This is a genomic window from Streptomyces sp. NPDC045968 (genome assembly GCF_056430475.1).
On the sequence record NZ_JBWKLF010000001.1, the window covers coordinates 374404 to 419638 of the forward strand.

Annotated in this window: 39 protein-coding genes (1 of these 39 cut by a window edge); 16 read left to right on the top strand and 23 right to left on the bottom strand. The window is 71.1% G+C overall.

The annotated features are described in order from the left end of the window. From AC07FA_RS01550 to AC07FA_RS01590, 9 genes are all read right to left on the bottom strand, one after another. Window positions 1-70, bottom strand: partial view of a glutamate ABC transporter substrate-binding protein gene (locus tag AC07FA_RS01550; protein ID WP_479072663.1) — the start only. Its footprint begins 968 nt before the window's first position; 70 of the gene's 1038 nt are visible here — the first part of the coding sequence; its start codon is at window positions 68-70; its stop codon lies beyond the left edge, outside the window. Between the two features lie 11 nt (window positions 71-81). After that, window positions 82-1458, bottom strand: a complete 1377-nt coding sequence (locus AC07FA_RS01555; protein WP_479072664.1) for a hypothetical protein — start codon at window positions 1456-1458, stop codon at window positions 82-84. 278 nt (window positions 1459-1736) lie between these two features. Then, window positions 1737-2711 (bottom strand): N-acetylglucosamine kinase, encoded by a 975-nt coding sequence (locus AC07FA_RS01560; RefSeq protein WP_479072665.1) that lies wholly within the window; start codon window positions 2709-2711, stop codon window positions 1737-1739. Further along, window positions 2702-3967, bottom strand: a complete 1266-nt coding sequence (locus AC07FA_RS01565; protein WP_479072666.1) for a 6-phospho-beta-glucosidase — start codon at window positions 3965-3967, stop codon at window positions 2702-2704. The genes AC07FA_RS01560 and AC07FA_RS01565 overlap by 10 nt, the downstream gene beginning before the upstream one ends. Window position 3968: 1 nt before the next feature. Further along, window positions 3969-4868: a carbohydrate ABC transporter permease gene (locus AC07FA_RS01570; protein ID WP_479072667.1), complete on the bottom strand. Its 900-nt coding sequence runs from the start codon at window positions 4866-4868 to the stop codon at window positions 3969-3971. 3 nt (window positions 4869-4871) lie between these two features. Continuing rightward, on the bottom strand, window positions 4872-5813 hold the full coding sequence (locus tag AC07FA_RS01575) for a carbohydrate ABC transporter permease (RefSeq protein ID WP_479072668.1): 942 nt from the start codon (window positions 5811-5813) through the stop codon (window positions 4872-4874). Between the two features lie 5 nt (window positions 5814-5818). After that, window positions 5819-7153 (bottom strand): ABC transporter substrate-binding protein, encoded by a 1335-nt coding sequence (locus AC07FA_RS01580; protein WP_479072669.1) that lies wholly within the window; start codon window positions 7151-7153, stop codon window positions 5819-5821. 56 nt (window positions 7154-7209) lie between these two features. Next, complete coding sequence (locus AC07FA_RS01585; RefSeq protein ID WP_479072670.1) at window positions 7210-8424, bottom strand: ROK family transcriptional regulator; 1215 nt, start codon at window positions 8422-8424, stop codon at window positions 7210-7212. Between the two features lie 174 nt (window positions 8425-8598). Then, window positions 8599-9663 carry a mechanosensitive ion channel family protein gene (locus AC07FA_RS01590; RefSeq protein WP_479072671.1) on the bottom strand — a complete coding sequence of 355 codons (1065 nt, stop codon included), beginning with the start codon at window positions 9661-9663 and terminating at the stop codon, window positions 8599-8601. Between the two features lie 317 nt (window positions 9664-9980). Here AC07FA_RS01590 and AC07FA_RS01595 point away from each other — a divergent pair, with 317 nt between their 5' ends. Then, window positions 9981-10517 (top strand): HNH endonuclease, encoded by a 537-nt coding sequence (locus AC07FA_RS01595; protein WP_479072672.1) that lies wholly within the window; start codon window positions 9981-9983, stop codon window positions 10515-10517. Between the two features lie 66 nt (window positions 10518-10583). Here AC07FA_RS01595 and AC07FA_RS01600 read toward each other — a convergent pair whose 3' ends face one another. Beyond that, complete coding sequence (locus AC07FA_RS01600) at window positions 10584-13562, bottom strand: beta-N-acetylglucosaminidase domain-containing protein (protein WP_479072673.1); 2979 nt, start codon at window positions 13560-13562, stop codon at window positions 10584-10586. Window positions 13563-13872: 310 nt separating this feature from the next. Between AC07FA_RS01600 and AC07FA_RS01605 the strand changes: the two genes are divergently transcribed. From AC07FA_RS01605 to AC07FA_RS01630, 6 genes are all read left to right on the top strand, one after another. Next, window positions 13873-14184 (top strand): hypothetical protein, encoded by a 312-nt coding sequence (locus tag AC07FA_RS01605; protein WP_479072674.1) that lies wholly within the window; start codon window positions 13873-13875, stop codon window positions 14182-14184. Beyond that, complete coding sequence (gene malQ / locus AC07FA_RS01610) at window positions 14185-16362, top strand: 4-alpha-glucanotransferase (protein WP_479072675.1); 2178 nt, start codon at window positions 14185-14187, stop codon at window positions 16360-16362. Window positions 16363-16382: 20 nt separating this feature from the next. After that, complete coding sequence (locus AC07FA_RS01615; protein ID WP_479072676.1) at window positions 16383-16613, top strand: hypothetical protein; 231 nt, start codon at window positions 16383-16385, stop codon at window positions 16611-16613. Window positions 16614-16704: 91 nt separating this feature from the next. Next, window positions 16705-17625: a LysR substrate-binding domain-containing protein gene (locus AC07FA_RS01620; protein ID WP_479072677.1), complete on the top strand. Its 921-nt coding sequence runs from the start codon at window positions 16705-16707 to the stop codon at window positions 17623-17625. A gap of 64 nt (window positions 17626-17689) precedes the next feature. Then, window positions 17690-18838 (top strand): allantoicase, encoded by a 1149-nt coding sequence (alc, locus tag AC07FA_RS01625; RefSeq protein WP_479072678.1) that lies wholly within the window; start codon window positions 17690-17692, stop codon window positions 18836-18838. A 195-nt stretch (window positions 18839-19033) separates the two neighbouring features. Next, window positions 19034-19420 (top strand): VOC family protein, encoded by a 387-nt coding sequence (locus AC07FA_RS01630; RefSeq protein WP_479073412.1) that lies wholly within the window; start codon window positions 19034-19036, stop codon window positions 19418-19420. A gap of 65 nt (window positions 19421-19485) precedes the next feature. Here AC07FA_RS01630 and pepN (AC07FA_RS01635) read toward each other — a convergent pair whose 3' ends face one another. Further along, a complete protein-coding gene (pepN, locus tag AC07FA_RS01635) occupies window positions 19486-22062 on the bottom strand; it encodes an aminopeptidase N (RefSeq protein ID WP_479072679.1) in 2577 nt (858 codons plus the stop codon). 112 nt (window positions 22063-22174) lie between these two features. Here pepN (AC07FA_RS01635) and AC07FA_RS01640 point away from each other — a divergent pair, with 112 nt between their 5' ends. From AC07FA_RS01640 to AC07FA_RS01650, 3 genes are read left to right on the top strand one after another with little or no spacing between them, the layout of a single operon-like run. Next, the gene (locus tag AC07FA_RS01640) at window positions 22175-22675 is read left to right on the top strand and encodes a DUF1203 domain-containing protein (protein ID WP_479072680.1); all 501 of its coding nucleotides are present in this window, start codon (window positions 22175-22177) and stop codon (window positions 22673-22675) included. Window positions 22676-22721: 46 nt separating this feature from the next. Continuing rightward, window positions 22722-22952: a ribbon-helix-helix domain-containing protein gene (locus tag AC07FA_RS01645; RefSeq protein ID WP_479073413.1), complete on the top strand. Its 231-nt coding sequence runs from the start codon at window positions 22722-22724 to the stop codon at window positions 22950-22952. Continuing rightward, window positions 22939-23286 carry a type II toxin-antitoxin system PemK/MazF family toxin gene (locus AC07FA_RS01650; RefSeq protein ID WP_479072681.1) on the top strand — a complete coding sequence of 116 codons (348 nt, stop codon included), beginning with the start codon at window positions 22939-22941 and terminating at the stop codon, window positions 23284-23286. The genes AC07FA_RS01645 and AC07FA_RS01650 overlap by 14 nt, the downstream gene beginning before the upstream one ends. 62 nt (window positions 23287-23348) lie before the next feature. Here the strand turns inward: AC07FA_RS01650 and AC07FA_RS01655 are convergent, their stop codons facing one another. Next, a complete protein-coding gene (locus AC07FA_RS01655; protein ID WP_479072682.1) occupies window positions 23349-24377 on the bottom strand; it encodes an aspartate-semialdehyde dehydrogenase in 1029 nt (342 codons plus the stop codon). Window positions 24378-24546: 169 nt separating this feature from the next. Between AC07FA_RS01655 and AC07FA_RS01660 the strand changes: the two genes are divergently transcribed. Together AC07FA_RS01660 and AC07FA_RS01665 are read left to right on the top strand one after the other, a co-directional pair. Further along, window positions 24547-25077 (top strand): RNA polymerase sigma factor, encoded by a 531-nt coding sequence (locus tag AC07FA_RS01660; RefSeq protein ID WP_479072683.1) that lies wholly within the window; start codon window positions 24547-24549, stop codon window positions 25075-25077. A gap of 2 nt (window positions 25078-25079) precedes the next feature. After that, window positions 25080-25724: a hypothetical protein gene (locus tag AC07FA_RS01665; RefSeq protein ID WP_479072684.1), complete on the top strand. Its 645-nt coding sequence runs from the start codon at window positions 25080-25082 to the stop codon at window positions 25722-25724. Between the two features lie 62 nt (window positions 25725-25786). Here AC07FA_RS01665 and AC07FA_RS01670 read toward each other — a convergent pair whose 3' ends face one another. The 3 genes from AC07FA_RS01670 to pepN (AC07FA_RS01680) form a co-directional block, all read right to left on the bottom strand. Continuing rightward, the gene (locus tag AC07FA_RS01670; protein ID WP_479072685.1) at window positions 25787-29089 is read right to left on the bottom strand and encodes a S8 family serine peptidase; all 3303 of its coding nucleotides are present in this window, start codon (window positions 29087-29089) and stop codon (window positions 25787-25789) included. Between the two features lie 164 nt (window positions 29090-29253). Then, complete coding sequence (locus tag AC07FA_RS01675) at window positions 29254-30285, bottom strand: hypothetical protein (RefSeq protein WP_479072686.1); 1032 nt, start codon at window positions 30283-30285, stop codon at window positions 29254-29256. A 263-nt stretch (window positions 30286-30548) separates the two neighbouring features. Beyond that, a complete protein-coding gene (gene pepN / locus AC07FA_RS01680) occupies window positions 30549-33137 on the bottom strand; it encodes an aminopeptidase N (RefSeq protein WP_479072687.1) in 2589 nt (862 codons plus the stop codon). 131 nt (window positions 33138-33268) lie between these two features. On the opposite strand from pepN (AC07FA_RS01680), the gene AC07FA_RS01685 reads away from it, so the two are divergent. Continuing rightward, on the top strand, window positions 33269-33919 hold the full coding sequence (locus AC07FA_RS01685; RefSeq protein WP_479072688.1) for a mycothiol-dependent nitroreductase Rv2466c family protein: 651 nt from the start codon (window positions 33269-33271) through the stop codon (window positions 33917-33919). 75 nt (window positions 33920-33994) lie between these two features. Here the strand turns inward: AC07FA_RS01685 and AC07FA_RS01690 are convergent, their stop codons facing one another. Then, the gene (locus tag AC07FA_RS01690; RefSeq protein ID WP_479072689.1) at window positions 33995-34384 is read right to left on the bottom strand and encodes a VOC family protein; all 390 of its coding nucleotides are present in this window, start codon (window positions 34382-34384) and stop codon (window positions 33995-33997) included. A gap of 101 nt (window positions 34385-34485) precedes the next feature. Here AC07FA_RS01690 and AC07FA_RS01695 point away from each other — a divergent pair, with 101 nt between their 5' ends. Then, window positions 34486-35139, top strand: a complete 654-nt coding sequence (locus AC07FA_RS01695) for a TetR/AcrR family transcriptional regulator (protein WP_479072690.1) — start codon at window positions 34486-34488, stop codon at window positions 35137-35139. Here the strand turns inward: AC07FA_RS01695 and AC07FA_RS01700 are convergent. The 5 genes from AC07FA_RS01700 to AC07FA_RS01720 all read right to left on the bottom strand — a co-directional run bounded on the left by AC07FA_RS01700 (window position 35124) and on the right by AC07FA_RS01720 (window position 40633). After that, complete coding sequence (locus AC07FA_RS01700; RefSeq protein WP_479072691.1) at window positions 35124-35702, bottom strand: AAA family ATPase; 579 nt, start codon at window positions 35700-35702, stop codon at window positions 35124-35126. The genes AC07FA_RS01695 and AC07FA_RS01700 overlap by 16 nt on opposite strands. Further along, window positions 35699-36355, bottom strand: a complete 657-nt coding sequence (locus tag AC07FA_RS01705; protein WP_479072692.1) for a CatB-related O-acetyltransferase — start codon at window positions 36353-36355, stop codon at window positions 35699-35701. The genes AC07FA_RS01700 and AC07FA_RS01705 overlap by 4 nt, the downstream gene beginning before the upstream one ends. Before the next feature lie 102 nt (window positions 36356-36457). Then, window positions 36458-37528: a glycerophosphodiester phosphodiesterase family protein gene (locus AC07FA_RS01710; RefSeq protein WP_479072693.1), complete on the bottom strand. Its 1071-nt coding sequence runs from the start codon at window positions 37526-37528 to the stop codon at window positions 36458-36460. Window positions 37529-37669: 141 nt separating this feature from the next. Beyond that, a complete protein-coding gene (locus tag AC07FA_RS01715) occupies window positions 37670-39088 on the bottom strand; it encodes an amino acid permease (protein WP_479072694.1) in 1419 nt (472 codons plus the stop codon). A 117-nt stretch (window positions 39089-39205) separates the two neighbouring features. Next, the gene (locus tag AC07FA_RS01720; protein ID WP_479072695.1) at window positions 39206-40633 is read right to left on the bottom strand and encodes an amino acid permease; all 1428 of its coding nucleotides are present in this window, start codon (window positions 40631-40633) and stop codon (window positions 39206-39208) included. 259 nt (window positions 40634-40892) lie between these two features. Between AC07FA_RS01720 and AC07FA_RS01725 the strand changes: the two genes are divergently transcribed. Next, entirely contained in the window at window positions 40893-41486 is a 594-nt protein-coding gene (locus AC07FA_RS01725) for a biotin transporter BioY (protein WP_479072696.1), read from the top strand. On the opposite strand, the gene AC07FA_RS01730 is transcribed toward AC07FA_RS01725, so the two are convergent. Together AC07FA_RS01730 and AC07FA_RS01735 are read right to left on the bottom strand one after the other, a co-directional pair. Beyond that, a complete protein-coding gene (locus tag AC07FA_RS01730; protein ID WP_479072697.1) occupies window positions 41467-42804 on the bottom strand; it encodes an FAD-binding oxidoreductase in 1338 nt (445 codons plus the stop codon). The two genes, AC07FA_RS01725 and AC07FA_RS01730, sit on opposite strands and share 20 nt — an antisense overlap. A gap of 80 nt (window positions 42805-42884) precedes the next feature. Then, a complete protein-coding gene (locus AC07FA_RS01735; RefSeq protein ID WP_479072698.1) occupies window positions 42885-44360 on the bottom strand; it encodes an amino acid permease in 1476 nt (491 codons plus the stop codon). A 252-nt stretch (window positions 44361-44612) separates the two neighbouring features. Between AC07FA_RS01735 and AC07FA_RS01740 the strand changes: the two genes are divergently transcribed. Next, a complete protein-coding gene (locus AC07FA_RS01740; RefSeq protein ID WP_382729260.1) occupies window positions 44613-45101 on the top strand; it encodes a ribose-5-phosphate isomerase in 489 nt (162 codons plus the stop codon). The last annotated feature ends 134 nt before the right edge of the window (window positions 45102-45235 follow it).

Consider the following 45235-nt stretch of genomic DNA (forward strand, 5'->3'; position numbering starts at 1 on the left):
CCGCCATGCCCGTCACACCGCCCCAGCCGCGCAGCCTGCTGCGCCCGGCCCGGTCGCGTTCCCTGGTCATCGCTCCCCCTCTCACCGGTACTCCGAGAGCCTGCGGTTGACCCCGACGACGGCGGCGGCCGCGCCCAGCACCCCGAGCGCCGCGGCCCCGATCGGCAGCCCGCCCAGCGCCCCGCGCCCGTCCTTCGCGGCGACGGTGAACTCGCCCTGCTCATGCGCGAGCGCCTTGCGCAGTGCCGCGTCCACCTGCTCGAACGACTCGCCAGTGGAGTCCTTCGAGCCGATGATCTGCTTCAGGGCACCGTCGTAGTCGCCCTGGTCGTCGGTCGTGCGGGCCTTGCGGTGGCGCCCCTGCCACTCGGACACGCTGGTGATGGCATCGGCCACCGGCTCGCTCCCCTGGGTGCCCTTGGCGAGCTTCTCGGCGCTCCTCAGCTGTGCGCCGAGCGCCTTCATGCCCGTGGTGTAGTCGGTCTCGTACTTGTCGTTCCTGCCGTCCGCCGTCAGCACCGCGCCGCGGGCCACCAGCGTGAGGTTCTCGTTGGCGCGCGCCTTCAGCGAGTTGATCCGTGCGTTGTTGAGGACATCGAGTGACTCCTGCCCCTGAACCATCGCCGCACGCAGTTCGGCCCGCGCGACCGTGTGTCCCACGGCCAGCCACAGCAGCACCACGGTGGACGCGGCGGTCGCCGCGAGCAGCCCGTGGTTGAGCACCCGGTTCGTCCTGCGGTAGTTGCGCCGCTGCATCCACACCAGCGCGGCCAGCACCACGAGTCCGGCGCAGAGCGAGAGGTACGGCCACTGCCGGGCGTCGTCCGCGTCCTCGCCGAGCCGGCCCGTCTCCGCCTTGTACAGCCGCTCGGCCGCGGGCAGCAGCTCGTACGTCATCTTGTGGTTCGCGTACCGGAGATAGGCGCCACCGAGCGGAAGTCCCTGGCGGTTGTTGGCCCGCGCCCGCTCGATCAGACCGGTGTACACGGGAAGCGTCTCGGCCAGCGTGGTGATCTCCCGGCCGGAGGAGGTCGAGGCGTCCGTGGCCGCGGCCGCTCTCACGAGCAGCCGGGAGGCTTCCCCGATGTCCTTCTCGTACTGCTCGTGCACGTCCCTGGGCTCCTGCGCGCCCGCCAGGAAGCCGCTGGCCGCCATCGTGTCCGCGTCGGCCAGCGAGCGGTAGATGCTCGCCGCGTCCGCGCTCAGCGGCTGACTGCGGTTCACCACGTCGTCGGCGGCGGCGGACCGCGCGGAGATCTCCAGCGCCGTCACGGCGCCGAACGTCACCACCAGCAGGGCCAGTACGGCCCCGATGATCTGCAGCCGGCCGGGCTCGGTCGTCGCCGCGGCACGCAGCCGCTCCGCCGGTCCGGACCAGGCGCTCCGACGCTGCGCGGGTACGGGCGGTGGCGCGGGCGCACGCTCCCGTAGCGAGCCCCCGTTCGGCGGGTATGTCACTTGACCTCCCCCTCGGTCACTGACTGCGGCACGGCCCCCCGGCCGAGCGGGGGACTGGTACCCGGCCAGCAGTATGGCCGAGGGACCGACATCCACACCAGGAACGCCCGGATCCCGCGTCGAAACGTCCGCCCCAGGCGGATCGGCCTCCCCACCCTTGAACACGTACGGGACGAGTGATCGGTTCCCGTATCCAGGGCGCGCCTCACACCGGACGGGCGGGGGAGTCAGGCCCGTCCGGCGCCGAAGCGGTCACCGGGGGTGCACCCCGGCCGCCGTCACACGTACTGCGCGCGCAGCCTGGCGTGCACCTCGGGCGCCGCGCCCGTGTGGTCCAGGCCCAGCAGTCCGGCCCCGAGGACGGGCGGCTCCGCGACCACCCGGATCACGGCCTTCGGGGCGCGGGCCACCAGGAGTTCGGCGATCCGCGCGTCGAGCTGCGGGTGACGCGCGGCCAGCACGCTGCCGCCCAGCAGCACGGGCGTCTCCTCGTCGAGCAGGCCGAGGCGGGTCAGCGCCACCGAGGCCATGGCGACGACCTCGTGCGCCAGCCGGTCCACGACGGAGCGTGCCACCGGGTCCCCGGCCGCGCTCGTGGCGAACAGGACCGGGGTGAGCTCGTGCCGCGAGGCGTAGGGGACCCGCCCCCGGTGCAACGCCTCGATGAGTTCGTACATCGAGCCGAGACCGAAGTGCCCCGGCAGCGTGCGGACCAGTTCGGTCGCCTCGCCGCGGCCGTCCTCGGCCCGCGCCGCGAACCACATGGCCTCCTCGGCCAGCCCCGCGCCGCCTCCCCAGTCACCGGAGATCTTGCCGATGGCCGGGAAGCGGGCGGTGCGGCCGTCCGGCACCATGCCCACACAGTTGATCCCCGCACCGCAGACGACGGCCACCCCCCGCGGCTCGTCCACCCCGGCGCGCAGTATGGCGAAGGTGTCGTTGCGCACCTCCACCGTGCGCGCCCACCGCCGGGCGAGCAGGGCCTCCGTCAGCTCGGCCTCCTCGACCGGGAGATCGGCGTTGGCCAGGCACGCGGACACATGGCCGAGGGAGCCGGCGCTCGCGCCGCACCCGGCCAGCGCCCGGTCCAGGATCGAGCCCAGCACGTCCAGTGCCGCGTCGACGCCCACGGCCGGCGGCTGGAAGCCACCGCCGCGGGCCGTGGACAGGACCGTGCCGTCCGCCCCGATCAGCGCGACATCCGTCTTGCTGTTTCCCGCGTCGATGGCGACGACCGAGACGTTCACGCCCACGCGAGGTGCTCCCGGTTGTGGGCGATCAGCCGGTCGGTGAGGCCTTCGGCGTACTCGTACTGACCGATCAGGGGGTGCGAGAGGAGCGCCTTGAACACCCGCTCGCGCCCGCCGCGCAGCGCGGCGTCCAGGGCGAGATCCTCGTACGCCGTCACCTGGGCGATCAGACCGGAGTACAGCGGGTCGAGCCGGGGAACGGCGAGCGGGGTCGCCCCCGTGCCGTCGACCCGGGCCTGCACCTCGATCACGGCGTCGTCCGGCAGGAACGGCAGCGTGCCCCTGTTGTAGGTGTTGACCACCTGCACGGCGGAGCCGCCACCGCCGAGGAGGGAGGCCGCCAGGTCCACGGCCGCCTCCGAGTAGAAGGCACCGCCGCGCTTGCCGAGCAGCGCGGGCTTCTCGTCCAGCGCGGGGTCCCCGTACATCGCGAGGAGCTCCTTCTCCATCGCGGCGACCTCGGCCGCGCGCGACGGCTTCGTGCCGAGCTCCCGTACGACCTCGTCGTGCGCGTAGAAGTACCGCAGGTAGTACGAGGGGACGACGCCGAGCCGGTCGACGAGTTCCCGGGGCATGTGCAGGTCGTCCGCGATGGCGCTCCCGTGCTCGGCGAGCAGCCCCGGCAGGACGTTCTCGCCGTCCGGGCCGCCGAGGCGCACTCCGAGTTCCCAGGTCAGGTGGTTCAGGCCGACGTGGTCGAGATGCACCTCGCCCGGGGTCACATCGAGCAGCCGGGCGAACTTCCGCTGGAAGCCGATCGCCACGTTGCAGAGACCGACGGCCTTGTGCCCGGCCTGGAGCAGCGCCCGGGTGACGATGCCGACCGGGTTGGTGAAGTCGATGATCCAGGCGTCGGGGTTGGTGCGGCGGACGCGTTCGGCGATGTCCAGGACGACCGGCACGGTCCGCAGCGCTTTCGCGAGGCCGCCGGCCCCGGTGGTCTCCTGGCCGACGCAGCCGCACTCCAGCGGCCAGGTCTCGTCCTGGTTGCGGGCGGCCTGCCCGCCGACCCGGAGCTGGAGGAGGACCGCGTCGGCGTCAGCGACGCCGGCGTCCAGATCGGAGGTGGTGGTGATCTTCCCGGGGTGGCCCTGCTTGGCGAAGATCCGCCGGGCCAGGCCGCCGATGAGTTCGAGACGGTAGGCCGCCGGGTCGATGAGCACCAGCTCCTCGACCGGCAGGGTGTCCCGCAGGCGGGCGAAACCGTCGATCAGTTCAGGGGTATAGGTGGACCCGCCACCCACTACTGCGAGCTTCATGTCAGCCCTTTACTCCGGTCAGTGTGACGCCCTCGACGAATGCCTTCTGGGCAAAGAAGAAGACGAGGATCACGGGGGCCATGACCAGGACGGTCGCGGCCATGGTCAGATTCCAGTCGGTGTGGTGTGCGCCCTTGAAGGACTCCAGGCCGTAACTGAGCGTCCAGGCGGCCGGGTTCTCGGAGGCGTAGATCTGCGGACCGAAGTAGTCGTTCCAGGCGGCGAAGAACTGGAACAGGGCGATCGCGGCGATCCCCGGCTTGGCCATCGGGATCACCACCCTGATGAGGGTGCGCAATTCGCCGCAGCCGTCGACCTTCGCCGCGTCCAGGTACTCGTTCGGGATGGTCAGCAGGAACTGCCGCAGCAGGAAGATGGAGAACGCGTCACCGAACGCCATGGGGATGATCAGCGGCCAGAGCGTGCCGGACAGGTCCATCTGCTTCGCCCAGAACAGGTACATCGGGATGATCACGACCTGGGGCGGCAGCATCATCATCGAGATGACGAGCATCAGCGACAGCTTGCGCCCGCGGAAGCGGAACTTGGCCAGCGCGTACGCCACGGGCACGGACGACAGCACGGTCAGGACCGTGCCCAGCCCCGCGTACAGCAGGGTGTTGCGCCACCAGGTGAGGAATCCCGGGGTGTTGAAGACCTTGCGGTAGTTGTCCCACTCCCAGGTGTTGGGGGTGAGGTCCCGGGTCAGGGCCTGCTGGTCGCTCATCAGCGAGGTCAGCAGGACGAAGACGAACGGCAGCACGAAGAAGAGCGCGGCGGCGATCCCCAGTGAGTGGACGGCGATCCAGTGCAGCAGCGCCTTGCGGCGTGCGGTGCGTTCGGCCGGAGTGGGTGCGTCGGTCACCTTGGCGGCGGGCTTGTCGAGGAGTGGGGTGGTCATGGCTCAGTCACCGGCCTGGATCAGGTTGTTGCGGCCCCGCATCAGAAGCGCGGTGAACGCCATGGCCAGGGCGAACAGGACGAGGGCGACGACGCAGGCGGAGCCGTAGTCGAAGCGCTGGAAGCCGAGGTTGTAGACGAGCTGGGGCAGGGTCAGTGTCGACTTGTCGGGATAACCGGGTTCGAACTGCTGCCCGGAGCCGCCGATCACGCCGGAGGCGACCTTCCCGGCGACGAGGGGCTGGGTGTAGTACTGCATCGCCTGGATCACCCCGGTGACCACGGCGAACAGCACGATCGGCGAGATGTTCGGCAGCGTGACGAAACGGAACCGCTGCCAGGCGGACGCGCCGTCCAGCTCGGCCGCCTCGTACTGCTCCTTGGGCACGTCGAGCAACGCGGCCATGAAGATGACCATCAGGTCACCGATGCCCCACACCGCGAGCATGGTGAGCGCCGGCTTCGACCAGCTCGCGTCGTTGAACCAGCCGGGCGTCGGCAGCCCCAGGTCACCGAGGATCGCGTTGACCGGCCCCGTCCCCGGGTTGAGGAGGAAGACGAACGCGAGCGTCGCGGCGACCGGCGGTGCCAGGTACGGCAGGTAGAAGAGGGTGCGGAAGACCCCCGTGGCCGTCTTGATCTTGGTGATCAGCATGCCGACGCCGATACCGAACACCACCCGGCAGCTGACCATGACGAGCACCAGCCACAGCGTGTTGCGCAGCGAGGGCCAGAACATCGGGTAGTCGTTGAAGACGTAGGACCAGTTGGCCAGGCCGTTGAAGGACGGGGCCGCGAACCCGTCGTAGTCCGTGAAGGAGAAGTACACGGTCGAGACCATCGGGTACGCGAAGAAGACCGTGAACCCGATCAGCCAGGGCGACATGAAGGCCGCCGTGCGCAGCGCCGACCGCCTGCGCTTCGAGCGGAGAGTGTGCGTGGTCATCGGGGCTACTTGGCCTTCGCGATGTCGGTGTCGATCTGCGCGGCGGTCTTCTCCAGACCGGCCTTGAGGTCCTTCACCGAGCCCTTCTCGTACTGGAAGCCGAAGTCCTGGATGGTCTGCTGGTACGTCGAGCCGTTGATCGCGCCGTCCGGGGTGCTGGACTCGGGGTGCTGGGCGATGTCGAGGAAGGTCTTGAAGCGCGGGTCGAACTTCAGGCCGGGGGACTTCAGTGCCTCGAAGGTCGAGGGCACGTTGCGGATCCCGTTCGCGAAGTCGACCACGGCCTGCGTGTCGCTCGTCATGAACTTGACCAGCTCCCAGGCGGCGTTCTGCTTCGTGCTGCCCGGGGCGATGCCCATGATCGTGCCGGAGAGGAAGCCCTTGCCGTAGCTGTCGCGCTCGTCGTCCGCGACGGGCATCGGCGCGACACCGATCTCGAAGGGCACCTTGGCGTCGGTGGCCATGCCGAGCCGCCACTCGCCGTCCAGCTGCATGGCGACCTGACCGGTGTGGAACGGGTGCTTGGAGCCCCACTCGTCACCGAAGGTGCCGCGGTACTTCTCCAGCTTCTCGTATCCGCCCAGGTCCTCGACCAGCTTCTTCTGGTACGTGAACATCTCGGCGAACGCCGGGTCCTTGGCGATGTTGGACGCGCCGTCCTTGTCGAAGTACGCGTGGTCCCACGAGGAGAGGTAGTGGTCGGCGACCGTCTCGTAGCCGTGGAAGGTGGGCATGAAGCCCAGCTGCTCGTAGCTGCCGCCCTTCTCGACCGTCAGCTTCTTGGCGACCGACGCCAGTTCGGACATCGTCACCGGCGGCCCGGCGATACCGGCCTTCTCGAAGGCGTCCTTGTTGTAGTAGAGGCCGTACGCGTCGGCGAGCAGCGGGAGCGCGCAGCGCTTGCCCTCGAACTGGGTGTAGTCCAGAAGCACCTTCGGGAAGGTCTTCTCCAGATCCAGCTTCGACTTCTCGATGAACGGCGTCAGATCGGCGAAGGCACCGGAGGAGCAGAACTTGCCGACGTTCGCGGTGGTGAACGAGGAGACCACGTCGGGGCCCTTCGAACCTCCCGCCCGGAGCGACTGGTTGAGCTTGTCGTCGTTGATGTTGCCGACGACGTTGACCTTGATGTTCGGGTGGGCCTTCTCGAACCGGTCGACGTTGTCCTTGACCGCCTTGACCTCGGCGGGCGCGCTCCAGCCGTGCCAGAAGTTGATCGTCGTCTTCGCGTTCGGGTCGTCGGTCGCACCGGATTCGGCCTGGCCGGTACAGGCGGTGGCGAGGACCGATATCGCGGCGACCGCGACAGCGGCGGTGGTGGTCAGTCGGCTTCTGCGCATGACAGGGCTCCCAGGGACAGGGGGAAGGAGAGGGGGAGAGGAGAAGAACGGGGAATTCAGCGAGAGGTGTCGAACACTTCGTCGCGGGTGTCCGCGAGAGCCCTTTCCAGGGCGCCCCGCAGGACGGGATGGTGGCCGATCTCACCGAGGACGAGACGGGGCCGGGACGCGGCGAGCTCCGCGAGCTCGGACTGGACCAGCGAACGCAGCAGTTCACCGCCCGAGGAGACGAGCTCACCGGAGAGCACGATCAGCTCAGGGTCGAGTACGGCGGTGACGGAGGCGAGACCGGTGGCGAGGCGCTGGGCGTACTGGCGCAGCAGCTCGGTGAGCGCCTCGTCGCTCTCGTACGCCTCGACCGCCCGCCTCAGCAGTTCCGCCGCGACCCGCGCGTACGGCTGGTGCGGGGTGTCGATGCCGAGTGCCGTGGCCATCCTCGGCAGTGCCTGGGCGCCCGCCAGCTCCTGGAAGCCGCCGCTGTTGGCCTTCACGACCTGGCGTACGAGGGGCGTCCCGGGCACCGGCAGGAAGCCGACCTCGCCCGCGCCGCCGGTCCAGCCGCGGTGCAGCCGGCCGTTGATCACCAGGGCGGCGCCGAGGCCCTCCTCGTTCCACAGCAGGACGAAGTCCTCGTGACCGCGGGCCGCGCCGAGCCGCTGCTCGGCCACCGCGACGAGGTTCACGTCGTTCTCGTACTCGACCGGCATCGGCAGGAACGCGGCCAGCTCCTCCAGCAGGGTGGGGGAGTGCCAGCCGGGCAGGTGCGAGGCGTACCGCAGCCGGCCCGTGCCCGGATCGAAGGCGCCGGGGGTGCCGATGACGACGCGGTGCACATCGGCGCGGGTCAGTCCGGCGTCCTTGACGGCGCCGTCCAGCGCCTCGGCCACCTGCCGGACGACCCCCTCGGCACGGCGGCCGGGGGTGGGCAGTTCGAACCGTCCGACGGTCTCGCCGGTCACGTCGGCGACCGCGGCGACGATCCGCCCGGCGGTCACGTCGAGGCCTGCCACATGGGCGGCGCGCGCGTTCACGGCGTAGAGCTGGGCGTTGGGTCCGGGGCGCCCCTCGCTGGTGCCGGTGGCCACGACGAGCCCCGCGGCCTCCAGACGGGCCAGCAGCTGGGAGGCGGTGGGCTTGGAGAGGCCCGTCAGCTTCCCGATCCTCGTACGGGAGAGAGGGCCGTGCTCCAGGAGCAGATCGAGGGCGGCCCGGTCGTTCATGGCGCGCAGGACCCGCGGTGTGCCCGGGGTGCCCGGCGAGGTTCCCGCCATGGTGTCCACCTGCCCTCTGTTAGGAAACTTTCCTATTCGTGAGAGGAAGGTATGGCGCAGGTCACCGGACCGTCAATGGGCGGCACCCCTGCGGCTATCAAAGCGTTACCTGGAACACCCCTGCGCCGAAGGGGCGCACCGCATGCGCGGAACGCCCCTTCGAGTCCGTTTCTGCTACTTGGCCAGATTCGGCGGTGCGATGGGGGTGGCGGCCAGCGACTGCGGCGAGGTCGCCGAGGCGTACGCCGACGGGGCGGCCATGCCGGCGGTCGGGTCCGGCAGCGCGTCCACGTCCGCCTGGAGCGGCAGCGTCCCGACCATCCGGATGCCCGCGCCGTCCAGCGCCTGCTTGATCCGCCAGCGCAGCTCGCGCTCCACGCCCAGCGCCTTGCCCGGCATCGTCTTGGCCGTCACCCGGACGGTCATCGAGTCCAGCAGCACCGCGTCCAGGCCCAGGACCTCCACGGGGCCCCAGAGGCGCTCGGTCCACGGGTCCTCCTTGGTCATGGTCTCCGCCGCCGCGGTGATCGCCTTGCGGACCAGTTCCAGGTCCTCCGAGGGGCGCACCGTCACATCGACACCGGCCGTCGACCAGCCCTGGCTGAGGTTGCCGATCCGCTTCACCTCGCCGTTGCGGACGTACCAGATCTCACCGTTGTCGCCGCGCAGCTTCGTGACCCGCAGACCCACCTCTATGACCTCGCCCGAGGCGACACCCGCGTCGACCGTGTCCCCGACGCCGTACTGGTCCTCAAGGATCATGAAGACGCCGGAGAGGAAGTCGGTGACCAGGTTGCGCGCGCCGAAGCCCAGCGCCACCCCCGCCACACCGGCGGAGGCCAGCAGCGGGGCCAGATTGATCTGGAACGCGCCCAGGATCATCAGGCCCGCCGTACCGAGGATCAGGAACGACGTCACCGAGCGGAGTACGGAACCGATCGCCTCCGAGCGCTGGCGGCGCCGCTCCGCGTTGACCAGCAGTCCGCCGAGTGCGGTGCCCTCCACGGCCTGGGCGCTGCGGTTCATCCGCTCGATGAGGTTGGTCAGGGCGCGGCGGATCACATAACGCAGCACGATCGCGACCGCCGCGATGAGGAGGATGCGCAGCCCGGTGTTCAGCCAGGTGGACCAGTTCTGCTCGACCCAGCCCGCGGCGTTGCCGGCCTGCTCGGCGGCCTCACCCAGCGAACCGACCGGCTCCGGCGAAGGCGCTGCGGCCAAGAGGGCGGACAGGTGCACGGCGGGAACCTCCAGAAGCGGCGACGGGTGACCAACAACAGTAACGAAGCCATGGGAGTGGATCGTTGCCGTGTTCGAGGGAGAGACACGTCTCATCCGGGGATACACCAGGTGTGGCCGATCGCACAGGGCGGACGGCCGCCGTGGTGAAGCGCCTGTCACCGGGTGTACCGGCGGTGGCCGGGCGGCGGGGTGAGGAAAATCCCTCCGGCCCGTTACCAGCACGTGGTGGCGTTTCGACCAGGCATGAGGAGAGACTGAGATCGGATCGTCCCGGCGCGAGCCACGCGCCGCCGGCGTACAAGGAGGCATCCACCGTGCCGCACGTCCTGGTTCTCAACGCGTCGTACGAGCCGCTCGGCGTCGTACCGCTCCACCGCGCGCTCGTCCTCGTCCTCGAGAACAAGGCAATCTGCCTCGAGGAGTCCGGCGCCTTCATGCACAGTGCCACCCGTGCTGTACCGGCGCCGAGCGTCATCCGCCTGAAGCGGTTCGTACGGGTCCCCTACCGGGGGCCCGTTCCACTGACCCGGCGGGCGCTCTTCGCCCGGGACGGCGGGCGCTGCATGTACTGCGGCGCCGCGGCCACCAGCGTCGACCACGTCATTCCGCGCAGCCGCGGCGGACAGCACGCCTGGGACAACGTGGTGGCGGCCTGCCGCCGCTGCAACCACGTCAAGGCCGACCGGCATCTGCCCGAGCTCGGCTGGCGGCTCCGGCACCAGCCCGCCCCGCCCAGCGGCCTGGCCTGGCGCATCATCGGGACCGGGCACCGGGACCCGCGCTGGCTCCCGTATCTGCAGCCGTTCGGCGCGGACGACGTGCTGGCCCGGATCGACGGTGTCTCGGCGTGAGGGTGACCGGGCCGGCCGGTGGCCGTCGTGTCCTCGGCCGGGCTTGATCGTGCCAGGTCGGTACCGCTACTCCGCCGCCACCGCGTACGCCTCCACCGACCAGAGCGAGTAGCCGTACTCGGTGGCCCTGCTGTCGCCCTGCACCCTGATGAAGCGGGTGTCCTTCGCGTCCATCCGGACCGATTCGCGCCCGCCCCCGCCCTCGCGGACCGTCGCCGCCGTACGCCAGGTGCGGCCGTCGGCGGAGACCTGGACGCGGTAGCGCGCGGCGTACGCGTCCTGCCAGCGCAGCACCACCTGCCCCAGTCGCACCGGCTCGGGCAGCTCGGTCTGCCACCAGGCGCCGTCCTCCACGGGCGAGGACCAGCGGGTGGCGGGGTCGCCGTCCGCCGCGGCCGCCGCGGGGAAGTCCGGGGTCTCGTCGCCGGACGAGGACGCCGTGCCCGTACGTACCAGATCGGAGCCCGCCGTACGGGGGAAGGCCCGCACCGTCAGCGTGCTGCGCTCACCGCCGAAGCTGAACGGCACCTCGTACTCACCGGCCGGGGTGTCCGCCGGGACCGTGATGTCCACGGGCACGTCGGTGCGGGAGCCGCGCGGGACCGTCGTCTGCTTCGGGACCTTCACCTCGATGCCCTTGGGGGCCTCGGCCGTCAGCGCGCCCCGCACCTCGGCGGGGCGCCGCCCGGCCAGCCGGGCCTCGACTCGCTGCGGGCCGCCGCCGATCACCGCGTCCGTCTCGCCGCGTGCGAGATCGAGGCGGGCGGCGGGCTCGTCGCCGAACCACGGCACGACCGCCCGCACCCCGGGACCGGCCGTCCCGGTGCCGGGGCCCGGGACGAGCGGGGGCGCGCTGCCGGTGAAGGGCGGGGCCACGGCGGGCAGGCCGACCCGGATCGCGTCCGCCCGCAGCCCCTTCGTCGTCGTCTGGGTCCAGCCCGATTCCGTGAGCCGGCCGAGGCCGCGCCAGCCCTCGCCGGGCACATGGGCCTGGAGGACCGCGCCGGCTGAGCGGCTGCCCGGCTCGGCCATCACGGTCACGGCGTCCACGGGACGGGGCCGTCCCAGCTGGAGCGTGTAGCCGGTCGCGTCCTTGCTCACGGTGCCCGAGTCGCGGTCGGCGCCGTTCCAGCCGCCGGCCTCCTTGAGGACCCGGTCCAGGAACGGCCCCAGCACGCCCTTGCCGACGGTCGCCCCGCCGGCCGCGATCTCCCGGCGCAGGTCCTCCAGGGCCAGCTGTGCCCGCCAGGCGCCCGGTCCGTCGCCGCGCCCCTGTGCCTGGAGCAGGTCGACGGCGAGCTCGCCGGCCCTGCCGTACCGGGCCAGCTGATCCGTCCACGGACGCACCTCGTCGTCCAGCCGCCCGTCCGCCGGGGTGGTCAGCCGCCGCGGGGTCTCCCGCATCACGGTGAACGCCGCCCGCAGCTCGCGCGCCGCGTCGTCGCGCGAGCTGCCGCTCGCGGGCCGCGACGCCCAGAACGCGGTCAGCAGGGGCCGCAGATAAGCGGACTCCGCACCGCCGAGCACGGAGGCCGCGCTGTTGCCCGCGAGGGCCCGCAGTGCGGTCCGGGTACGGACGTCGCCGCCCGCCAGGTCGTCGATCGCCGCCTGCCAGGACTCCTGCGGCCGGTAGCCCTTCGGGTTCCAGGCGAAGTCGGCGGCGGTGAACAGGGGGATACGGGACGCGGACGCCTGCTCCATCGCGTTGGCGATCAGCGCGGCCGAACCGATCGCGACCGCCGGGTCCCGGCCGGTGTACGGGCCGAGGAAGATCCGGTCCTGCGCGTAGTCGTTGACCGGGTAGTTGTCCATCGTGACCAGTGGATGGCGGAAGGTGGCCCGTGCACCGGCCAGCTCCCGCCCGGTGATGGTCCTCGGTACGACCCCGACCCCGGTCCACGCCACCCGCACCCGGTCGTCGAGCTCGGCGGCGAGTGCCTTGCGGTAGTCCGTCGAACCGTCCTGGTAGTACTCGGTCGGCATCACCGACAGCGGCTCCGCGTCCGGGTGGCGCTCCGCCAGATGCCGGTCGACGGCGCTCGCGACACGCGCCTGCGCCCTGGCGGCGGCCTCCGGGCCGTTGCCGAAGGTGTCCGCGTCGTCCTCGCAGTGCCATTCGCTGTAGCTGACGTCCTGGAACTGGAGCTGGAAGACCCGTACGCCCAGCGCCCACATCGCGTCGATCTTCCGCGTCAGCGCCTTGATGTCACCGTCCGACGCCATGCACATCGCCTGGCCGGGGGAGACGGCCCAGCCGAGCGTCACGTGCTCGGCGCGCGCCTTCTCCGCCAGCGCGCGGAAGTCCGCGCGGCGTTCGGCGGGGTACGGCTCGCGCCAGCGGGCCTGGCGGTAGGGATCGTCGCCCGCCGCGTACAGATAGCGGTTCTGCTTGGTGCGCCCCATGAAGGCGATCTGCGCGAGCCGCTCCTCGCGGGTCCATGGCTGCCCGTAGAACCCCTCGGCCATCCCGCGCGCGGCCGTGCCCGGCCAGTCGCGCACCACGGCGCCCGCGACGGCGCCGCCACGGATCAGCTGGCGCAGCGTCTGGACGGCGTGGAAGAGGCCGTCGTCGCCGACCCCGTCCAGGGCGACGGTGGAGCGTCCGGCGACCTGGCCGACCGCGATGCGGTAACCGCCGGCCGGAAGGTCGGCGCGCGCGGGCGCCCGCATGACCCGCAGGGCGTCCAGCGCACCGTCACCGCCGATGCGGACGACGGGGCCACGCCCCGGCAGCCCCTCGTGCACGGTGGTGACGCCCGCGTCACGGAGCACGGACCGCAGGGCGTCCACCGCGTACGGATCGGCGCCCGCGTCGGCGACGACGGTGACGTCGGTACCGAGGGGCACCGCCTGACCGGACGCCTCGATGGTCTGCGGACGGGGCCAGACGGAGGGTGGCAGCGTGTCGTCGACGCGGTCGGGGACCGCGGTCCGCGGCCCGGGTACGACGGGGGCCGCGGTCGCGGCCGGGGCGACGGAACCGAGCAGTCCGCCGATCACCGCGACGGCGACGGCCGTCGCGTGCTTCCTGCGTCCGAACTGCACGTCGCGCTCCCCTCGTCACGTCCGGTGGGCTCCGAGCCCACCACCCGGGCGCGAGGGTGTCAATGCGCGTGACCGTTGCGCCAGATATGCCCGGTCGTACGGCGCCTCGCCTCCGGGTGCCGGGCTCGCGGGGGGTCCGGAAGCGGCATCGAGTGGCTGAAATCGGTCCATGACCGGCGTACGGGGGAACGGGATGTGACCTGCGGCACGTTGGGCTCGTTGTCATAACGCGTATGTCACGTTCACGTCTGCGGTCGCACCGGCTGGGTAGGTCTGGCGGTGTCCTGTTCCCAACGGCCAGGAGGCCACCATGCCCGCTGCCGCGCAGCTTCTGCTCTCCGCCCTCTCCAAACAGGTACCGAGCCCGGGCTCTGCCGCACCTGCCACCGAGCCGCCCCTGACCGACCTCGCGCCTCCGATGATCAGCGAGCTGCCGCTCGCCGATGTCTCCCACCTGAACGGTGAGGCGGCGTTCGCCGACGCCGCACCGCTGACCAGCGAGCCTCCGCTCGCCGATGCCACCCCTCTCACGAGCGAGCCACCGCTCGCCGCCGTCGCCCCTCTGACCAGCGAGCCGACCGCCCCCGGCACCGCAGGGGGCATGGAGTTCCCAGGAGTCTGAATGGGCTTGTCCCGGCTCGCCGCACTGCACGGCGTCGCCACCTCCTACTCCCCGTCCGCGGATGTCACGGTGTCCGTCCCCGACGACACGGTCACGGCCGTGCTCGCCGCGCTGGGCGTCGACGCCGGCACCCCCGCGGCCGTACGGAGGTCGCTCGACGCCGCGGAATCGGAGGCGGTTTCACGCCTGCTTCCGCCGACGGTGGTGGTCTGGTCGGGAGAGCCCCTGCCGGCCGCCCTGACGGCGCTGCCACCGGACACGACGCTCACGATCGAGCCGGAAGCCGACCCGGGGCCGTCCGCCACGCCCCCGGCACACCTGACCCAGGTCGTGACTCCGGCGGCGGAGCACTCCCCGGCCGAGCCCGCCGCCGACGCCACCGGCCAGGCACCCGGCTGGTGGCACGAGCCCCCCTTGGGGGTCCACCGGCTCTCCGCGCGCACGCCCGACAACCGGCACGCGACCGCCACCCTCGTCGTCGCCCCGGCCCGCGTCCCGCAGCCGCCCGTCCGCGTCCACGGCTTCCTCGTCCAGCTGTACTCCCTGCTCTCCTCCCGGTCCTGGGGCATGGGCGACCTCGGCGACCTGGCCGACCTCGCCGCCTGGTCCGGCCGGAGCCTCGGCTCGGGGTTCGTCCAGGTCAACCCGCTCCACGCCGCCGTACTGGGCAGACCCACCGACCCCTCCCCGTACCGCCCCTCCTCGCGCCGCTTCCCCGACCCCGTCCATCTGCACATCGAGTCGGTGCCCGAGTACGGGCACGTCCGCGACCGTGCGGCGCTGGACGACCTCCGCCAGGACGCCGCCGGGCTCTCCGAAGCCGTGCTCAGCAAGGGCGCACTGATCGACCGGGACGCCGTCTGGGAGCTCAAGCGGCAGGCGCTGGAGCTCATCCACGAGGTGCCGCTGACCCCCGGCCGCCGCGCCGCCTACTGCGACTTCCTGGCCGGACAGGGGCAGGCCCTGGAGGACCACGCACTGTGGTGCGCCCTGGCCGAGGTGCACGGTTCCGACTGGCACACCTGGCCCGAGGGCCTGCGCGACCCGCGCTCCCCGCAGACGGCCAGGGCCCGCGCCGAACTCCTGGACCGGGTCGACTTCCACTGCCGGCTCGCCTGGCTGACCGCGACGCAGCTCGCCGCCGCCCAGCAGGCCGCGCGGGACGCCGGGATGGCCGTCGGAATCGTCCACGACCTGGCCGTGGGCGTGCACCCGGCCGGCGCCGACACCTGGTCCCAGCAGGACGCCTTCGCGCGCGGGATGTCGGTCGGCGCACCCCCGGACGCCTTCAACGCGCGCGGCCAGGACTGGGGGCTGCCCCCCTGGCGGCCCGATGTGCTCGCCGCCTCGGGCTACGCCCCGTACCGCGGCCTCCTGCGCGGCCTCCTCGCCCACGCGGGCGCCCTGCGCATCGACCATGTGATGGGGCTGTTCCGGCTCTGGTGGGTGCCCGAGGGGCGTCCGCCGACCGAGGGCACGTACGTAGTCCAGGACGCCGAGGCGATGCTCGCCGTCCTCGTCCTGGAGGCGCACCGGGCCGGTGCCGTCGTCATAGGGGAGGACCTCGGCACCGTCGAACCAGGCGTCCGCGAGGCGCTCGCCCGGCGCGGCGTGCTCGGCACCTCCGTGCTCTGGTTCGAGCGGGACTGGGACGGCACGGGGAAACCCCTGCCCCCGGAGCGGTGGCGGCAGGACTGCCTGGCCACGGCCACCACCCACGACCTGCCCTCCACGGCCGCCCGGCTGACGGGCGACCATGTGACGCTGCGCCACCGCCTGGGGCTGCTCACCCGCCCGCTGGAGCAGGAGCTGACCGAGGACGCCACCGAGACCGCCGAGTGGCTGGCCTACCTCGCCCGGCTCCGTCTCCTGCCCGAGGGCGAGGGTGACGAGGAGGCCGCGGTCCGGGCCGTCCACCGCTTCCTGCTGCGGACCCCCGCCCGGATGATCGGCGTCTGGCTCCCCGACACGGTGGGCGACCGCCGCCCGCAGAACCTGCCGGGCACCTGGGACCAGTACCCCAACTGGCGCCTGCCCGTCGCCGATGCCGAGGGCCACCCGGTCACCCTGGAGGAGCTCGTCGCGTCGCCCCGGCTGCACCGGCTGATGGAGGTGCTGAGCCCCCGCCCGGAGCACCCCGCGTCCCGTACGGCACCCCCGGGCGCGCGCCGCCCGTAGCCGTTCGCTACGTTTGCACCGTGGACAAGAAGAACGCTATGCGCGCCGGCGCCGTCGCAGCCGGTACGACGCTGATGATGCTGCTCATGTCGTCGCCCGCGCTTGCTCTCACGCGCGACGACGGTGACGACCCGGGCTCCGGCCTGAGCGTGATGGATACGATCGGGCTGTATGTCGTGGCTCCCATCGCCCTCTTCGCGGTGATCGCGGGCCTGGTCATGGTGCTCGACAAGTCCAAGAAGTCGGTCTAGAACCTCTCCCCGAGTGCACCGCCGGTACCCAGTGCCGCGCGGTGCACCGGCATGTCCGGGCCCTTTCCGTGACGCCCGGTAGGTTGCGCCCATGACCGAGTGGGACGTCAAGAAGCTCCGCATCCTGCGCACCCTGCGCGACCGGGGCACCGTGACCGCGACCGCCGAGGCGCTGCTGATGACCCCGTCCGCGGTCTCCCAGCAACTCACCAACCTCGCCCGGCAACTGGGCGTCACCCTCCTCGAAGCCCAGGGCCGACGGGTCCGCCTCACCGACGCCGCCCATCTCGTACTGCGCCACGCCGAGGTGGTCTTCGCCCAGTTGGAGCGCGCCGACGCCGAACTCACCGGCTATCTGCGGGGCGAGGCGGGCGAGGTACGGGTCGGGGCCTTCTCGACGGCCGTACCCGCCCTCGTCGTACCGGCGGTCCGGCTTCTGCGCTCCGAGGACCGTCCGGGCCCGGAGGTGCGGGTACGGGAGGCGGAGGCTGCGGAGGCGTACGAACTCCTCTCGTCCGGCGACGTGGATCTCGCGCTGTCCCTCGCCGCCCACGCGCCCACAGCCCGCGACCCCCGCTTCGCCCTCGTCCCCCTCCTGGCCGATCCCCTGGACGTGGCACTGCCCGCGGACCACCACCTGGCCGAGGCCCCCGGCCTGCGTCTGGCGGACCTGTCGTCGCAACCCTGGATCTTCGGCGGTTCGGGCCCCTGGTCGGAGATCACGACGGCGGCCTGCGAAGCGGCGGGCTTCGTGCCCGAGCAGGCGCACAGCGCCTCCGGCTGGACCGCGATCCTCGCCATGGTCGAGGCGGGCATGGGGATCGCGCTGATCCCCCGGATGGCGTCGAGGGAGCGCAGCGACGGCGTGGTGATGCGGGTCCTGGACGCGGATCAGCCGCGCCGCCACGTGGTGGCGGCGGTACGGCAGGGCGCGGAGGGGGGCCCTGCGGTGGCCCGGGTGCTCGCGGCCCTCGGGGACGTGGCGAGAGCCCGCTCCCAACCGTTCAGCTGAGCTGAACAAACCTTACGAAAACTTTCGATGGACCTGATGGGTCTCGCTGCCCGACAGTCGTCCCATGACCTTCGACGCGAGCGAGACCACATTCCAGGACAACGACCCCCACGCCAATGACGCGGCCCCGTACGGCGGAGGCGACCCCTACGCCGACTACCGCGCCGCCACCGGCCTCCCGTTCACCGAGCTCGTCGACCTCGCGGACCGCCGCCTCGGCGCGGGCGTGATCGCCGCCAACGACGAGTTCTTCGCCGAGCGCGAGAACCTGCTCATCCGTGAGCGCGCCGTCTTCGACCCCGAGCGCTTCGGCCACAAGGGCAAGATCATGGACGGCTGGGAGACCCGCCGCCGGCGCGGCGCCGACGCCGCGCACCCCTTCCCGGCCCCCGAGGAGCACGACTGGGCCATCGTCCGGCTCGGCGCCCCCGGCATCATCCGCGGCCTCATCGTGGACACGGCCCACTTCCGCGGCAACTACCCGCAGCGCGTCTCCGTCCAGGCGACGGCCGTCGAAGGCTCGCCCGGCCCCTCCGAACTCCTCGCCGACGACGTCAAGTGGGAGGAGATCGTCCCGCCGACCCCCGTACGCGGCCACGCCGCCAACGCCTTCGAGGTCACGGGCGGCCGCCGCTACACCCACATCCGCCTCTGCCAGCACCCCGACGGAGGCATCGCCCGCCTCCGCGTCCACGGCGAGGTCGTCCCCGACCCGGCCTGGCTCGCGGCCCTCGGCACGATCGACCTGATCTCGATCCTGAACGGCGGCACGTACGAGGACGCCTCGGACCGCTTCTACTCCTCACCGGCCCAGATCATCCTGCCCGGAACCTCCCGCAAGATGGACGACGGCTGGGAGAACCGCCGCCGCCGGGTCCGCGACACGAACGACTGGGTCCGCTTCCGCCTGCCCGCCCAGGGCGCGGTCCGCGCGGTCGAGATCGACACCGCCTACCTCAAGGGCAACGCGGCCGGCTGGATCGCCCTTCAGGGCCGCAACGGCGAGACCGGCGAATGGTTCGAGATCATCCCCCGCACGAAGCTCCAGCCCGACACCCCGCACCGCTTCGTCCTGCGCGCCCAGGCGGTGGTGACCCACGTACGCCTCGACGCGTTCCCCGACGGCGGAGTGGCCCGCATGCGCCTGCACGGCTCCCTGACGGAATCGGGCACGGCCGAACTGACCCGCCGCTACGAGGAGTCGGGCGCGTAACGCTCCCCACCCACCCACTCCCGCCCGTCGGACGGCTGCGCAACGGCGCCCGCCCGACGGGCGGTTTCCACGTGGACGCCCGAAGCGAGACCTCTCCGTCCGAGCGGGGGGAAGCGGGACTAACCCTGGCGGTACGGAGGTTGGGTACGGAAGCCCGGCGAGACCGGAACGCGTACATCTGAAGGGTGTCCCATGCTGCGAGTCAAAGCCTTCGACCACCTCGTGCTCAACGTGCGGGACGTCGAGCGTGCCCTGGAGTTCTACTGCGGGCCGCTCGGCCTGGAGCCGGTCCGGGTGGAGGAGTGGCGGGCCGGCGAGGTCCCGTTCCCGTCGGTGCGGGTCAGTCCGACGACCATCATCGATCTGCTCGACAGCCCCCGCGGCGCATCCAACGTGGACCACATCTGTCTGGTGGTCGAGCCGCTGGACTGGCGGGAGTTCATCGACTCCGGCACGTTGCCCGTGGTGGAGGGGCCCGGCGGCCGGTTCGGTGCCCGGGGCGAGGCGCAGTCGGTCTACGTACGGGACCCGGACGGCAACACCATCGAGCTGCGCTGGTATCCGCAGGACGCGGGGGAGTAGACGGTCACGGACGCGATGAGGGGGCGCCACCACCGGTGGCGCCCCCTCACTGTTCAGCCGCGCCGTCAGGCGGTAGCGGCCGCCGCGTCCGCCGCCCGCGCCTTCAGCGCGCGCTCGACGCCCGCGCGGGACTCGGACATCAGCCGGCGCAGGGCCGCGTTCGGTTCCGCCGAGGCGAGCCAGGCGTCCGTCGCGTCCAGCGTGGCCTGCGAGACCTGGAGCGCCGGGTACAGGCCGACCGCGATCTGCTGGGCCATCTCGTGGCTCCGCGAGTCCCAGACGTCCTTGACCGCCGTGAAGAACTTCTCCGTGTACGGGGCCAGCAGCTCGCGCTGGTCCGTCTGGACGAAGCCGCTGATCACCGCCTCCTGGAGGGAGTTCGGCAACTTGTCGGACTCGACGACCGAGGCCCAGGCCGCGGCCTTCGCCTCCGCCCTCGGCTGCGCCGCACGCGCGGACGCCGCGTGGCGCTCGCCCGCCGCCGTCTTGTCGCGCTCGTACTCGGCCGCGATCTCCTCCTCGTCGAGCAGCCCGGTCGCGGCCAGCCGCTCCACGAACGCCCAGCGCAGCTCGGTGTCGACGGCCAGGCCCTCGACCGTCTCCGTACCGGCCAGCAGGGCCTGGAGCAGGTCCAGCTGGACCGGCGTGCGGGCCGTCGCCGCGAAGGCGCGGGCCCAGGCCAGCTGGTGGTCGCTGCCCGGCTCCGCCGCACGCAGATGGGCCAGCGTGGCGTCCGTCCACTGCGTCAGAGCCGCCTCACGGGCCTCCGGTGCCGCGTACAGGTCCAGGGCCAGCTTCACCTGGCGGTGCAGCGACTGGACGACGCCGATGTCCGACTCCTTGCCGATGCCCGAGAGGACGAGGGAGAGGTAGTCGCGCGTCGCCAGCTCGCCGTCGCGGGTCATGTCCCACGCCGAGGCCCAGCTCAGGGCGCGCGGCAGGGACTCGGCGAAGTCGCCGAGGTGGGCGGTGACGACCCGCAGCGACTCCTCGTCGAGGCGGACCTTCGCGTACGAGAGGTCGTCGTCGTTGAGGAGGACGACCGCCGGGCGGGCGGTGTCCGCCGGGAACGGCACGGTCGTGCGCTCGCCGTCGACGTCCAGCTCGATCCGGCTCGTACGGACCAGCTTCCCGGCCTCGTCGAGGTCGTAGCAGCCGACCGCGATCCGGTGCGGACGCAGGGTGGGCTCGCCCTTCGCGCCCGCGGGGAGCGCCGGGGCCTCCTGGAGGACCGTGAAGGACGTGACGTGGCCGTTCTCGTCCGTCTCGATCTCCGGGCGCAGGATGTTGATCCCCGCCGTCTCCAGCCACGCCTTCGACCAGGTCTTCAGGTCACGGCCGGAGGTCTCCTCCAGCGCGCCCAGCAGGTCCGAAAGGCGGGTGTTCCCGAAGGCGTGCGCCTTGAAGTACGCCTGGACGCCCTGGAAGAACGCGTCCATGCCGACGTACGCCACGAGCTGCTTCAGGACCGACGCGCCCTTCGCGTACGTGATCCCGTCGAAGTTGACGAGGACGTCGTCGAGGTCGCTGATGTCCGCCATGATCGGGTGCGTGGACGGCAGCTGGTCCTGGCGGTACGCCCACGTCTTCATGGAGTTGGCGAACGTGGTCCAGGAGTGCGGCCACTTGGACCCCTCGGCGTACGCCTGGCAGGCGATCGAGGTGTACGTGGCGAACGACTCGTTCAGCCACAGGTCGTTCCACCACTCCATGGTGACGAGGTCGCCGAACCACATGTGGGCCAGCTCGTGCAGGATGGTCTCCGCACGGACCTCGTACGCCGCGTCCGTCACCTTCGAACGGAACACGTACTGGTCGCGGATCGTCACCGCGCCCGCGTTCTCCATCGCGCCCGCGTTGAACTCCGGGACGAAGAGCTGGTCGTACTTGGCGAAGGGGTACGCGTAGTCGAACTTCTCCTGGAACCAGTCGAAGCCCTGCCGCGTGACCGCGAAGATCTCGTCCGCGTCGAGGTACTCGGCGAGCGACGGACGGCAGTAGATGCCGAGCGGGACGGACTGGCCGTCCTTCTCGTAACTGCTGTGCACCGCGTGGTACGGACCGGCGATCAGAGCCGTGATGTACGTCGAGATGCGGGGCGTCGGCTCGAAGACCCAGAGATCGTCCTTGGGCTCCGGCGTCGGCGAGTTGGAGATCACGGTCCAGCCGGCCGGGGCCTTCACGGTGAAGCTGAAGGCCGCCTTCAGGTCGGGCTGCTCGAAGCTCGCGAACACCCGGCGGGCGTCCGGGACCTCGAACTGGGTGTACAGGTACGCCTGCTCGTCGACCGGGTCGACGAAGCGGTGCAGGCCCTCGCCGGTGTTGGTGTACGCGCAGTCGGCGACGACCTTCAGCTCGTTGGTGCCGGCGTGCAGGTGCTTCAGCGCGATGCGCGAGTCACGGAAGACGGCGGCGACGTCCTGCGCCTTGCCGTTCAGCACGACCTCGTGCACGGCCGGGGCGACCAGGTCGATGAAGGTCTCCGCACCGGCTTCGGCGGAGTCGAAGCGCACGGTGGTGACGGACCGGTAGGTGCCGCCCTCCTGCGCTCCGGAGAGGTCGAGATCGATCTCGTACGCGTCCACGGTCAGCAGGCGCGCCCGCTCCTGTGCCTCTTCGCGGGTCAGATTCGTGCCAGGCACGCGGTCATCTCCTTGATATGCGAGTTTTCGGTCATCCTTCCATGGGAGACGCGCGCAGCGCGATGTCCGTTTTCCGCCGGACTCCCGCCGAGGGCCGCGCGACCCTCGAACCATGAACGGCTACGAGGCACGTCCCATCGAACCGACCGCACTCAAGGAACTCCGGGAGACCGACGACGCGGGGCGCCCCTGTGTCCCCTACACGGCCACGGAAGGCGGCGACCCGTTGCGCTGCTGTCTGCGGGGGGCGGAGCCGGGGGAGCGGATCGCCCTCGTCTCCTACGCCCCGCTGCGGCGCTGGGCGGCCGCGAGCTGGGCGAAGCCGGGCGCGTACGACGAGCAGGGTCCGGTCTTCATCCACGCCGACGAGTGCGAGGGGCCGGCGGCGGACCGGTCCGGTTACCCGTTCTCGCGGGCGGGTGCGCTGCGGGTCCTGCGGCGCTACAGCGCGGAGGGCCGGATCGTCGGCGGCCGGCTGCTGGAGATCCCGGCGGAGGAGGAGCGGGGCTTCGACACGGCCCTCTCGGAGGCGTTCGCCGATCCGGAGGTGGCGCTCGTACACGTACGGGCCGTGGAGTACGGATGCTTCCACTTCGAGGTACGCAGGGGCTGATACCTGTGGTAGCCATATCGTTCCTACCTTCGGTAGGATGGCGAGCATGAAGATCAGTGTGAGCTTGCCGCAGGAGGATGTCGCCTTCCTCGACGAGTACGCCGCGAAGACCGAGGCGGATTCGCGGTCGGCGGTGATCCATGCCGCGATCGAGGCTCTGCGTGCCTCCAACCTGGAGGCCGACTACGAGGCGGCTTTCGCGGAGTGGGACGCGAGCGAGGATGCCGCGTTCTGGGATCAGTTCTCAGCGGACGGGCTGACCGATGAAGCGCGGTGACATCTACCTGGTCGAGTACGAGCCGGTGCGAGGCAGCGAGGCCAACAAAGCGCGCCCTTCCGTGATCGTCTCGAACGACGGTGCGAATGCCGTGGTGGACCGGACCGGACGGGGCGTGGTCACGGTGGTGCCGCTGACCTCGAACACCACGCGGATCTATCCGTTCCAGGTGTTGCTGCCCGCAGACGAGGCCGGTCTGCCCAGGGACTCCAAAGTGCAGTGCGAGCAGGTACGCGCCATGGCGCACGAGCGGTTCCTCCGCCGCGTCGGCACCGTCCCCCGCCGGCGCATGACCGAGATCGACACGGCTCTGCGCAGGCACCTCGCCCTCTGACCGCGGGCAGACGGAAGGGGCGGCCACCGGAACCCGGTGGCCGCCCCTTCGCCGTACGCCGGTCAGCCGTTCAGCTCGTCCGCCACCAGCTCCGCGATCTGCACGGCGTTCAGCGCCGCGCCCTTGCGGAGGTTGTCGTTGGAGACGAACAGCGCCAGACCGTGTTCGACGGTCTCGTCGACCCGGATGCGGCCCACGTACGAGGCGTCCTTGCCGGCCGCCTGGAGCGGGGTCGGGATCTCGGAGAGCTCGACGCCCTCGGCGTCCTTCAGCAGCTCGTACGCGCGCTCGACACTGATCGGACCGGCGAACCGGGCGTTGATCTGGAGCGAGTGGCCCGAGAAGACCGGGACGCGGACACAGGTGCCGGACACCTTGAGCTCCGGGATCTCCAGGATCTTGCGGGACTCGTTACGGAGCTTCTGCTCCTCGTCCGTCTCGAACGAACCGTCGTCCACGATCGAACCGGCCAGCGGCACCACGTTGAACGCGATCGGACGCTTGTAGACGGCAGGCGCGGGGAAGTCGACGGACTCACCGTCGTGGGCCAGCTTGTCGGCCTCGCCCACGACCTTCAGCGCCTGGCCGTGCAGCTCGGCCACACCGGCGACGCCGGAGCCCGACACGGCCTGGTACGAAGCGACCGTCAGCGTCTCCAGGCCGGCCTCGGTGTGCAGCGGGCGCAGCACGGGCATGGCGGCCATCGTCGTGCAGTTCGGGTTGGCGATGATGCCCTTGGGACGGACCTTCGCCGCGTGCGGGTTGACCTCGGAGACGACCAGCGGCACCTCGGGGTCCATCCGGAAGGCCGAGGAGTTGTCGATCACGACGGCACCCTGGGACGCGACCTTCTCGGCGAGCGCCCTCGACGTCGCGCCACCGGCCGAGAACAGCACGATGTCCAGGCCCGTGTAGTCGGCCGTGGAGGCGTCCTCGACGGTGATCTCCTTGCCCTCCCAGGCGAGGGTGGAGCCCGCGGAACGGGCGGAGGCGAAGAGCCGCAGCTCGGCGACGGGGAACTTCCGCTCGGCCAGGATGCTGCGCATGACTGTGCCGACCTGACCGGTGGCGCCGACGATTCCGACCTTCACGGAGACTCCTCTGTACGTGTGTGCGACCCGCTTGTCGCTCCATGATGCGTATGTCCCCGCCCACCTTGTCCAATCCATTGTCCGTTCCTCGGACGGCGGAAACCGACGGCGGTGAACGTTCCACCGCACTTCCGCGTCATAGGGGAAACACATCAGGGGGAGGCAGTCCTTGCTGAGGAGGAAGGTGGCCGGCGCGGGGGAAGATCCCCTCGGTCCGGCACAGGTGAACCGGGTGCGTGCGGTTCTCTCACTGGGCGGAGTGCCGTACTCCGACCTTCAGGACGGGGTGCAGCAGGTACGGCTGCGCCTCCTGGAGCGCTCGGCGAGCGGCCGGGATGCGCCCCGCGAGATCGGCGCCTGGGCGGCCGTGGTGGCCTCCCGGCTGGCCGCCGACTGGCACCGGGGCCGCAGCAGACAGGAGCGGATCAGTGCCCGGCTCGCCGCGCTGAGCCCGGCGGACCCGCTGACCGAGGGCGGTCAGGAGGCACGGCTGCTCGCCCTCACCGTCGCGGAGGGGCTCGACGAGCTGCCCGCGGTCCAGCGCCAGGCGCTGGTGCTGCGGTTCTACGCCGATCTCTCCGTACCGCAGATCGCGGCGGCACTGGGTGTTCCCGAGGGCACGGTGAAGAGCCGCCTGCACACGGCGGCGGGAGCGATGCGTGAACGGCTGGCGCGACTGCACACGGACGAGGTGGTGTGACGGTGGACACGGACGCACAGGACGAGCTGATGGCGGTACTGCTGGGGGAGCCGGCGCCCTCCGCGGCTGACGCTCCCGCTCGTGCCCGGTACGAGGCGGCGGCCCGCGACATGGCGGTGCTCGGCGCGCAGCTGCACGTCGTCGGGGACCGGCTGGCCGCCCCGGAACCGCTTCCGGTGGCCCACGCGCCCGCCCGCCCGCGGTGGACCCGGAAGGGACCGCTCGCGCTGGCGGCCTCGGTGGTGATCGCCGCCTGTCTGGCCGGGACCGGAATCCTCTGGTCGGTCGCGCAGCCGTCCGGGGAGCACGGCGACGCCAAACTGACCGAGGAGGGCCGGATGGCGTGCGCCCGCGTCGTCGCGGACGGCACGGTCAGCCGGACGGAGCGGGCCGACGGCCTCGTACGGGTCGTGCTCTCGGTCGACCGGTACCTCAAGCCCGGCAAGGGGCCCCGGGAGACCTCGTTCGTCGTCACGGGCGAGGAGGAGGACTACTTCCGGCCCGGCACGCCCATGCTCGTGGTCGTCTCGCGCTTCCCCGGTGAGGTGGTCGAGTCCTACACCGGTGACGACCGCGCCGCCGCCCGGCAGTGGATGGAGGCCGCGCTGCCCGCCTCGCGCACCCTGGAATGCACGGACCCCGGATGACGCACAGCGGGGCGGGAGCTCCCGGAAGAGCGCCCGCCCCGCTGTTCAGGTACTGCCGGCCGTTACGGCGTGACCTTCTCGATCACGACGCTGCCGGTGCCCGCCGCGGTGCCGCGGGCGTTCACCAGCTGGACCTCACCGAAGAACTGACGTCCCTCGGGGGCCGCGCCGGCGACCAGGACCTCGGCGCCGAGCTGGGCCGAGGCGCCGTTGGCCAGGTTCACCGTCTTCGACTCGTCGACCGTGATCGCGCCGAGCGAAGGCGCGTAGTACACGTCGCGGTAGTCGTACTCGGTGGTCCCCGCCGGAACCGCGTAGCCGTCGACGACGACGGTGTACGTACCGGCTGCGGGCTTCACCAGGCTGACCGACTCCTCGGAACCGGCCGTCGTGGACGCACCGACCTCGGTGTCGCCGTTGTAGACGTACAGGTCGATGTCGGCGTTGGCGTCCGAGGTGCCACCGATGGCGAAGTCGAGCTTCTCGACTCCCTCGCCGATGGTGACGGTGGTCTCGTACGTCTCACCCGTGGAGATCGACGGACGCTCGACCTTGGCCGAACCCAGCGAGCCGCCCTTGAGCGTGCCCTCCAGGTCGCCCGCGTTGTTCGTGACCGTCCAGTTCACCGCGGCCGGGGTGCCGACCTTCGCCTCGGCGATGGTCTGCACCGCCGGGTCGAAGGAGGCGCCGAGCAGCGAGACATCCAGCTTGTACGGGTTGTCCAGCAGCGACGACGTACGCCGCGACTCGACCTCGATCTCCCAGACGCCGGGCTGCGGGTCCTTGTAGGAACGCACGTCCGGGCGGCAGGTGTTGGCCGGGTTCTCGTAGTTCGGGTAGCAGAAGATCGTGGAGCTGTCCTCCACCGCGACCCCGTAGGGGTGGATGGAGATGAACCGCGTCTGGCTGCCCGAACGGAGCGCGCTGAGGGCGACCTCAAGGGTCTGTGCGCCCTCCGGCACGTTCACGAAGTACGACTTGTGGTCGTTGCGCTGCACCGAACCGGACGCCGTGTACGCGTAACCGGGCGCCACCAGCGGCTTGGCGACGACGACAGTGGCGAGGATCTGGTGGTCCACGCCGACGGTCTTCGAGTCGTTCACCTTCAGGATCGCGCTGTGCACACCGGCGCTGCCGGGGCGCGCCTTGACCTTGACGGTCACGGGCTTGCCGAGCGGCAGCGAGACCGTGCTCGAACCGGCCAGCGAGAAGGTGCCGTCGTTGTTCTTCCAGGACAGCGAGTGCGCGACCTTGCGGTCGGGGCCCGTGGTGCGGGTGACCGTGATGTCGTACGTCTTGGTCTGACCGGCCTTGAGGCCGCCCTCGCGGTCGTACAGACCGGTGCCGAAGCCCGGGGTCTTCAGCGCGAAGTCGATCGCGGTGTCGACCGGGGCCTTCACCGAGTACTCGTGCGCCGTGGCACCCGCCTTGATGGACTTCCAGGCACCGACGATGTTCATCAGACCGGCGCCCTGGGCGTGCGCGGGCACACCCTTGATGTGGGTGGCGGTGCTGGTCAGCGCGGTGCGCAGGTCGGCCGGGGGCAGCTCGATGTGCTTCTGCTTCGCGGCCGAGAGCAGCAGCGCGGCGGCACCGGCGGCCTGCGGCGAGGACATCGAGGTGCCCTGCAGCATGGAGTAGCCGGCCGGCAGGCTGTAGCCCGCCTCCTTGACCGGGCCGCCGGGCAGCCAGGTCTGGGTGGTGTTGATGGACGCACCCGGGGCCGTCAGGATCGGCGCGAAGCCGCCGTCCTCACGCGGACCGCGCGAGGAGAAGGGCAGCATGTTGTACTTCTTGGCCACGTTCGAGCCGTAGTTGGCGGCCCACGTCTCCTTGGAGATCGACGCGCCCACCGAGATGACGTGGTCGGCGAGACCGGGGTCACCGATGGTGTTCACACCGGGGCCGTCGTTGCCGGCCGAGATGACCAGCTGCACGCCGTAGATGTCGATGAGCCGCTTGTAGAGCTCGGCGCGGGCGTTGTTGCCGTCGTTCAGCGGCGGCAGGCCACCGATCGACATGTTGACGATGTCGACACCGCGGTTGACGACGAGGTCGATCATGCCCTCGGTCAGCGCGATGTTGGTGCAGCCGCCGGACCAGGTGCAGGCACGCGAGGAGACGACCTTGGCGCCGGGCGCCGCACCGTTCATCTTGCCGCCGAACAGGCCGTTGGCCGCGGTGATACCCGCGACGTGCGTGCCGTGCTCGGACTCGATGACACCGATGTTGACGAAGTCGGCCTTGGCGCCGGCCGCGTCGTAGACGACGTCCTTGCGGGTCTCGACGACGAACGGAATCCGCTCGACGACGTCGGTCGCCGGGTTGTCCGTACCGAAGTAGCCGACCTGGTGGCCGTCCTTGTACGGCTTCATGACGGCGTCGTTGGTGAAGTCGGCGTCGTTGTTCAGGTCGACGCGCGTGGTGCCGGTGACCGCGTCGTAGAGGACGGCCCACACATCGGTGGTGTCGCCGTCCCGGTTCAGGTCTCCCGCCATGTCGCCACCACGGGTGGCGGCCTCGGAGAAGAGCTGGATCTTGTACGCGCCCTCGGGAGCCGAGTAGGTGCGTCCGCCGATGGTGAAGGTGGGACCGGCCACGGAGGCCGTCATCCGCAGCCACGTACGGTCGCCGTCGCTGACCGGGTCGGTGGCCGTCACCCAGTCGACGATCTTGCGCTCGCCAGTGGTGGTCTTCTGGAGCGCGGGGTGACCGAGGTCGACGCCGGAGTCCAGGACACCGATGGTGATGCCGCGGCCGTCGGCCTTCGGGTTCTGCGCGACGAAGTCGACCGCGCCCGTCTCGAAGGACGGGTTGTACGGGTTCTTCGCCGGGGTCCGCTTGCCGGGCGCCGGGTAGGAGCCCGAGGCCTTCGTCGAGGCGCCGCTCGCCCGGTCGCCCGCGGGAGTCGGGTCGTCGAGCTTGATCTCCTGCTTGAGATCGATGCCGTACACCGACGACAGCTTCTGCGCCGCCTTGAGCGTGGCGTCGGCGGTGGCGGTCGGCACGGTCGCGCGGACGTAGCCGAGCTTGTCGTACGTCTGCCCGAGCACGGACCCCTTGACGGCGTCCAGCTGCCGGGTGACCTCCTCGGTCGCACCGGGGGCCGTGGCGACCATCAGGGTGATGTTCTTCTCGCCCTTGGCCTCGGCCTTCGCCAGCACGTCGGCGTCGGCGCTGCCGAGCTTGTCGCTCTTGCCGCCTGCGGCGGCGGGCTTGACCGGTGCGGTGGAGGGGTCGTCGGCGGCGAAGACCGGGGCGGCGCCGGAGGCGGCCAGCGCGGCCACCAGACCGGCGGCGGCGGCGATCCGGGCCGCACGTCTCGCGCCGGGTATGAAGCTGGGGGATTCCTTGGTCATCAGCATCCCTGTATGTGAAAGAGAGTCCGGAATTCGGTACCCGATGACCGCTCACCCTGTCGTAAATGACAGGGGTTTGTGGAGAGTTGACGGGGGCGAGTATGGGACATGGCGTAGATCCGCCAGTGAGGTCAAAGCGTCACGTGGGACGAATGGGTTGATAGGTGGTTTCATCGAGGCAGGATCACCACGTACGCGGCCGGTTCGCGGTCGTTCGCCGCCATCAGCGCCGTGCGCACCACGGTCCCCTGCTGCGCCAGGGTCTCGCGCAGCTTCCCCGGTGTGACGTGGACGACGGTGATCCCGAGCCGTTCGAGATGGTCACGCTTGGCGGCGTGGTCGCACCGGTGCCCCTCGTCGTCCTCCGGGCGCCCGCTGTCTCCCGGGGTGCGCCAGTCGATCTGGACGGCCACCGCCTGGTCGGGCCAGTACGCGTCGATCCCGCCCAGATGCGGGCCGCCCGGCAACCGCAGGTCCACGTTCCACAGGGGGGCCGGCAGCCCCTGCGTACGGACCATCTCGTACAGCCTGTCCTCCGCGATCGCCCGGCCCTCGGCCAGCAGGGAGTCGACGGCCTCCCTCACGTGGGCCCGCCCCAGCAGCTTGGCCGCGGTCAGCTCCCGTACCACCGCCGCCGGTTCGCAGTGCCCGCTCCGCACGGCCTCCGTCAGCAGCCGGCGCGCCACGGAGCCGTCCGTGATCCCGGCCACGGCATCCGCGAGGGCCCGCTCCACGGGGGCCAGCGGCACCCCGGCCACGCGTACGGGCCTGGGCGTCGCGGCGCCCCGCAGCACCTGTACGAAGCGGGTCGAGCGCAGCCGCCGGGTGCGGGGCACCAGTACGTCGATCCGGTGCAGCGCGCCCACCGGCGGCGCGGAGGAGAACCCGTACAGCGTGAGCGCGGCCATCCCCGTCGCCATGGCCTCCCCGTACCAGGACCCGCCCGGCGCGGGCGCCGGGCGCCGCGCGGACACGGGCGGGCGCCCGGCGTAGAGCAGGGCGCCGTGCAGGCGTTCCTCACCCGTGGGCGGACCGGAGTGCAGGAGGTATACGCCGGGCAGCAGTTGCTGCCACGGGCCACCGGGCAGGCACTGCGCGGCGGTCTGCGCGGCGGACACGCCCCGCGCCCGCAGCTGGGCGGCGGACTGCACGCGGTGCGGCACCTCGTGGGGGCGGAGGGAGAGAGGGGTGTTGTGCGTCATGACCCCGGGGTTCCCGCTCGCGCAGGGGGCCCTAACCCCTGTTACGCGCCCGTCGACATTCCGGGACAACGCCGTCCTAAAGTACGGGAGTTCGACTGCCGAAAACGGTCGTCCCGCCGGAAATGGCACGGGGGCCGTCCGCGTGCGTGTACGAACGTCGCGCGTACGGTTCGTCGGCCCGGGCTGTGTGTGGCGCCCCGGTCCGGGGCACCACACACAGCCGTCCGACGCTTGAGGACGGACCCCTCAGCCCGCGACCCGGCTCACGCCCCGTCGCACGCCTGCCCCCGCAACGCCCGTGCCAGATCGTCCCGCGCCTCCAGAACCAGCCGCCGCAGCGCCGGCGCCGCATCCTCGTGCGAGGTCAGCCACGCGTCCGTCGCCGCCAGCGTCTCCGGACTGTCCTGGAGCCCGGGGAACAGCCCCGACACCACGTCCATGCCGATCTGGATCGACCGCTCGGCCCACACCCGCTCGATCGCGTCGAAGTACGCGCCCGCGTACGGCGCCAGCAGCTCCCGCTGCGACGACTGCACGAAGCCCGAAATCGTCGCCGTGACCAACGCGTTGGACAGCTTGTCCGACTCCACCACCGCCGCCCACGCCTGCGCCTTCACCGCCGCGGACGGACGCGACGCCAGGCACCGCACCTGGTGCCGCTTGCCCGACGCCGTGTCGTCGCGCGCCAGCTCGGCGTCGATGACCGACTCGTCGGCCAGGCCGTGCGAGGCGAGCGGAGACAGGAACGCCCAGCGCAGCTCCTGGTCGACGTCCAGGCCGTCGATGCGCGCGGACCCGTCGAGCAGCCCGGCCAGTAGCTGGAAGTCCGCGTCCGACGAGGCGACGGCCGCGAAGAACCGCGCCCAGGTCAGCTGATGCTGGCTGCCCGGCTCCGCGCCGCGCAGCTCACGCAGTGCGCCCTCGGCCAGCAGCCGGCCGCCCACCTCGCGCCACCCGGGCGCGGCGTAGTGCACGAGCGCCGACTGCGTCCAGTTGTGCAGCATCTGGAGCACGCCGATGTCCGACTCGCGGCCGGAGAAGGCCAGGACGAGTGCGATGAAGTCGCGGGCCGGCAGCAGCGCGTCCCGCGTCAGGTTCCACAGGGCCGACCAGCAGACCGCACGCGCCAGCGGGTCGGTGATGTCACCGAGGTGGGCCCCCAGAGTGGCGAGGGAGCCCGCGTCGAAGCGGACCTTGCAGTACGTGAGGTCGTCGTCGTTGACGAGGATGAGTGCGGGCTGCTCCGCCCCGGCCAGCTCCCCGACCACCGTGCGCGGGCCGGCGACGTCCACCTCGGCGCGGGCGTACCGGACCAGGGCGCCGTCGGCGTCCAGCCGGTAGAGGCCGACCGCGATCCGGTGCGGGCGCAGCTCGGGGTGGGAGGCGGCGGCGTCCTGGAGGACGGCCAGCTCCGTGATCCGGCCGGCCACGTCGTACGTCACGTCCGGTGTGAGCACGTTGACGCCCGCCGTCTGAAGCCACGCACGCGACCAGGCCGTCATATCGCGCCCGGACGTCTCGGCGAGCGTGGAGAGCAGGTCGCCGAGCTGCGTGTTGCCGTACGCGTGCCGCTTGAAGTAGCGCCGGGCGCCTTCGAGGAACGCGTCCCGTCCGACGTACGCCACCAGCTGCTTCAGCACCGACGCGCCCTTGGCGTACGTGATGCCGTCGAAGTTGAGCTTGGCGTCCTCCAGGTCACGGATGTCGGCGGTGACCGGGTGCGTGGACGGCAGCTGGTCGGCGCGGTAGGCCCACGCCTTGCGGTTGTTGGCGAAGGTGACCCAGCCGTTGGTGAAGCGGGTCGCCTCCACCTGGGAGAACGAGCCCATGAAGTCGGCGAAGGACTCCTTCAGCCAGAGGTCGTCCCACCACTGCATGGTGACCAGGTCGCCGAACCACATGTGCGCCATCTCGTGCAGGATGACGTTGGCCCGGCGCTCGTACGACGCGGAGGTCACCTTGCCGCGGTAGATGTACTCCTCGCGGAACGTGACACAGCCCGGGTTCTCCATCGCGCCGATGTTGTACTCGGGCACGAACGCCTGGTCGTACTTCCCGAACGGGTACGGGTAGTCGAAGTTGTCGTGGAAGAAGTCCAGGCCCTGCTTGGTGACGAGGAAGATGTCGTCCGCGTCGAAGTGGCGGGCGAGGCCCTTGCGGCACATCGCGCCGAGCGGGATCTCCAGCGTCGAGCCGTCGTCGAGCACCCGGGTGTAGAGGTCGGTCTCGTAGTGGTACGGACCGGCCACGACCGCCGTGATGTACGTGGAGATCGGCTTGGTCTCGGCGAAGCGCCGCACCTCGCCGTCGCGGGACGCCTCGGCGCCGTTGCTCCAGACCGTCCAGCCGTCGGGGGCCGTCACCTCGAAGCGGAAGGGTGCCTTCAGGTCGGGCTGCTCGAAGTTGGCGAAGACGCGCCGGGCGTCGGCCGGTTCGTACTGCGTGTACAGGTAGACCTCGCCGTCCTCCGGGTCGACGAAGCGGTGCAGACCTTCGCCGGTCCGGCTGTACGCGCACTGCGCGTCGACCACCAGGACGTTCTCGCCCTCGGCGAGGCCGTCGAGCGCGACCCGGGTCCCGTCGAAGACGACCGCGGGGTCCAGCGGCTTCCCGTTCAGCGTCACCGCGCTCACGCTCGGCGCCAGCAGATCGGCGAAGGTCGAGGCCCCCGCACGCGCGGCGCGGAACCGGATGGTGGTCTGCGAGCGGAAGGTGCGCGGGCCGGCCTCCCCTTCGTCCCCGCCGGGCTCGCCGACGGCGGAACGCAGGTCGAGGGCGACCTCGTAACCGTCGACGCTCAGCAGCTCGGCCCGCTCGCGGGCCTCGTCGCGGGACAGGTTCTCACCGGGCACGGGCACTCCTTCGTGTCTCATTCGAACGGCCTCGATCCTCGCATGCCGGTCCTGGCCCCGGTATCCGGGAATGGACGGGCGGCCCGGTGGTGTTGTGCTCGCTCAGTGGACGGGCCCTTCTGAGGAGAGACATGTCTGACAACAGCACGGCGAACGGCAGGACTCCGGTCGACTTCTGGTTCGACCCGCTCTGCCCCTGGGCGTGGATGACCTCCCGCTGGATGCTGGAGGTGGAGAAGGTCCGTGACGTCGAGGTCCGCTGGCACGTGATGAGCCTGGCCGTCCTCAACGAGGACAAGCTCGACCAGCTTCCCGAGGAGTACCGCGACCTCCTGGAGAACAAGGCGTGGGGCCCGGTCCGCGTCGTCGTCGCCGCCCAGCAGGAGCACGGCGACGAGGTCGTCGGCCCCCTGTACACGGCGCTCGGCACCCGCTTCCACAACAAGGGCGAGGGCCCCACGCCCGAGGCGGTCGCGGCGGCCCTGGCGGACGTCGGCCTCCCGGCCGAACTCGCGTCGTACGCGGACTCCGACACGTACGACGCCGAGCTCCGCGCCTCCCACAAGGAGGGCATCGACAAGGTCGGCCAGGAGGTCGGCACGCCGGTCATAGCCGTCCCGGGCGCCGACGGCGAGCAGATCGCCTTCTTCGGCCCGGTCGTGACCCCCGCCCCGAAGGGCGAGGACGCGGCGAAGCTGTGGGACGGCACCCTGCTGGTGGCGTCGATCCCCGGCTTCTACGAGATCAAGCGGACCCGGACCCAGGGCCCGGTCTTCGACTGACCGAGGACAGGGGGCGGGTTCCGGACGACATCCGGGGCCCGCCCCCTTTTCATGTTCACGTGAGGCCGGCCGGTGTCAGACGCCGGCCGGGGCGGCCCATTCGACGAACTGGATGATCACGCCGTTCGGGTCGGTGATCTGGAAGAGGCGCTCGCCCCAGGGCTCCTCCCGCAGCGGCATGGTGATCGCCACGCCCTCGGCCCGCAGCCGCTTCTCCTCGGCTTCGAGGCCGGTGAGGGTGAAGGCGAGGATCAGGCCGGAGGCGTGCTGATCGCGCTGCTCGACCGGCAGGATCTCGATGCCCCGGCGCAGCAGGACGATGTCGACGGCCGCGTCCTCACGGCTGAGCGAGGCGAAGCCGTCGGCTGCGGCCGTCTCCTTGTATCCGAGGTGCGCGGTGAAGAACGCCTGGGAGGCGGCGACGTCGTCGACGGTGAGCGAGACGGTGGAGGTGGAGATCTGCAAGGCCAACTTCTTCCGTTCGAGGCAAACTTACGATGGACGTAACTTTAGGTCGGACGGCAAGGGGTGTCAACATAAATTTACTACGGATGTAAGATTCGCCCATGGGTATCGAAACGAACGCCGAGGACGCCGCGATGGGTCTGCGGGAGTCCAAGAAGCGCGAGACGCGTCAGCTGATCTCCGACCACGCGACCAGACTCTTCATCGAGCAGGGCTTCGAGCGGACGACGATCGCGGAGATCGCCGCAGCCGCGCGCGTGGCCAAGAAGACCGTCACCAACTACTTCCCGCGCAAGGAGGACCTGGCCCTGGACCACCAGGAGGAGTTCGTCGCGGGTCTGGCGCGCACCGCCGCCGCCCGGCCGGCCGGTGAATCCGTCATCGCCGCGCTGCGCCGCGCTCTTCAGGCGGCCGTCGCGGCCCAGGACCCGGTAGCCGGATTCGCGGGCCCCGAGTTCTCCCGCATGATCGCCGACAGCCCCACCCTCTCGGCCTGCCTCCGCGGCCTGCACGACCGGCGCGAGGACGCGCTGGCCGACGTCCTCGCCGAAACGACCGGTTCCTCAGGCGACGAGATCACTGTGCGTACGGCGGCGGCCCTGCTCGGTGCGGTGCACCGCACCCTGTTCCAGCGCATCCAGGACCTCACCCTCGCCGGGCGTACCAACCCCGAGATCGCGGCCGTCCTCGGGGACGAGGTCACCCGCGCGTTCGGTCTGCTCGAACCGGCGCTCGCCGACTACGCGGTGGCCTGACCCCGCGGGGCGGCCCCGAGGCCGGTCGCGGACAGGACCGCGTCGACCGTCTCCTCCACCGTCTGCCCCGCGTTGTCGATCCACGTCCCCGACCGGCCGAGTTCGGCGCGCATCGCGTGGTCCAGGGGCGACCAGTCGGTGGTCAGCACCTTGTCCCGGGTCCGGTTGCGCTCGCGGGCGACGTCGGGGCCCGGTGCCAGGACGACGACGTGGAACCGAGCGGTCGTCAGCGTCTCCCGGTAGAAGTCGAGATGGGTGCGGCGCACGACGACATCGGCGAGTACGGGGACGAAGCCCGCCGCCACGAAACTGTCCGCCAGCAGACAGGCGTGACGGGCCCGCAGGAAGATCTGCCGGTCCGCTTCCGCGTTCCCCTCCATGGTGGGCCACTCGTTCCCGCTGACGATCATGTCCTGGAGCGCGTCCACGTCGATGTGCGCCGACCGCCGCAGCCGCGCGGCGAGCGCGGCGGCCACCGTGGACTTCCCGCTGCCGGGGATGCCGGTCAGCAGGACGGCACAGGGCGCGGGCTCCCGGTCGATGGGGCGGGGATCGAAGGTCAACGGGGGCTCCTCGTGACGGGCGCGGCCGCTTCCAGCTCGTCGACGCTGCCGGACATGATCGTGCGTACGTGCTCCGTGATGTGTTCGGCCGGCCAGTCCCACCAGGCGACGGCGAGGAGGCGGGCGACGTCCTCGTCCGCGTACCGGGTCCGGATCAGCTTGGCGGGGTTGCCGCCGACGATGCCGTAGTCGGGGACGTCGGAGACGACCACCGAGCCGGAACCGATGATCGCGCCGTGCCCGATCCGCACTCCGGGCATCACCGTCGTGCGGTAGCCGAACCAGACGTCGTTGCCGACGACCGTGTCGCCCCGTCCGGGCAGGCCGGTCAGCAGGTCGAAGTGGTCGGCCCAGGAGCCGCCCATCGTGGGGAAAGGGAACGTGGAAGGGCCGTCCATACGGTGGTTGGCGCCGTTCATGATGAACCGCACCCCCGTCCCGATCGCGCAGAACTTCCCGATGACGAGCTTCTCCGGCCCGTAGTGGTACAGCACGTTGCGCGTCTCGAACCCGGTCGCGTCGTCCGGGTCGTCGTAGTACGAGAACTCCCCGACCTCGATCAGCGGCGAGGTCACGAGCGGCTTCAGCTGCACCACCCGTGGCTGGCCCGGCATGGGGTGCAGCACGGTGGGATCGGCGGGTACGAGGCTCATGCGCGCTGCTTCCGACGGGGCTCGACTACGGACGAGCAGTCATGATGGCAGCAGGCTCCCGGCGGCCGCACGCCGATTTCCGTGCGGCCGCCGCACACGCGATCAGGCCCGCAGCTCCTCCCGCGCGCTCGCGGCGATGTCCGGGAAGTCCGTCACGACGGCGTCCACCCCCTGCGCGTAGTGGAAGGCGTACTCGGCGAAGGCGTCGCCGAACTCGGTGGGCACGGTGCCCCGCCGGTACGCGGCCGGCAGGTACTGGTTCTCCGCACGGAAGGTGTACGCGCCGACCTTCAGGCCCGCCGCGTGCGCGTCCGCCAGCAGGGTGAGCGGCGGAACGAGCGAGGACTTGTCCGGGCCGATCCAGTCCGCGTAACGGGCGATCTCGCGCAGCCCGGCCGGCGTCATCATCTCCTTGTACGTGACCGGGTGGCCGTACGGACCACCGCTCGTGCCGAGCGCCTGCCAGAGCGGCAGCCCGAGCCGGGCCTCGGCGATCCGGTGCAGGCTGGACGGTTCGAAGGACTGGACGACGCAGTCGCGGGCGCTCAGCCGGTTGCGGCGGACGACGCGGATCAGTTCGGGCTCCAGCGGCAGCCCGACCGACCGGAAGTACGTGGGGTGCTTCGTCTCCGGGAAGACCGCGATCCGGCGGCCGTGTTCCGTGGACAGGGCGCGGGCCAGGTCGATGACCTCCTGGAACGTCATGACGTCCTGGCGGCCGTCGAAGACGGTGTTGCGGTTGCGGACCAGTGGCAGCCGCTCGACCGCCCGCAGGGTCTTCAGCTCGGCGAGCGTGAAGTCCTCCGTGAACCAGCCGGTGACCGCCCTGCCGTCGACCGTCTTCGTGGTGCGGCGGCCGGCGAACTCCGGGTGCGCGGCGACATCGGTGGTGCCCGATATCTCGTTCTCGTGCCGCACTACCAGGACGTTGTCCTTCGTCGGGACGAGGTCCGGCTCGATCCAGTCGGCCCCGGCCCGTACCCCGAAGGCGTAGGCGGCGGCGGTGTGTTCGGGCCGCCAGCCGGCCGCACCCCGGTGGCCGATGACCAGCGGACGTCCGGGCCGGTGGTCCCTCTTCCCGGACGAGGCGGCGGCGACGGCGGGGCTCGCCGCCGCCGTCGTCAGCGCGGCCGTGGCCAGGAGGACCGAGCGTCGTCTCGGGGCGTGGTTCATGCGGGACTCCTCGCGTGGGACGGAGGAACCACATAAGCGACGGCGGGTTACGGCGCGGCGGACGCAGAACTGCGTCCTCATGTACGGCGGTGCCCGTACGGCGACCCGTGAGGCCCGTCCGGCGATTGAGGGCGAAAACGGCTACCGGGCGGCCCCGGCACCCTTCCTCTGGCGCACCAGACCGATCCCCGCCAGCACCAGCGTCAGCGCGCCCGTGGCCAGCAACTGGTCCCGCGTGTCGGGCTGTCGCAGCATCAGCAGGAAGATCCCGGCCATGGCGGCCAGCGCCACGATCGTCCCCACCGGGAAGAGCCACATCCGTACGACGAGCTTCTCCGGAGCCTCCCGCTCCAGCCGCCCGCGCAGGATCAGCTGCGAGACCGCGATGAAGATCCACACCACGAGGATCACCGCCCCGATCATGTTGAGCAGCCAGGGGAAGACGTCGTCGGGCCGCCAGTAGCTGAGCAGCACGCACAGGAAACCGAAGACGGAGGAGACGAGAACCGCCCGGCGGGGAACACCCGAGCTGATCGTGCCGAGCCGCGCCGGTCCCTGGCCCCGCGCCACCAGCGAGCAGGCCATGCGCGAAGCGCCGTAGATGTTGGCGTTCATCGCGGAGAGCAGCGCGATCAGGATGACCACGTTCATGATCTCGGCGGCGCCGCCAATGCCGAGATGGTCCAGGGTCGCGTAGAACGGACCGACCGCGGCGACCTTCGGGTCGTCCCACGGGACGAGGGTCACGATGACCGCCATCGAGCCGACGTAGAACAGCGCGATCCGCCACATGGCCGTCCGCACGGCCTTCGCGACACCCTGCACCGGGTTCTCCGACTCGGCCGCCGCGATGGTCACGGTCTCCAGACCGCCGTACGCGAAGACCGAGGCGAGCAGTCCGATGATGAAGCCGTTGGAACCGTTGGGCAGGAATCCGCCGTCACCCGTGAGGTTGGACGTGCCCGGCGCGTCCGTGCCCGGCAGGACACCGAGGATCGCCAGGACGCCGAGCACCAGGAAGAGGGTGATGGCGACGACCTTGAGCGAGGCGAACCAGAACTCGAACTCGCCGAAGTTCTTCACGGCGGCCAGGTTCGTGCCGAGGAACATCACCATGAACAGCGCGACCCAGGCCCACTCGGGGGTCCCGGGCAGCCAGCCGGTGACGATCTTCGCGGCGCCGATGCCCTCAAGGCCCACCGCGACACAGAGCAGCACCCAGAACGCCCACCCGGCGGTGAAGCCCGCCCAGGGGCCGATCGCCCGCTCGGCGTGCACGGAGAAGGAGCCGGACGCGGGGTTCGCCGCCGACATCTCACCGAGCATGCGCATCACGAACATGACGAGCAGTCCGGAGATGCCGTAGGCGATGACGATCGAGGGGCCGGCCGCCGCGATACCGGCGCCGGAGCCGACGAACAGCCCGGCGCCGATGACACCACCGAGGGCGATCATCGACAGATGGCGCTGCTTGAGTCCGTGGGTGAGTGCGGAGTCGACCGTGACGGTGCCGGGGGAGTGCGGTCCGGCGGTGGGGGGCGGCGCGGAGGTCCGGGACATGGACGAGCTCAGTTCGGTAGCCGGGACAGGGAAGGCCCACAGTCTGGGCAACACCCCGCCCAGGGGGAACGGCTGTCCGCTATACGGTCACCAGGCTCACACATCGTGCACACCCGGCTACGTACGAGGCGACGCCCCGGCACTCCTCCGGCGGCCCCTGAACTCCCGCCCCACCGCGACCAACAGCACCAGCCCCGTCGCCCCGGCCGACCACAGCACCTGGGGGCGCGCCGCGTCATCGGTCAGCATCAGCACCAGCACCCCGAGCAGTCCGGCCAGCGTCAGCCAGGTCAGATAGGGGAAGCACCACATCTTCAGCGTCAGCGCCTCGGGCGCCTCGCGTTCGATCCGGCCGCGCAGCCGCAACTGGGACGCCGCGATCAGGGCCCAGACGAACAGCAGGACCGCGCCGACCGAGTTGAGCATGTAGAGGAAGACCGAGTCGGGCCACTTCAGATTGAGCAGGACGGAGACGAAACCGAAGGCGACGGAGGCCAGCACCGCCCGCCGCGGCACACCCCCGTCCGGGCCGCCGCCCTCCTCCCCGCCGCCGGACACCTTCAGCAGCGAGCGCGGTGCCTCGCCGCGCTCGGCCAGCGAGAAGATCATGCGGGACGAGCCGTACAGATTGGCGTTGAGCGCGGAGAGCAGTGCCACGAAGACCACGATGTTCATGATCTGTCCGGCGGAGGGCACCCCGACCGCGTCCAGGACCTTCACATAGGGGCTGAGTCCCGCCTGCTGCGCGGTCCACGGCAGCACGGTCACGATCACCAGCATGGAACCGACGTAGAAGAAGAGGATGCGCACCACCGCGCTGCGCACCGCCCGCCCCACCGCCCGCGCGGGATCGTCGGTCTCGGCCGCCGCGATGGTGACGACCTCCAGGCCGCCGAAGGCGAACACCACCGTCAGTACGCCGGAGACCACTCCGTCCCAGCCGTTCGGCAGGAAGCCGCCCTGTCCGGTGAGGTTGGTCAGCCCGACCGGATCGGTGTCCGGGAGCACTCCGAAGACCGCCAGCAGGCCGAGCACCAGGAAGACCACGATCGCGGTGACCTTGAGGGCGGCGAACCAGAACTCGAACTCGCCGAAGTTCTTCACCGCCGTCAGATTGGCCGCGGTGAACACCACCATGAAGACCAGCACCCAGGCCCACGGCTCCACCCCGGGCACCCAGCCGTGCGCGATCTGCGCGGCGGCCGTCGCCTCCACGGCGAGCACGACCACCAGCAGGAACCAGTAGAGCCAGCCCGCACTGAAACCGGCCCACCGGCCAAGCGCCCGTTCCGCGTGGACGGAGAAGGAGCCGGACGCGGGCATCGCCGAGGACATCTCGCCGAGCATCCGCATCACCAGCATCGCGAGCGCGCCGGCGATCAGGTACGAGATGACGATGGCGGGGCCCGCGACCGCGATCCCGGCCCCGGAACCGACGAACAGCCCGGCGCCGATCACCCCGCCCAGCCCGAGCATCGTCAGATGGCGCTGCTTCAGACCGTGGGACAACGGCTCGGACTGCGTGGGGGGCGGTGAGTCGTGCATGGGGTGCGGGTCACTCTCGGATCATTTATGGGGAACCTACAGTCTCACGCCGTATCGCCTGCCCCGGCGAAGGGCCCAGCCCCGCCCCCACCTCAGTGACGAGCATCACGCCCGGGCGCGATTGCGTTCCGCGCTTTGTTCGAACCCGACCAATTCCTCAACCCCCGCTTTGTGGACGGCTGATGGTGATCGAGCGTTCACCCGTGGGCTAACGTCGGCCGGAGTCACCTGTCCTGCTGCCCTCACCCGCGGAGTCCCGATGAGTCTCGCCGCCACCCCCATCCGCTCCGGAGCGGTCCTCGCCGACCTGCTGCCCGCGGCCCGGCACCGTTACGCCGTCGACACGGCCCTCGTCATGGGCGGCGCCGCCCTCACCGGCATCGCGGCCCAGATAGCCGTCCCGGTCCCCGGCTCCCCGGTCCCCGTCACCGGCCAGACCTTCGCGGCGCTCCTCGTCGGCACGGCGCTCGGCGCCCGCCGCGGCTTCCTCTCCCTGGCGGTGTACGCGCTGATCGGCATGGCCGGCATGCCGTGGTTCGCGGGCGGCACCTCCGGCGCGGGCGGCGCCTCGTTCGGCTATGTGCTGGGCATGCTCCTCGCCGCCACCGTGGCCGGCGGTCTGGCCCGTCGCGGCGGCGACCGTTCGGTGCTGCGCACCGCGGGCACGATGGCGGTCGGCTCCGTCATCATCTACGCGGTCGGCGTGCCGTACCTGGCGCTCTCCACCGGCATGTCGATGAGCGCGGCCGTCGCGGCGGGCCTGACGCCCTTCCTGATCGGGGACGCACTGAAGGCGGCCCTGGCCATGGGCGCGCTGCCCGCGTCCTGGAAGCTCATCGGGCGTCGCGGCTGACGCCGTACGCCCCACCGAAGAGGCTCGCCGGGTCGTGACGCGACACCAGACCGGCGAGCCTCTCGCGTGTCCGCGGCCCGTGGAAGCCGTCGGTACGGTCCCCGCCGCCGAAGGAGAAGTTCAGCGAACGCCCCAGGGCCGTACTTCCCAGGACGCAGGCCACCTCCGCGTACAGGGCCCGCACCGACGCCACGTCCGTCCCGTCCAGCGGGGACAGCAGCCGCAGCAGGAACCCGGCGTCCCGGTACGGCACCGCGTTCGGAACGGCGGGCTGCCGGCCCAGGGCCCCGCCCAGGTGGTTGAGCTGGACGACCGTCATCATCGGCGCCTTCGGGCCCGTCAGCTCCAGCACCCGGACAGCCGCCTGCGCCTCCAGCTCGCCGAGCATCGCGCTGTCCCCGTAATACGCGTGCGGGAACGGCGGATCGCTGTGAATGGTGTGGCTGTCGGTGTACGGCATCTCCCGCAGCGAATCGGCGAGGGCGGGCGCCGCCTCCCGCAGTGGAGCGACCAGCCGCGCACCCTCCGCCGCGCTCCCCGTGTACGCGACCCGTACCGAGACGACGTACCGGCCGCGCATCGGCTCCGGCACCTGCGGGAGGTCGGGGAGCGTCAGCGCGGAGAGCGAGGACGTCAGCGCTTCGGGCACGGTCCGTGTCCACTCCAGATAGCGGCGCAGTACGTCGGCGGCGGTGTCGCCGCTCCCGCCGTCGAAGGCGATCGAGCCCCCGTACAGCCGCTCCACGGCGACCAGGCCGGTCTCCAGTGCCGTGACCGCACCGAGGCGGTGGCCGCCGCCGCGCAGCGCCCAGAAGAGCTCGGGCTCGGTGTCCGGGGTGACATGGCGCGGGACGCCGTCCGCGGTCACGAGGTCGAGGGAGCGCACATGGTCGGCGGCGTACCCGAACTCCCTGGCCAGTACGCCCAGTCCGCCGCCCAGCGTGTACGAGACGGCGCCGACGCCCGGTGACGAACCGTTGAGCGGGGCGAGCCCGTGCGGGGCGGCGGCCTCGATCACCTGGCCCCAGGTGGCCCCCGCCCCGATGCGCGCGGTGCGCCGCTCCGGATCGATCTGGACGGAGTCCATCCGGCGCGTACTGATCAGCACCCCGCCCACGCTCGTGCCGGGCCGCCCGTGACCGGTCGCCTCGACGCCCACGGACAGTCCGCGCTCGGCGGCGTACGCCACGGCGGCCCGCACGTCACCGGCGTCCGTGGCGGCCACGACGCGCGCGGGCGTGAGCGCGAAGCCGGTCTGGAAGCCGGCCGTCCCCGTCACATAGCCGTCGTCACCGGGACGGAAGGTGGTGGCAGACATGGAAAGGCTCTCCTTCGCTCGCTGGGGGCTTGCGAAGGAGAGCCTTTCCCACTTACCTGACATCGCCTGTCAGGTATTACCTACTTCTTCCGGGACTCCACGGACTCGGCGGGCTCCGTGCCGTCCACGGCGCCGGACCTCCGGCCGCGGAACTCGCGTACCAGCGAGATCGCCACCACCAGCGCCGCGACCAGCAGCGAGAGGATGACCTGCTCGCGCCCGGTGTCGTCGGTCAGCATGTAGACCAGCACGAACGAGATCATCGCGATCGTCGCCCAGGTCAGATACGGGAAGAGCCACATCCGTACGACCAGCTTCTCCGGCGACTCGCGCAGGATGATGCCGCGCATCCGCAGCTGGGTGAAGCAGATGACGAGCCAGACGAACAGCGCGACCGCACCGGAGGAGTTCAGCAGGAACGCGAACACGGTGTCGGGCCACTGGTAGTTGAAGAAGACGGCGACGAAGCCGAAGACCACCGAGGACAGGATGGCCGCCGTCGGCACGCCGCGCTTGTTCACCTTGGCGAACGCCTTCGGCGCGTCACCACGCTGTCCGAGCGAGAACGCCATCCGCGAGGCCGTGTAGAGGCCCGAGTTGAGGCAGGACAGCACCGCGGTCAGCACGATGACGTCCATGACCTGGCCGGCGTGCGGGATGCCGATGGAGTTGAGCGCGGCGACGTACGAGCCGTCCGCGACGATCGACGGGTCGTTCCACGGCAGCAGCGTCAGGACGACGAAGATCGAGCCGAGGTAGAAGATGGCGATACGCCAGATCACGCTGTTGGTGGCCTTGGACACGGCACGCTGCGGGTCCTCGGACTCACCGGCCGCCAGGGTGACGATCTCGCTGCCCATGAAGGAGAAGACGACCATCAGCACACCGGTGAGGATGGCTCCCGGACCTTCGGGGAAGAACCCGCCGCTGTCGGTGAGATGAGCGATCCCCGAACCGGGGTTGTCCGATCCCGGCAGGAAGCCGAAGACGGCGAGGAAGCCGACGACGACGAAGGCGCCGATCGCCACGACCTTGATCCCGGCGAACCAGAACTCGAACTCGCCGTACGAGCCGACGGAGACCAGGTTCGTCGCCGTCAGCACCACCATCACGATGAGCGCCCAGGCCCACTGCGGAACGCCGGGGATCCAGCCCTCCAGGATCTTGGCTCCGGCGGTCGCCTCGACGGCGAGCACCACGACCCAGAAGAACCAGTACAGCCAGCCGATCGAGAAGCCGGCCCACCGGCCCAGCGCCTGGTCGGCGTAGGCGGAGAAGGAACCGGAGCTCGGGCGGGCGACGGCCATCTCGCCCAGCATCCGCATGACGAAGACGACCATGAGGCCGACCAGCGCGTAGGACAGGAGGATGGCGGGGCCCGCGGCGGCGATACCGGCGCTCGACCCCACGAAGAGGCCCGCACCGATGACACCGCCGATCGCGATCATCGAGAGATGACGGTTCTTGAGTCCGGCCTGGAGTCCGTCCGGCGAGCCGGGGCTGTCCGGCGTTCCGGGCTGTTCGCCCGGCTCCACCAGAGTCGTCTGCGACGTCATGGATCGAGTCCTTACGTGTTCTGATCGCGCCTTGTGGGCGTTGCCGCGGTGGGGGACGTGGGGGTGAAGGGGCGGCAAGTCACGCATTCAAGCCCGAGAAGTACCGGAATTGGAACCCCCTATTCCGATTCGTTCACCGGATCGTTGCCGCTGTGGCGTTGCGCACACGGCGTGCGCAACGCCCAGGAACCTGCCCCGGGCCGCCCGACCCCGCTGACGGATACCCCGTCGGGTTCGTGCCACACTCGGAACATGCGCGTGTACCTCGGCTCCGACCATGCCGGCTACGAACTCAAGAACCACCTCGTCGAGTGGCTGACGGCCCACGGCCACGAGGCCGTCGACTGTGGTCCCCACATCTATGACGCCCAGGACGACTACCCGCCGTTCTGCCTCCGCGCCGCCGAGAAGACGGCAGCGGACCCGGACAGCCTGGGCATCGTCATCGGCGGTTCCGGCAACGGCGAGCAGATCGCCGCGAACAAGGTCAAGGGCGTCCGCGCCGCGCTCGCCTGGAGCGAGCAGACCGCCGCGCTCGGCCGCGAGCACAACGACGCCAACGTGGTGGCCATCGGTGGCCGGATGCACTCGGTGGAGGAGTCCACCAAGTTCGTCGAGATCTTCCTCAGCACCCCGTACTCGGGTGAGGAGCGCCACACCCGGCGCATCGAGATGCTCGCGGCGTACGAGGCGACCGGCGAGCTCCCCCCGATCCCGGCGCACCACCCGCAGCAGGGCTGAACCAGCCCGCACCCCCCTTGTCCCGGGGCGCCGGGGCCGTCCCGGCGGCACGGGCGTGTTGCAACAACCCCCACCCCCGTCCGGGAGACGACGTGCCCAAAGGGAACACAAGCCCCCCCCTCCCCGCTGAACAA

What these genes read in the sequence shown, in the direction of transcription:
- AC07FA_RS01605 (WP_479072674.1), top strand. Translation starts at nt 13,873, where the DNA reads ATGCCCGCTGCCGCGCAGCTTCTGCTCTCCGCCCTCTCCAAACAGGTA.
- AC07FA_RS01670 (WP_479072685.1), bottom strand. Translation starts at nt 29,089, where the DNA reads ATGCTGATGACCAAGGAATCCCCCAGCTTCATACCCGGCGCGAGACGT.
- AC07FA_RS01730 (WP_479072697.1), bottom strand. Translation starts at nt 42,804, where the DNA reads ATGTCTGCCACCACCTTCCGTCCCGGTGACGACGGCTATGTGACGGGG.
- AC07FA_RS01735 (WP_479072698.1), bottom strand. Translation starts at nt 44,360, where the DNA reads ATGACGTCGCAGACGACTCTGGTGGAGCCGGGCGAACAGCCCGGAACG.
- AC07FA_RS01620 (WP_479072677.1), top strand. Translation starts at nt 16,705, where the DNA reads ATGACCGAGTGGGACGTCAAGAAGCTCCGCATCCTGCGCACCCTGCGC.
- AC07FA_RS01675 (WP_479072686.1), bottom strand. Translation starts at nt 30,285, where the DNA reads ATGACGCACAACACCCCTCTCTCCCTCCGCCCCCACGAGGTGCCGCAC.
- AC07FA_RS01725 (WP_479072696.1), top strand. Translation starts at nt 40,893, where the DNA reads ATGAGTCTCGCCGCCACCCCCATCCGCTCCGGAGCGGTCCTCGCCGAC.
- AC07FA_RS01695 (WP_479072690.1), top strand. Translation starts at nt 34,486, where the DNA reads ATGGGTATCGAAACGAACGCCGAGGACGCCGCGATGGGTCTGCGGGAG.
- AC07FA_RS01705 (WP_479072692.1), bottom strand. Translation starts at nt 36,355, where the DNA reads ATGAGCCTCGTACCCGCCGATCCCACCGTGCTGCACCCCATGCCGGGC.
- AC07FA_RS01685 (WP_479072688.1), top strand. Translation starts at nt 33,269, where the DNA reads ATGTCTGACAACAGCACGGCGAACGGCAGGACTCCGGTCGACTTCTGG.
- AC07FA_RS01720 (WP_479072695.1), bottom strand. Translation starts at nt 40,633, where the DNA reads ATGCACGACTCACCGCCCCCCACGCAGTCCGAGCCGTTGTCCCACGGT.
- AC07FA_RS01740 (WP_382729260.1), top strand. Translation starts at nt 44,613, where the DNA reads ATGCGCGTGTACCTCGGCTCCGACCATGCCGGCTACGAACTCAAGAAC.
- AC07FA_RS01565 (WP_479072666.1), bottom strand. Translation starts at nt 3,967, where the DNA reads ATGAAGCTCGCAGTAGTGGGTGGCGGGTCCACCTATACCCCTGAACTG.
- AC07FA_RS01640 (WP_479072680.1), top strand. Translation starts at nt 22,175, where the DNA reads ATGAACGGCTACGAGGCACGTCCCATCGAACCGACCGCACTCAAGGAA.
- alc (WP_479072678.1), top strand. Translation starts at nt 17,690, where the DNA reads ATGACCTTCGACGCGAGCGAGACCACATTCCAGGACAACGACCCCCAC.
- AC07FA_RS01650 (WP_479072681.1), top strand. Translation starts at nt 22,939, where the DNA reads ATGAAGCGCGGTGACATCTACCTGGTCGAGTACGAGCCGGTGCGAGGC.
- AC07FA_RS01715 (WP_479072694.1), bottom strand. Translation starts at nt 39,088, where the DNA reads ATGTCCCGGACCTCCGCGCCGCCCCCCACCGCCGGACCGCACTCCCCC.
- AC07FA_RS01645 (WP_479073413.1), top strand. Translation starts at nt 22,722, where the DNA reads ATGAAGATCAGTGTGAGCTTGCCGCAGGAGGATGTCGCCTTCCTCGAC.
- AC07FA_RS01575 (WP_479072668.1), bottom strand. Translation starts at nt 5,813, where the DNA reads ATGACCACGCACACTCTCCGCTCGAAGCGCAGGCGGTCGGCGCTGCGC.
- AC07FA_RS01710 (WP_479072693.1), bottom strand. Translation starts at nt 37,528, where the DNA reads ATGAACCACGCCCCGAGACGACGCTCGGTCCTCCTGGCCACGGCCGCG.
- malQ (WP_479072675.1), top strand. Translation starts at nt 14,185, where the DNA reads ATGGGCTTGTCCCGGCTCGCCGCACTGCACGGCGTCGCCACCTCCTAC.
- AC07FA_RS01570 (WP_479072667.1), bottom strand. Translation starts at nt 4,868, where the DNA reads ATGACCACCCCACTCCTCGACAAGCCCGCCGCCAAGGTGACCGACGCA.
- AC07FA_RS01585 (WP_479072670.1), bottom strand. Translation starts at nt 8,424, where the DNA reads ATGGCGGGAACCTCGCCGGGCACCCCGGGCACACCGCGGGTCCTGCGC.
- AC07FA_RS01580 (WP_479072669.1), bottom strand. Translation starts at nt 7,153, where the DNA reads ATGCGCAGAAGCCGACTGACCACCACCGCCGCTGTCGCGGTCGCCGCG.